The following is a 57671-nucleotide window of genomic DNA, read 5'->3' as shown; positions in this document are numbered from 1 at the left end:
TCGGCGCCGAGCCCGGAGGAGACACCGAAGCCGAGGGCGAGCGGCAGCGCCACGATCGCCACGGTGAGCCCGGCGAGCAGGTCCCGGCGCGGATCACGTCGTATCTGCGCCAGATCCGTGCGGGAGGGCAGCAGCGAGGTCATCCGGTTCCGAAACGCCCGGTCAGCGGTCATGCTCATCGGGCGGTGACCTCGGCGTCCCGTAGCTCGGCCAGCAGCTCGTTCCGCCCGGTCAGCATCTCGGTCAGGATCCGTCGCGCGGCTCTCATCAGGTCGGCGACGTCACCACCGGCCAGTTCATAGACGACGGTCGAGCCCTCACGGGTGGACGTGACGATCCCCGAGCGGCGCAGCACCGCCAGCTGCTGGGACAGGCTGGACGGCTCCACCTCTACGGCGGCCAGCAGATCCCGCACCGGCTTCGGCCCGTCCTGCAACAGCTCCAGCACCCGGATCCGCACCGGGTGCCCCAGCATCCGGAAGAACTCCGCCTTCGCCTGGTACAGCGGAACCGACACGACCCCTCAGCTTCCCTCGCAGAGCCCCCTCGGGGGCGGGACACGTAGAAGCTGTGCGCGCGGCTACCTGCGAGCACAGCGAAGACAGCATCTAACCAATTGCAAAATTTCGCAATTCGCAGAACTGTTTAGTGTTGGTTGCAGCGCCTGCGAACCGAAACGCCGTAGCGTTCGCACGTAGGTGTTACCTTCCCGTGCTTGCCGCCGCCACGGACCCGTCGGATTCTTGATCACCATGCCGTCGGCAACTGGTTCTGCAGGTCACGGGGGGTGCATGAGTCCCCTGCGCTGAGCGGGGAGTGTTCATGCACCTCGAGTTCCGACACCTCCGTATCCTGCTCACCATCGCCGAGGCCGGCAGCATCCGCAGGGCCGCCGCACGGCTGCAACTCTCGCAGCCGGCAACGAGCGCTCAATTGAAGCGAATCGAACACGAGCTGGGCGGCCCGCTCTTCATCCGCAGCGCCGACGGGGTCAAGCCGAACGAGAACGGACAATACGTCCTGCGCTGCGCCCGTGACCTCGTCGTCGGCTTCGACCGGCTGCGCGAGCACGCGCGATCGGCGGCCGAGGCGGACAGACAGGCCGCCGCCCCGCTGCGGGCGGGCGGAACCGCCGGCCCCCTGGTGTCCCTGCTGGTCTCCGCCCTCTTCGAACTCGTCCCGGAACGCCGCCTCTCCATAGATGCCCGCCGCTCCGTGCACACCCTGGTGAAGTCGCTGAGCCAGTCGAAATGCGACATCGCGGTGTTCGGCGAGTTCCCCGGCTTCCCCCTCCCGGTCGGCGAGTCGGTGGCGACGCGCACACTGCTCCGCGAGCCGGTCTTCGTCCTGCTCGCCGAGGACCACCCGCTGGCGCGCCAGGAGATGGTGAGGCTCCATGAGCTGGCGGGGGAGGAGTGGGTCATGCCGGAAGCCGATGAGAGCGGTGTGCACGCGTACCTTCATCTCACCTGTCAGTCAGCGGGATTCACTCCGCGCATCGCCCATGTGACGCCGGACCTGTCCGTGGCGCAGGTCCTGGTCGCCGGCCGGCGCGCCGTCTGCGGCGTATGGCCGACCGCCGAGGTCCCCGCCCAGGGCACCGTGCAACGGCCGCTCGTGGACGTCCCGTTCCACCGACGGCTCGTGCTGGCCTGGAACACGGAATCGGTTACGCCAGAGCTCGCCGATGCGGCGGGTGAGCGTCTGCTGGCCGCTTATCTGTCGCTGGTGCGGCAGCGGCCGCAGTACCTGACCTGGTGGGAGGGCGGGGGCGAGGAGTTCGCCCTCGGCGAGGGCAAGTGACCGGCGGGGCCACGGTTCTGCGTGCCCTATAGCTCCGCAGTTATATCCCAGATGGGATCACGTCAGGAACATGCCACCTGGTGAACACTTCGCGTCAACGTCCAAGGACGTCGTCACCCCACGACGAGCGAAGGATCACCCCGTCATGCCCCGTCCCCTTCTTGCCCTTTCCGCGATGGTCGCAGCCGGAGTCATCACCACGGGTGCGATGGCCATACCTGCGCACTCGCAGACCGCTGCCGTACAGCACGGAACCTCCGTCCGTGACACGGCGATATCCCAGGCCAAGGCGAACGTGACCCGGCACGCCGAAACCTTCGGTTTCGGTGCGGGCCAGGCGCTCCACGTGAAGGACGTCGTGATCGACGCCGACGGCACCCAGCACGTCCGCTTCGAGCGGACCTACCACGGTCTCCCGGTCGTCGGCGGCGACTTCGTCGTCCATCAGAAGGCCGACGGCTCGCTCAAGGGATCCAGCCGTGCCAAGGCCCACAAGGTGGCGCTCAAGTCCGTCACTCCTGCCGTCAACGCCAGAGGCGCCGCGGCCGGCGCTCTGAAGCGCTCGCACGGGTTGGTGCGCAACGCCAAGTCCACTCCCCAGCTGATCGTGTGGGCCGCCGACGGCACCCCCCGCCTGGCCTGGCGCACCACCGTGGAGGGCCTGGGCGACAAGGGCCAGCCGCACGGCGAGGTCTTCGTCACCGACGCCACCACCGGCGCGGCGATCGAGAACTACGACGCCGAGCACGAGGCGACCGGCACCGGCCACTCCGAGTACACCGGTGACGTCAGCATCGACACCACCCAGCAGGCCGACGGCACCTTCGCCCTGATCGACCCGGTGCGCGGCCACATCACCAAGGACGCGCACAACATCTCGTCCTCGTCCCTGAAAAGCACCTCCGGCACCCTGTTCACCGACGCCGACAACATCTGGGGCGACGGCAAGAAGTTCTCCACCGATCGCGCCACCGCCGCCGTCGACGCACACGCCAACACCGCGGAGACGTTCGACTACTACAAGAACACCTTCGGCCGCAACGGCATCAAGAACGACGGCCGCGGCGCCACCGTCTTCGTCCACGTCGGCACCAACTGGGACAACGCCCAGTGGTCGGACGCCTGCTTCTGCATGATGACCGGCGACGGCAACGGCACCACCGACCCCGAGCAGGTCGACCTCGACACCATGGGTCACGAGATGACCCACGGCGTCACCTCGGCCACCGCCAACCTGCGCTACAGCGGTGAGTCCGGCGGCCTGAACGAGGCCACCAGCGACATCCTCGGCACCATGGTCGAGTGGTACGCCAACAACCCGGTCGACACCCCCGACTACCTCTTCAGCGACCAGTCCACCCCGCCGTGGCTGCGCCGCTTCGACAAGCCGTCCCTGGACGGCCGCTCCGCCGACTGCTGGTCGAAGTCGGTCGGCCGCCTCGACGTGCACTACTCCTCGGGTGTCGGTAACCACTGGTTCTACCTCGCGAGCGAGGGCAGCGGCGCCAAGACCATCAACGGCGTCTCCTACAACAGCCCCACCTGCAACGGCTCCACCGTCACCGGCATCGGCAACCAGAAGGCCTCCGCCATCTGGTACCGGGCGCTGACCGTCTACATGACCTCCACCACGGACTACAAGGGCGCCCGCACGGCGACTCTGAACGCGGCGAAGGACCTCTACGGCGCCACCAGCCCCGAGTACGCCACTGTGGCTGCGGCCTGGAGCGCGGTCAGCGTCAGCTGACGCACCGACGCACCGCCTGATCCGCGGAAGCCGGCCCGGACGACGACGAGGATCCCCTCGGCCGTCGCCCGGGCCCTGGCGTTTCCGCGACGCCGTGTCGCTTGGGGCCCTTTGGGGGTTATCCGGGGTACTGCATTGTTCGAAGCGGCGACAAGAGGGTGGGGAGGGCACTCAGCGTCATACCGGCTGCGCCGATCCACAAGGTGCCTGTCGCTCCGAACACTGAGCCCGAGGCTCCACCCAAGAGCCCACCGAGGGGAATGCCGCCCCAGGACACGAATCGAGCCGTTGCGCTCATCCGGCCCAGAAGCCGATCCGGCGTCAGGGCCTGCTGGAAGCTTGATTGAGCGACGACACGGACGACTCCGCCCAGCGAAAGAGCTGCGAGTCCGATCGCAGCCGCATACACGCTCCAACCTGGCCGCGCCAACGGCATGAGGACGGTCAATGGACAGGTCACCACTGACGCGATCCAGATGACCGGACCATGACCGATGCGCTTTGAGATCGTGGTTGCCATCAGTGCCCCGAGCAAGGCGCCGCAACCCATTTCCGACAGAATGAGGCCAACGCCGAAGGGCTGGAGATCTGTCTTCCGCTCCAAAAAGACCAGCAACATGCTTTGATACATGACCAGGAAGAGGTTGAAAACCGCGTCCCCGAACATGATTGCACGCAGGACGGGATGCTTCAGAACGAACTTCAATCCCTCCCTGATCTCGCGACCCAGTTGAGGGTGCTCGCTCGGCTCTGGTCTCTGTTCGCGCTTCCGGATGGTGATCGCGAGCAGCCCCGACATGGCCATCCCGGCCGAACTCGCCAAAAGCGTTGCAGGGGCGCCCACCAGGCCGACCAGCGGCCCTGCCACTGTCGGCCCGCTGATGCTGGTCACCGAGCGTATGGCCGACAGTCTTGAGTTGCCTTCCACGAGATTGCTGCGTCCCACCAAGTGCGGGATATAGCTGACGTACGCGACATCGAAGAAAACGGTCAACACTCCATGAACCAGGGCGACCGCGTAGAGCCACCAGATGGTGAGGAGGCCGGCCCACCATGCCACCGGTATCGTCGAGAGGACCAGCGCGCGGAGGAGATCGGTGCTGATCATCACCGATCGCTTGCCCATGCGGTCCACCCACGCGCCTGCCGGCAGCCCGACCAGGAGCGAGCCTGCCGTAGTCATCGCGGCAAGCAGTCCGACCTGGAACTCATCGGCATTCAACGCTGCGATGGCAACCAAAGGCAACGCCAAAAAGATGATGCGGTCGCCCAGTTGACCCAGTGCGGTGGCGGCAGACAATCGCCCGAAGTCCGGATCGCGTAAGAGGCCGAGCCGGGAGGTTTTTGGCATGCGAATACCCTGCTGTCGATTCTGAGATGTCGCTCTAATGGCTTCAGCGGTTAAGGGCGGTCGACTCCGAACTCGTAGACCACTTCCCGGCGCACATCCGGAATGACCATGTCGGCCGTTTCTACCGGACGTCTGTCCGTGTCGTAGATGGTGCGCTCGATCTGGAGCACGAGGTCCCCCACGCTGATCCCCAGGAGGTTCGCCTGCGCCTGGGTGGCACGAGCCGGACGCGGCACCTCGACCACAGTCGAGACGACCACGCCGATAGAGCGCATGCGCTCGACCACCCCCTTTCCTGCCAGGGGGCCCATCTCGGGCAGCACGATCGGCGTGCCATCCGTGATGGCCATCGGCTCCCAGGATTCGGAAAGCTGAACGGGTTGCCCCTCGGCGAGGAACTCGTAGTGCGTATTGACGCAGAGGTCCCCGGGACTGATGGCGAGCCTCTCGGCGATCGCCTCGGGGGCGGGAACGCGCACCTGGCTGTGTGAGTCCCAGGCGTCGGCCCTGCCCCGCTCCCTCATGCCGGAGCAGGGGGGAGAGCCTATTCCGCGTTCGCGGTGTCGCGAGCGGATCAGCCGCAGGCGTTCGCGCGGGATGCGGACGTACGTGCCCGAGCCGGCGCGTCCTTCGAGGAGACCATCGATGATCAAACGGTCCATGGCCCTCTGCATGACGTTGCGTCCGACCCCGTACTCCACGGCGAGCCGTGCCCGGGACGGCAGGCGCTCCCCGATCTCCCACTCTCCCGCGAGAATCCGTTCACGTAGCACGTCGGCTACTGCGAGGTACGGCGCTTCGCGGGGCATGGGCGATCCTTCGGTTGTTCTGCTCTACGGCAACTGGGCATTCCTTAGGGGGCGTTGGCAAGCTACTGCACCAGGTGAAAGCTGCTGGAGTAGAAACACGCTCTCAAGGACCAGATCGAGGTGGCTGCCGCATACGGCCTGGACGAACTGGCCGACGCCGTCCAACACGCCGTACGGCCCGGCAAGGTCGGCACCGTCCTTGTCCGCCCGTGGTGACTGCGGCGCGCGGACGGTGCGTCACTGGCGTCCGAAGAACTCCACCTCGGCGATGGCCACCCTGCGGTCCGGCCGGGTGCCGTAGGCGGCGGTCACCGTCAGCCGTACCTGCGTCACATCCGATCCCTGCACCTCGAAACTCTGCTGGCCGGGCACCGGTTCGCCAGGACGGGCAGCTCGAAGGGCAGGTCCGTCTGCGCCTCGATGATCAGCTCTTCCAGCAGATATTCATCGACGGCGGTGTCGGGACCGGGCGACGCATGCGGAGGGTCCGACACAGTGATCACCCCTTTCTTGCCCAGTCTCACACCGATCCCGCCTTCCCTCACGTCAGGCACGACCGCGGCGAGGACGAGGGCGCCGGCCAGGACGGCGCTGGGGGCCGAGCAGGACCGGGCTCTTCCCGACCCCGCCCCCTGCTTCCGCGTCTCGGCGCGCTGAGCTGTCACGCCCCGGTCAGCGAGTCGACGAGCGCCAGGGCGTCGTCGACGGAACCCGCCGGGTCGTCGAGCGGGTACAGCACGCCGCGCACCGTGCGGGAGGAGTCGAGGACGAGGGTGAGCCGCTTGAGCCGGTCCACGCCCGCTGCGCGGAAGGTGGGCAGCCGCAGCGCTGCGGCCAGCTGGAGGTCGGCGTCGGACAGGAGCGGGAAGGCGATCCGCTCGTGCTCCGCGAAAGCGGCGAGCTGGTCGGGGCGCTGCGTGCTGACTCCGAGCACCGCCACGTCGCGCTCGGCGAAGGCCGCCATCCGGTCGCGATAGGTGCACGACTCCAGCGTGCAGCCGCGGGCGCCCGGGATCTGGCCCCAGCCGGGCGGGTAGTCGTGCCCGCCGGGTGCGTAGGCACCGGGGAAGCAGTAGAGGACCGTCCAGGCCCGGTCCGTGGAGACCGGGTCGACCGGCACGCCTTCCGGGCCGGCGAGTTCGAGCTCGGGGAGCCGACGCCCCACCAGGGCGTGCACGCGTCGGGTCTCGGCGGAGTCGGTCGCGCTGGTGGCCGAGAGGATGCCGTCGCCCATGACATGGCGGGCGCCCCAGTCCTGGAGGGCGACGAGGACCGGTAGCAGGCCGCGCCCGGCCGGCGTCAGGTGGTACTCGTACCGGGGAGGGCGTGGGCTGTAGAGACGCTTCTCCAGTACCCCGTCCGCGACAAGGGCTTTCAGACGCTCTGTCAGTACCTTGCGACTGATGCCGAGTCCGTCCCGGAGCGCGTCGAACTGGTGCGTGCCGCCCGCGACATCGCGGATGAGCAGCAGCGTCCACGGGTCACCGACCACCGTCAGCGACTGCGCGATCGCGCAGTCCGGGTCGCCGAGCTCTGTGTATCGCATGATCCATGAGTATAGTCAGTTCCCTAAAGAGACTCACTCGACGGTCGCAGGGGGCGGGCATGACGACGGCGGTGCACGGGCGGGGAGAGAAGGAGAAGCAGCCGGACAGCGCGTCGCGCGCGGCGGCGTTCTGGCGGTACTGGGGTGCGTCCACGGTGAGCGGGATCGGCGACGCCGTGACGGGGGTGGCCCTGCCGTTGCTCGCTGTACTGGTGCTGCACGCCTCGGCGTTCGAGGCCAGCCTGATCACGGCCGCCTCCTTCGCTGCCTGGCTCCTGGTCGGCCTCCCGGCCGGAGTCCTCGTGCATCGCCTGCCGTTGCGCGGGACGCAGGTGGCGATGGATCTGGTCCGGGCCGCTGCGGTGGCCTCGGTGCCGGTGGCCGCCGCGCTCGGCGTCCTGGGCCTGGCTCAGCTGATCGTCGTGGCCCTGGTGGTCGGGTTGGCCTCCGTAGTCTTCGACGTCGGCAACTCGACCTTCCTGCCCTCCATCGTCAGCAAGGAGGAGCTCACCGCCCGGAACAGCCTCACCTCGGGGACCAGGGCGGCGACCCAACTCGGTGGCCCGTCCCTCGGCGGCGTGCTGGTCCAACTGCTCGGCGCGGCGACGTCGATCGTGGTCGACGCGGTGAGCTACCTCGTCTCGGCCGCACTCATGGGCAGCCTGCCGCAGGTTGCGCACCCCGCCCAGGAGGGCCCGCGCCGCGGCATGGGCGAGATGATCCGCGAGGGCTGGCGGTACGTCACCCGCCACCCCGTCATCGGCCCCTGTACGGCGGACGCGACCGCCGTCAACTTCGTCATCGGCGGCATGATGGCGCTCACCCCGGTCTTCCTGGTCCGCACCCTCGACGCGCCGCCCGCCCTGGTCGGGATACTCATCGCGGCCGAGGGCGTCGGCACCCTGGTCGGTGCGGCGCTGACGCCCCGGATCGTCGCACGCCTGGGCAGCGGCCGGGCACTGCGCTGGGCCGCGGTGGTCTCCCCGTGCTTCGCGGCCCTGATGCCGCTGGCCGGTCACTCCATGGCACTCGGCCTGTTCGCCCTCGGGTACGCCGGTTTCGCCGCGGCCGTGGTGGTGACGAGCATCGTCACCCGCACCTACCGGCAGACCGCCACACCCCCGGAACTGCTCCCGCGCGTGATGGCGACGGTCCGCTTCATCTCCTGGGGCGCGGTCCCCTTCGGCGCGCTGGCCGCGGGAGGTGTCGCCGCCCTGTGGGGAACCCGCGCCTCCTTCGCACTCATGGCCGTACTCTCCACGGTCAGCCCGGCGATCCTCCTCGCGAGCCCGATCCGCCGGATGCGCGAGCTCGAGTGAACGGGTGCCGCGGGTGCGAGCCGAGGGAGAGCGCTACAGCCTGTATGGCCACCCGTTGCGCTCCGACATTCCCTCACCTTTCCGCAGACCGGCATGCCGTTGGCCGGGTCCCACATGATCTTGCGCAAAGGGCTCATAGTTCGAGGCTTCCCGCGGTTACCGTCCTTACGGCGGTGCCTTTTCGAGGCGGGAGCGGGATGGATCCGATCACCCTGGCAGCAGGAAGCGCCCTTGTGAGCGCGATGGCAACGGACGGCTGACAGCAGGCCCGGGCCGCGGTGGTGGAGTGGTGGCGGAGCCGACGTCCGGACCGGGCCGGCGACGTCGGATCCGACCTGGAGGCACATGGAGGGGAATGCCCACGGCCAGTCCCGCGTGTACATGGCCGGACGGGACCTCCACCAGACCAGAACTTCCTCGCCTGCACCCAGTACGCCACGGCGCACGCACGGCACTCGGACGTCGTCCGCTTCGCCGTCGCCATGAACATCTTCCTTCGCCTGAAAGGCCCTTGGCATCAGGGCATCTCCCTGCTCAGGACCGGCATCGAGGCCGCACGCCTCCTCGGCGACCGTCTGGGAGAGGCCAACGCCCTGCGGGGTCTGGGCTGGATGCGGCGCGTGACGGGGGACTATCCCGCGGCGATCGACCAGGCGGAGCAGTCGCTGGTCCTCTACCGGTCCCTCGGGGAACGCCTCGGCGAAGCCAACACGTTGCGTGATCTGGGCCGGGTCCGGCGCATGACGGGGAACTCTGCGGGACCTGGGACGGGTGCGGCGCCCGACCGGTGACCATCAGGCGGCGGTCGACCTGACCGAGCAGGCGCTGACCCTGTTCCGATCGCTGGGCGACCGCCTCGGTGAAGCCGAGGTCTCCGGGCCGCAGGAGACAAGGCAACTCAGCGTCGACGCCGGCCCGGCGACAGGGCGCTGAGCATTGCGCACACGGTCGCCCCGAGCAGCAACCCGCCCAATGGCATCCCACCAGGACGATGCGTCATCGCCCCGTAGACGAGGGAGCCGAGCGCCCCGGCAACGAAGAAGAGAGCGAAGCCTCGAAGCGCGGACCACCATCTCGGGTGGGCCATGTCTGTAGTCACGGGAGGCATTATCCACACGCGGCAGCAGGCGACCAGGTCTCGCCGGTATCGCTGTGCGGTGGCGTGACGCCGGTACCGCGGCGTAGCGTCGCCCTGAGGAGAGCTCTCCCTATCCCTCTGGGGCTGCATGGCCGAAGGCCCAGGGCGCTGAGGAGTGGATCCTGCATGAACCTCGCATCGCATGTGGTGAACAGCGCCCGGTCTCACCCGGACCGCGCCGCGCTGCGGCTCGGGGACGACTTCGTCACGTACAGGACGCTCGACCAGCGAAGCGCCCGTATGGCCGAACTGCTGCGTGAGCGCGGCGTGAGACCGGGAGACCGAGTCGGGATCATGCTGCCGGACGTCCCGGAGTTCGCGGTCGCCTACTTCGGAGTGCTCCGGGCCGGAGGCATCGTCGTTCCCATGAATCCTCTGCTGAAGTCCCGGGAGGTCGCCTACTACCTCGGCGACTCACAGGCCCGGCTGTTGTTCGCCTGGCACGAATTCGCCGACGAGGCGCGGGCCGGCGCCCAGCAGACCGGTGCCGAGGCGGTCATCGTCGACGCCGGCGGATTCGACGAGCTCCCTGCACCCGGACCGTCCGCCGACGACGTGGCCGACCGGCACGAGGACGACACCGCCGTGGTGCTCTACACCTCGGGAACCACAGGTGAGCCGAAGGGCGCCGAACTGACCCACGCCAACCTCACCCGCAACTGCGACCTCGTGGCCAACGAGCTGCTCCAGCTCACTCCAGACGATGTGATCTTCGGTGGGCTGCCGCTGTTCCACGCCTTCGGACAGACCTGCGCCCTCAACGCCACCATCGCCTCCGGCGCATGCGTCACGTTGCTGCCGCGTTTCGACGCCGAAAAGACACTGGCGATGCTCGCCGGTCACGGCGTGACCGTCTTCGCCGGAGTGCCGACGATCTTCAGCAGGCTGCTGGGGCAGCCCGACCACAACGCCTACGACGTGTCCCGGCTGCGGCTGTCCCTGTCCGGCGGCGCGGCGATGCCGGTCCAGGTGCTGCACGAATTCCAGGACGCGTTCCACTGCGTCGTGCTCGAAGGATACGGACTGTCGGAGACGTCGCCCGTCACCTCGTTCAACACCCTGCAGGCCGGACCACGGCCCGGTTCGGTCGGCACCCCGATCCGGGGCGTCGAGATGCGGGTGGTCGACGACGGGAAGGACGTGCCGCAGGGGGAAGTCGGCGAGATCGCGATCCGCGGGCACAACGTGATGAAGGGGTACTGGCAGCGCCCCGGGGAGACCGCCGCCGCCATCCGGGACGGCTGGTTCCACACGGGGGACCTCGGCCGGGTCGACAAGGACGGATACTTCTGGATCGTCGGACGGTCGAAGGACATGATCATCCGCGGTGGAAACAACGTGTACCCCCGCGAAATCGAAAATGTGCTGTACGAGCATCCGGCGGTCGCCGAGGCCGCGGTCATCGGCCTGCCCGACCCCGACCTCGGTGAGGAGGTCGGGGCGGCGGTCGTTCTCAAGCCGGGCACCCGAACAAGCGCCGAGGAGCTGCGCGAATACGTCAAGAGCCGGGTCGCCGCCTACATGTATCCGCGCAAGGTGTGGATCGCGGACGCGCTGCCCAAGGGACCCACGGGAAAGATCCTCAAGCGGGAGATCGTGCCACCGGCAGAGCCGGGGAGCCAGTGAGGGGGTTCGCAGTTCCGAGCTGCGCTTCCCGATGGCGTGTGGTCCCCTGAAAGAAGCTCATGGCTTGCCCACGCCTTTTCTGCGGAATCCGCCATCGCAGTCGAAGGGAAACCGACATGAGCACGCAGGGTGTAGCGGTCGGGATGCTGCCGCCGACGTTCGAACCGGACTACATCAACAACGCGGTGATGCCCGACGAGACCGGGTGACGCGGTCGGTGAGACGGGCTCACAGACATGGCAGGGGCCATTCCCGAGACCGAGAAGCTGCTGTCCGTGGTCGCGGCGAACATGAGGTCGCGCCTGTCCGACATCGGCTGCGGCATCCGGGAACATCTGATGTCCGAAATCGGGCCGCTCAGGGGCGACGGCAGCGTCGTCGGGCTCCTGCAGGCCAGCATGACAGCGAATGTCGCGACACTGCTGGACGTCTTCGAGTACGACCTGCCGCTGGACACCGTCGAAGCACCTGCGGCGGCCCACGAATACGCCAGGAGACTGGCCCAGCGCGATACTCCCGTCCATGCGCTGATCAGGGCCTACAGAATCGGGCACCGGCTGTTCCTGCAGGCGTGTTTCGAGGAACTTCATCGCCAGTGCGGCGACGAGGAGACCTCCGCCGCGACCACCTCGCGCATGCTGGCGCTGAGCTTCGACTACATCGACCGGATCACCGAGCAGGTCGTCGAGGTCCACCAACGGGAACGGGACCTCTGGCTGCCGTACGAGTGCGCCGGGCGGACGACAGCACGCGTGCGCGACATACTCGCCGAGCGGGAAGTCGACCTCGATCAGGCCGAGTCGGCCCTCGGCTACCGGCTGCGCCAGCACCACCTGGGGCTGGTGGCCTGGCTGCCCGCGTCCGCACACGACAGTGCCGAAGTGGCCCGCCTCGACCGGTTCACCAGCGACCTCGCGCGGAAGCTCCACTGCCCCGCCAGGCCGCTGTTCGTCCCGCAGGGCGGAACTGCGGCCTGGGCCTGGCTGCCGTTGGGCTCACGCGGCTGCGTTTCCTGGACACGGCTGTCGAGTGCGGTCGAGGACGCCGATCCTTCCGTGCGGGTCGGCGCCGGGAGCGTGGAGCCGGGCATCGAGGGATTCCGCCGTACGCACCGTCAGGCCCTGCGCATACAGGAGCTTGCCGCGATGGCCGACTGCCGCTGCACGACCTATGCTCGGGTCGCTCCGATCGCCATGATGAGTGCGGACATCGACGACCTGCGCATGTGGGTGTGGAGCGTACTCGGGCCGTTGGCCGACGACGACGAGCCTTCCGCACGGTTGCGGGAGACGTTGCGGGTCTTCCTCGATACTGGCTGCAGTTACACCGCCGCCGCAAGCAGGCAGATTCTGCACAGGAACACGGTGCAGTACCGCATCCGCAAGGCCGAGGAGACCATGGGACACACGGTCCAGGAACGGCGCACCGATCTGGACGTCGCGTTGCTCGCCGTCGAGCACTTGGGCTCGGTGCTGCTCAGGAAGAACCCCCAGCCCGAATAACTCATTCGTCATGACTGCGCCGCGTCCCGCGCGGTGGCATCGTCGAGTTGGGGTCCGCCGGACATGGGGCATACGTCAGCGGCCCTGCCAGTGGGGTGGGCGTTTCTGCGCGAAGGCGAGGGCGCCTTCCCTCGCGTCCAGGGAGGCGAGCACGGGTTCGACGAACTGGTCCTGCTCGCGCAGGGCGTCCTGGTCGCGGAAGGCTGTCCGCTCGTTGACCACGCGTTTGACGGCGGCGATGGCCAGCGGGGCGTTGTGCGCGACGCGGTTGGCGAGCTCGATGGCCTGGGTGAGTGCCGCGCCCGGCTCGGTGAGGTGGTTGACGAGGCCGAGCTGCTCCGCGCGCGGGGCGGGCAGCGGGTCGCCGGTGAGCAGGAGTTCCAGGGCGATGTTGCGGGGGATGCGCTCGGGCAGGCGCACCATGCCGCCTTCGGGGGGCACGATGCCGTAGTGGACCTCGGTCTGGCCGAAGATGGCGTCCCGGGCGGCGACGATCATGTCGCAGGCGAGGGCCATCTCGGTGCCGCCGCCCAGCGCGTAGCCCTCGACGGCGGCGATGAGCGGGGTCTTGATGTCGATGCGGGTGATGCCCGCGAAGCCCCGTCCTTCTACGACAGGGGTGTCTCCTCGCGCGAAGGCCTTGAGGTCCATGCCGGCGCTGAAGACGCCGCCGGCTCCGGTGAGGATGCCGACCAGAAGTTCGTCGCGTGACTCGAGTTCGTCGATGGCGGCGGCCAGCGCCCGCGCGGTGGCGCCGTCGATGGCGTTGCGGGCCACCGGCCGGTCGATGGTGATCACGAAGACGCCGCCTCGCTGCTCGGTGCGCACCGCGGGGGTGCCCGAAACCTCGGTCATGATGCCGGTTCCCTTCTTCCTTCCCCGTGCCCCCCGTGTCGTTCCCTTCCGACCCGCGCCCTCAGCCGACCACCTCCGAACCACGCAGCTCGGCGACAGCGGCGTCGTCGTAGCCGAGGTCGTGGAGCACCGCGTCGGTGTGTTCGCCCAGGTCGGGGGCGGGGCGCGGCGGGACCTTCCGCTCCTGGTCCAGTCGTACGGGACTGTCGACGGTCAGGCGCGGTTCGGGGCTGCCGTCCTCGATGGGGACGAGGATGCGGTTGGCCGTGAGCTGGGGATCGCGGGCGAACTCCTCGATCGTCTGGGCGACTCCGTAGGTGAGGCCGGCGGCGTCGAGCAGCTCGCGCCATTCGGCGAGGGTCCGGGTCGCGAAGTTCTTGTCGAGCAGGGCGGCGATCTCGGCCGAGTGGGCGCGGCGGCTCGGGGTGTCGGCGTAGTCCGGGTTCTGCGCCGCCTCGGGGTGACCGATGGCCTGGAGGAACAGGGGAACCTGTTTGTCCTCATTGGCGAAGGCCAGCAGCAGCCAGCGGTCGTCCGCCGTGCGGTAGGCGCTGGCGAGCGCGTTCGGCGGGTCGGTCCGGTCGACGGGCCGGGGGGCCTTGCCGCCGACGAGCGCGGCCTGGAGCCACATGCCGGCCGCCCAGGCGCCCTCGGCGATCAGCGACGCCGTGACACGGGCGCCCTCGCCGGTCTTCTCCCGCCGGTACAGCGCGGTCATGATGCCGGCGTACAGGGAGACGGCCGTCGGGTGGTCGCCCGATCCGAACACCGGCATCGCGGGTGCCCCGTCGCGCTGGCGCGTGTAGTCCATCAGGCCGCTGCGCGCCCAGTACGCGGTCACGTCGAAGCCGGGCAGGTGGGCGTCCGGGCCCTCCTCGCCGAAGCCGGTGACGTCGGCGTAGACGAGCCGGGGGTTGAGGGGGGCCAGGTCGTCGTAGTCCAGGCCCAGCTTGGCCCGGGTGCGGGGCGGGAAGTTGGTGACCAGCACGTCGGCCCACTTCACCAACCGCTCCAGTACGGGTCTGGCGCCGGGCGACTTGAGGTTGAGGGCGATGCTGCGCTTGTTGCGGTTGTCCAGCTGCCAGGGGTAGTTGACCCCGTCGACGCGGGGGTTGGGAGGGACGCGGCTGAGCGCGCGATAGGCGTCGCCGGTGTGGGGTGGTTCCACCTTGACGACATCGGCGCCGAAGTCGCCGAGCATCGTGGCCGCGGCGGGACCGGCGATGAAGCTGGCGATATCCACGACGTGGAGTCCCTCCAGCAGAGGTGTGTCCGCCATGACGGATCCTTTCTCGGCACGGCTCGCGCGCGACGCCGCCGGCCACCCCCGGCGGGCCGGAGCGCCGGTGCGACGGCCGGGCGAGTCAGTGGGCCGGCGCCGGCGCCGCGGGTGCGAAGGCGTTGTATCCGGTGATGTCACGGCCGACGATCAGCGCTTGAACCGTGTCGGTGCCCTCGTAGGTGTCGATGGCCTCGATGTCGCACAGGTGCCGGGCCACGTGGTAGTCGAGGATGATCCCGTTGCCGCCGAGCATGTCGCGGGCGTCGGAGAGGATGGCCCGAGCCCGTTCGGTGTAGTGCATCTTGGCCAGGGCCACCCGCGGCATCGAGTACTTGCCCTCGTCCATCAGCTGAGCGAGCCGGAACTGCATGCACACCATGTCGGTGATGTCCGCCAGCATCCGTGCCAGCCGGTACTGGATGAGCTGGAAGGCGGCCAGCGGCATACCGAACTGCTTGCGCTCCTTGGCGTACGCCAGGGCGGTCTCGTAGCCCGCGACGGCCGCGCCGATCGACTCCCAGGCCACGCAGTACCGCGAGGCCAGCAGGACCTCCTCGGTGTCCCGGAAGGTCTTGCCGCCGGCCAGCTTGTTCTCGGCCGGAACCCGGACGTCCTTCATGGAGATCTGGGCGTTCTGCACGCAGCGCAGCGCCGTCTTGCCCCCGATGGCCTGGGCGTCGAACCCGGGCGTGCCCTTCTCGACGATGTAACCGCCCACGTGCCCGTCGTCCCCGCGGGCCCAGATGATGACGTGGTCGGCGAAGGTGGCGTTGCCGATCCACCGCTTGTACCCGTTCAGCACGTAGGAGTCACCGTCCCGGCGGGCTTCCGTCTGGAGCTTGACCACGTCGGTGCCGTGCGCGGGCTCGGTCAGGCCGAAGGCGCCGATCTTCTCCATCCGCGCCATCGGGGGCAGGAGCCGCTGCTTCTGTTCCTCCGAGCCCAGCAGGGCGATGGAGGTCATGGCCAGGGCCGAGTGGACCCCCATGAACGTGGACATGCTCAGGTCGCCGCGGGCCAGCTCCAGGATCACGATCCCGGCCGTCACATTGCTCATCCCCGGGCAGCCGTAGCCCGGAATCTGGAAGCCCGCGATACCCAGCTCCGCCAGCTTGGGCACCAGCTCGTGCGGGAACTCGGCACGCTCCCAGTACGGGTTGATCACCGGAATGACCTCCCGGTCCATGAAGTCCCGCACCTCGTGCCGGAGCCGCTGCTGCTCGTCCGTGAGGAGATCCCCCAGCAGGTAGTAGTCGGAGTGCTCGGGACCGCCCAGCACCGGCGGCTGCACCACCTGCCCGTTCCCGTTCGGGCCCACAGCGCCCAGGACGCCCTCGCCGATGCCTTCCGCCATGCCGTGTGTCGCGTTCATGTGCTGCGTTCCTTCCGGGCTGCGGAGATCGGATCGCGTCTGATCGCGCGTCCCTGAAGACGACGCTAGGAGTCGACCGCACGACGGGCATTAGGCCCAGAGCACCAACTTCGGGTGAAAATTGATACTCATGGCCTGTTTGCCCTGGTATGTGCAGACGCCGAGTCCGGTGGGAACCGCGCGGGTAGAAGCGTGGTCTCATCGTCACTCTGTGAGTGCACTCCAAGGTCATGGCGCATAGCGCTCCTCATGGCCCGGAGCATGTCCCAGATCTCCGCCTGGGCCTGGGCCGCAGTGGTCGGTGTCTCCCCGGGCGCGTGCTCTCCGCGTTCGAGGCGCTTGACCTGGCCGTAGACCTTGTTCAGGGCTTGATTGACCGCACTGGCACGGGCGAGTACCTCGCCGGGGGCGATCATCTGTGCTTCGGAGTACCGATCGCGATGGATCCTCTTTGCTTCATCGAGTGCGCTCTTGTCGGCTTCCTCGATGCTGCGTTCCCTCATGACATGCAGATGGTGGTTGAGCGCTGTGGTGAACTGACGGGCGTCCCGGTTGAGTTCCACGTAGCAGGTGCGTCGGAGGAGCAGGTTCTCGCGAGCCTCGTCGTGGTCGCGGATCAGCTCTATCTCCCGACGTTTTGCCCGTTCGGCGGCTCGTTGGGTGAGAAACGATCCACCCAGCGTGCCGGCCACACCTGCCACAGCGACGATCACTGAGCCGAGATCCACAGACCCCCCTTGAAGCCGTTTGTGATCATCCCACGATCGATGATCCCCGGCCGGATTCAAATGGGTTGGGCCGGCCGGCCTCCGTTGGTACCGTCTGGGCAGCCGTGAGACAACGCGAGGAGGTGAGCCCCATGAAGGCTGTATCCGTGTGGGTGCTCCCCCTTTTCGGCACGGTGGGCGATTGACGCAGGTGTCGCCGGGAGCGCCTCGGACAAGGCACTCCTGAGAGGCAACATCTGTGAACTTTGTGCATTCCCGCAGTGGCACGCCGTGGAGGACGACCGGACGGTCGGCCGCGGCGACGCGTCGCGACGACCCGACGGGCGGCTCTTCATCAGCATCGACGCGTGGCACGGCGCGGCCTTCGACCGCACCGCAGACGCGACGGGCTCGGATCGGTGCGGCCCCGGCAGGCGTGACGATCGTGCCCTTTGGTGAGGCGGAGGAGGGCCCGCTGCGTGCCCTGGACCGCATCATCCGCCCAGCGGGGACCACCGTCCTCGACCCGTCGAAGTACGCGGTGGCGCGGCACTTCGACGAGTACGCGGGACTGGTCCGGGTGTCGCCGCTGACCCGGCAGCCACGGATCGGGCTGATCGCCGTCCGGCCCGAGGTGAACGAGTCCTACCAAATACACCGTCACAGAACGAGAAGTGAGAGAACGTGACAAAAGCAGCAGGGGGCGTAGAAGTCGAAGGCACTGTCATCGAGTGCCTGCGCAATGCCACCTTCAAGGTGGAGCTCCAGAACGGGCACACGGTGCTCGCCCACATCAGCGGGAAGATCCGGAAGAACTACATCAAGATCCTCCCGTACGACCGGGTGCTCGTGGAACTCAGCCCCTACGACCTCACCCGCGGCCGGATCCGCTACCGGTACAGGGCGTAGCGGTAGGAGCCGGCGGCTGGTGGATCTTTAGGCTTGAAAGTCCCTATCTGGATCCGATTGTCAACCCGTAGGAATGCCTTCGAGGCCTAACCGACCGTCCGCGATCAAAAGGAGCCACGACCGATGACTCACCTTCGCACCACTGGTATGGCCCTCGTCGGCGCCGCAGCGATGTTCGCCCTGACCGCCGCGCCCGCCCACGCCGCCCCCGGTGACGTCACCACTTCCTGCGCGAGTGTTCTCACCCCGACTGGCTACGTCGACGTCAGCTGGGGCTACAGCATCAGCTGCGGCACGCAGAGCTTCAGCCCGAACATCAAGCAGATAAAGCAGCTCACCGGACTGCCCGTCGGCACCGTGGTCCAGGCCTGCGCCTCCACTTACCAGCCTGCGGGCTGGGTCCAGACCAACTCGTACTACAGCAGCAGCTGCGTCTACTCGTCGACCCCCAGCTTCAACAACAATGCATGGCAGCTGAAGCGGGTCTCCTGATCCAGGGCCACCATTTCAGCCTGGCACGTGGCCTGCCATGGACTCAGCGGCCGCGGAGCTCGGACGACAGGTGCTTGAGCTGCAGCACGGGCCGTTGAAGTGACGGGTCGACGGAGGAGTAGAGGCTGAGCCGGAAGGCCCAGGCCCCGCCCTCCGTCGCGGGCTGCTCGCGCTCGCTCCACTCGACGAGTGCCTGCGTGAGAGTCGGGACCGTTGCCGAGCCGTACGTTCCCACGGTCGACTGGACGACCGGCAGCAGCGCCGACACCGGCTGGTCGGACGGGACGAGGGTGTACTCGTACCGCGCGCCGATCGCGATCGTCCGGCCGGCCGGGTCGCCGTCGAAGACGGTGTCGAACATCGGCGCGAGCGGATTGTGGTCGGGCGGACCCCAGGGGCCGATGGTGATGGCGCCGGTGAGGTCGATGAACGGTACGACCGGCTCGGAGTAGCCGACCTCCGGCGTCCGGTAGACGAAGGACGGCACGGTGTCCGGCCAGCCCTCGCCGAGCAGTTGCGCGTTGCGGGTGACCTGGGCGCTGGCCGACGCGCTCTGGTAGGCCGCGATGTGGACGCGCGGGAAGGTGAGTTCGAAGGTGAGCAGCGTGAACGCCTCGACCGCCTGGAGGGGGAACGCGTAGCACCGGCAGTGGTCGGCGTCGGCGCACCCGCACACCTCCGGATCGACGGGCGTGAGCTCGTGGCGCTCACCGGCCGCCGTGACGCACACGATTTTCTCCGGCCAGCCCGCCTCGCCTGGGCCGGACTCCACCGTGCGGGTCAGCCGCAGCGTCGCGTACCAGCCGTTCTCGGCGTCGAGACCGAGTGCGTACCGGTTGATGTGCGGGACTGGTCCACCCGCCGTGGCTGAGCTCACCCGCATAGGCGCGGGACCGTCTGTCCAGTGCGCGGTCCAGGCCTGCGCGACGGCGGCGGCGAGCGTCCGGTACGTGCCCAGCGCGTTCGTCATGGCGGTGCGTTTGTCGGGGTCGGCGCCTTCCCAGTCGGTCAGCCCGGCGAGCAGGCCGAGCAGCGGAGCGGAGACCGCGGTGTACTGCGCCAGGGCACCGAACAGGTCGTCGTCCGGTGCGCCGGCGGGCGTGCGGCTCAACTGGTTGTAGATGACCCGGAGTTCGACGGTGTCCTGCTCGGCCGACTGGTGCTGCACCGAGAACCGGTACTGCCAGTACAGTGCGTCGCCGAGCCCGGCGGCGGAGGTGGGGACGTCGGCGTGCTGGTCGAGCAGGATCGGCATCGGCGGGTACGCGCGCAGCGGGATCGGCACCCGCGGCGCGCCGAGGTCGAAGTTCAGGGCGGGCACCGAGCCGGAGGCGAGCGGTGTGACGAAGGTGAGCCAGTCGGACCGGTCGTAGCCTTCGATCTCCCGCTCGATCCCGAACTCCAGCTCGACGCCGGAGAAGTCCAGGGTGAGGTCGAGCGCGGCGTGCGCGGCCACGTCGGGGACGGTGACCAGGAAGCTGATCTGCGAGTCGCCGTCGGCGAGCGGGACCTTGCCGTTCGACACCGTCGCGGTGCGCAGATGGGCCGGGACGTTCTCGTAGCCGACGACCGGGTTGCCGGACAGCCGCGCGTACTGGTCGGCCCACGGGGAGGCCGCGCTGGTGTCGTACTGGATCACAGCCGAGGTCGCGTAGCCGCGGGTCAGCGACACGAGCAGTTCCTGGCGCAGCTGTTCGACAGCCGCCGCGCGCTTGGGATCGGATCCGGCGTCCGGCGCCTCCCCGGCGAGGACGTAGTCCAGGCCCGCCGCGACAGCCCCGGCGAGTGTCTTCTTGATGCCGATGATGTCGTCGAGCACGTTCCGGCCCAGCTCGTACTCACCCTGGACGTACGCGGCCGACAGCAGCAGCTCCACGTCCGCGAGGAACCCCTGCGCCCAGAGCTCGAGGTCGATGCCCTGGTAATCGCGGGTCTGCCCCTCGGTCAGCAGACCTGTCCGGACGTCGAACCCGGGGGTGTACACGTGCTGGCGTGCGATGAGCGTGGTGGTGAGCGGACGGATCGCAAAGGTGCGCGGCTGCAGGGTGCCGGCGACCTCGAGCGGGGGCTGGATGCTGACGCTCTCGATGCCGCCAGTGCCGAAGACGACTGCCCAGACGTCGGTGTCGGACGTCCGGCCCGGCGCCGTCGCCAGCCGCAGGACCGGCACCGCGCGCTGGAGCTGCTCGGCGAACGCCGCCAGGGTGAGCGCATCGTTCTGGGCGGGGTCGGTGCTGCGGCCGGCGGGGACGGCGGTCGCCTCGCGCGTCGCGGTCGCGGCGAGTGCCGGGTCGACCAGCGTGGGCTCGCGGAAGAGGTCCAGCGCCACGGTGACCGGGAAGACGGGCTCGGGGAACGACCACTGGACGCCGTCCGGCGTCGACGTGCCGAGCCGGGCGGTGAGGCGGGCGGTGGCCGGTGGGACGATCACGCGCGTGCCGGGTCGCAGGAATCCGGTGTCGGCGTTCGCCGCGACGATGGCCTCGATGCCGGTCGTCACACCGCGACGACGGAACCTCGCGACCACGGCGGTCAGCGTGTCGCGGGCCGCGGTGGTCTCGGTGGGCGCGCTGCCGTCCGCGCCCTGATGCCCGCGCAGCACCTGCCCCGGCAGCAGCAGGCCCGGTGTTCCGGCGTTCGCGGCGAGCAGCGCGACCGCGGAGACGCCGAACGGCCGGGCGGCCTCCTGTGGTGTCACTCCGACCGCTGCGGACTGCGCGGGGAGCACGCCGGGCGGGCAGACCAGCAGCGCTCCGGTCGCGAGCACGTCGGTCCGCGCACCGATTGCCGCGGCGAGTGCGGCGAGGCCGACCGGCGGGCTGAACAGCGCGCAGACCTCGGCGAACGAGGCGGGCGCCGCCGTCGTCACCGACTCGCTGCCGACCGTGATGGTGACGCCGGACGCGATGGTTCCGGGCATCCCGGCGTTGACCTCGACCAGGCCGGCACCGGGGAAGTGCGCGGCGATGCCGTCGAGCGAGTCGTCCTCGCGCACGGTGTACGGCACCCGCAGAGCGTCGGGGTCCGAAGGCCACGCCCACATTCCGGGCACGACCGGGGGAGAGCCGGCCGAGACGGCGACCGAGCCGTTGTGCCGCAGCAGTTCGCCCGGTGTGGTGGCGTGGACGGCGGCGAAGTGCCCGAGCGTGTCGCCCGCCGGCACGGGCGTCGGCGTCGTGGTGAGGAACACCGAGGTGCCCGGGGTGAAGAGGTCGACCGTCGTGGTGTTCAGCGGCGCGAGCCGGCCGGGTGTGAGGCCTGCCCGGTTGTCGCGCAGGGTGTCGCCGCTCTCGACCAGGTAGCCGGTGACCAAGAGGGACGCGCCCACACGGAACATGCCCGGCTTGTCCGCGTTCAGCGACACCACCTGCGCGGCGTCGAACGGGACACCGAGGTTCCGGAACGCCGACTCGACGCCCGCCAGCGTCGCTTCGCTGGCCGGCCGGTCGAACGAGACCTGGACCTTGACACCGTTGCAGTCGAAGACGAACCCCGGGGTGAGCAGCCCCGGGCGGTCCTGATTGGCCGTCACGAGCGTTCTGAGGGTGCAGCGCAGCGTCGCCGCGAGTTCGTCCGCCGGCGGCGAGTCGGGCGGCACCACCGCCTCGCGCGGCGGGGTGACGAGCTCGGCGGACGGGTTGAGCGGCAGCACGGTGTTGTCCTCGTCGAGCAGCACCTGTGCCGGATCGAGCGAAGGGTCGACCGTGGCGCACAACCCGGCGATCGTGTCCTGGTTGCGGAACGCCGCGCTCACCGGTACCGCGAGTTCATCGGCGTCGAGCACGGCGCCGATGGCCGCGCCCGCGTTCGCCGTGCCCAGCTCGTCGAAGCCGACGCCGTAGGTGGTGCAGAGACCGTCGAGGGTCGCGGCGTCGGCGGCGGGTGCCGAAGCGGTCTTTGCGAGCGAGTCGAGCAGCGCGTGGGCACCGATGACGTACCGGGTCAGCACGGCCACGTCGACGAGGAGCCGGGTGGGCTCCGATCCGGGCTTCTGCTGGAGCGAGGTGAGCAGCGCGGCCCGGACGTCGGGCTGGATGACCTGGTAGTAGACCGGCACCAGGCGGTCCCGGTCGCGCATCGCCGCGTCGGCGGCGGCGCTGCCGGGGTCGGCCGCGCCCGGCTGGTAGGCGACGGCCTGGAGGTCGACGTCGACGGCGAGGTCCGCCAGCACGCCGGACGGCTCGACGGTGTAGCGGAGGGTGGTCGACGGCCACGCGCCGACGCCGATGACCGGGTCGGTGTAGCGGACGGGCACGGGGGTCTGGTCCGGACTGCCCGACCGGTTGCCGAACACGTCCTCGAACCACACCGAGACCTGGCTTTTCGCGCCTGCCGTGATGCCGGCGTACGGGTTGCCCTCGGGGGGCGGTGCCGTGGGCACGGCCGGGCCGTGCTCCACGGCGAACCGGCTGATGTCGACGATCCGGGTCAAGTCCCAGACCTCCTCGGCAGCCTCGCTCGCCACCAGGTACCCGAGTTCGTCGGTGCCGTCCGCCGGCTTCGGTGACACCGCCCGGCCCTCGCCGCTGCCACGGAAGCCCGTTTTCGGGTCCAGTTGGAAACCGAGCAGCCCGTACAGACGGCGCAGTCGGCCCTGCGGGGTGTCGTCGGCCTGCGGGTTGGCGAACCGCGCGGTGAACCCGACCTGCCCGGGGTCGACCGAGGCGGCGGGCCGCAGCTCGGGCGGGTTCACCGCGCGCGCGGCGAGTGCGACCGACGTCGGCTCCACCCCGTCCCCGACCACCGCGACGTTGGTGAATGCGAACAGGTGCCGGTCCGGTTGGGCACCGCACTGCGACGAGAGCTGGACCAGCAGTGACAGCTGGGCAAGCCCGTCCTGGTCGAAGATCGAGTCGGGCACTTCGCCGCGGTACTGCATCCAGTAGCCGCCACCGCCGACGACGCTGCACTCCCACAGCAGTGTCAGGAACCGCTCGCAGTCGGCGAGGGCCGCGAAGTGCTGCCCCGCGGTGGTGCTTTCGGCCGTGGGACCGCTGCGCGTTTCGGTGGACAGGTTCGTCTGGACGATGAAGGTCCGGTCGGCGACGAGTGGTGTCGAGGTCAGACCCGGGCCGAGGCCGGGTGACGGCGGCAGCTGCCAGAGCAGGGTGAGCAGCAGGCGCTCGCCGGGCGGCGCCGGCGGGAAGGCGCCGGTCGCCGGCTTCTCGGGGATGCTCCGCAGGTACTCCAGAAGCTGCGCGATCCGCTGCCGGTCGGCGGTGTCAGCGCCGAGCACCTCGACCGTCCCCGGGAGGCCCGGAACGCGGCGGACGGCGAACGAGACCAGCGTCGCCCACGCGTAGGAGCCGAGCTCCGTGTAGCGGGCGTCCGCGCCGGTCTGCGGTGTCGTCTGCTCCAGAAGGAACTCCGAGGTGCTGCGGTCCGACCCGGCGCGCGCGATCAGGTCGTTCGGCAGCGGCCACAGCGAGGGTGGGCCGGAGGGCTCGGTGGGTAGCTGGACGGCGGTGGTCGTCTGCCACGGGATCACATGCGTGACGGCGTGGCGCGCGCCGATCTCGTGCGAAAGCGGCAGGGCCGCGAGAGGGCTCTCGACGACGGGCACCAGCCCGGTCGCCGGGTACTTTTCCCGCAGGTCGGCGGCGCTGATCGAAATCACCGCCTTGTCGGCCTCGGTGGCGTCGAGCCGGATCACGCCCTCGTGTACGGCCGAGTCGGCGAAGGTCAGCCAGTCGGCGGGCACAGCCTTGTCGACGGTGATGGTCACGACCGGGTCCTTTGACCCTGCCGGGGGCGGCGGGCCGGTGACCTGCTGGCCGATCAGCTCGTAGCCACCGGTCATCGGCCCGACGGCGTGGTACTCGCCGTCGACCCGGACCGGCGCGGGCAGACGCAACCCGCCCAGCGCGAACCGCGCGACCTGGCCGCTCACTGTGGACATGGCCGGGCCGTCGTGCATCGCGGCGATGAGCTCGTCCACGGCCATCACGGGCACGTCGGGCACGGTGAGCCGCTGCTTGGGCTGGGCGGCCAGCACGCCCGTGTCGAAGGCCATCCGCTCGGCGAGGTCCGCGAGGCCGAGCCCGTACCGCTGGGCCAGCGTCAGCAGGGTGAGACCGGCGGTCGTCGTGCCGACCGCGCCCGGCACCTCGACGGTGGCCAGTGGGACGAGCGCGTCCGCGGCGGCGGCGTAGCCGTCGAACCGATCCGTGGGGAGCAGGAGCCGGTCCTGGAGCGAGCGGAGCGTGTCGCCCGGCAGGACCACGGCCGCGGCGTCGGCCGGAAGATGGACGCCCTCCGGGTCCACCGGCTCGTTCGCCGTGCGCACCGCCTCCAGCCAGTCGGCGAACGGCGTGCCGGGCACGACGTTCTGGATCAGCGCGGCGTACGCGGCGACATCGAGGACGGTGTCGCCCGGCAGGGTGGTCCAGGTGATGGTGGTGGTGCTCTGGTAGGCGTCGGGCACCTTGAGGGTCGGGGGCAGCGGCTGCGCCGGGTTGCCGTTGAGCCGGTCGATCGCCTGCTGGTACCAGTCGGCGAGCGGCACCTCGCCCGGCTGCGTCAGCCCCAGCCGGACGTAGAAGACCGCCGCGGTGTCGTCGACGGACAGCCCGGCGTGCACGAACCCGGTCAGCGGCACGGTCGCGCCGGCGCGCAGAAGCGGGGTGGCGTCGCGCAGGTGGTCGAGCAGCGCGGCCGGGTCGGCCTGGTAGGCGTGGGCCAGTTGACCGAGTGACTGGCCCGCACCGAGCTGCACCGGCAGCGTGCCCAGGGTGACCGAGGTGTCCGCGACGACGGGCCAGTTGGGGTTCGCGACGGCGATCGACTGCGCCGTGACGCCCAGCGTGACCGTGAGCGTGTCGCCGGCCTGCGCGGCGGTCAGCCGGTCCGGCAGGCCGGGGTTCAGCGCCAGCAGCTCGGCCGCCGAGACGCCGAGGGACGAGGCGAGCTGGTCCGCGGTGTCCCGGGCGGCGACCTCGTACCGCGTGGTGACCGCCCCGAAGTTCGCCGCGATGGAGTGGAGCGAGTCCTTCTCCGTCACCTCGTGAGGGAACGCGGTCAGCAGGTTCACGGCGGCCTGCGCGGTGGCGCGGGCGACCATGCGCAGGTAGTCGCGCAGCACGAAGGTCGCCATCGATGCGCTGGGCTCGTCCGCCACGGCGAGGGAGGAGGCGCGGTCGCCCGGCGGGACCGGGTCGAGCTCGGCGAAGTACGCGACCGCCTCGGCCTCGTACGTCGCGTCGATCTGCTGGTAGGTCGCGAAGTCGCGGTCCCGGTCGGCCGGGTCGGGCAGGCCGGTCGAGGTCCACTTCAGTACCGGGACCATCGGGAACGGCGTCCCGGAGACGTCGTCGGCCGTGTCACCCGTCGGCGTGCCGCTGATCCGGAGGTGGATGTTGTTGGTGAGGAAGCCCTGGATGTTGGTCCAGGTGAAGCCGTCGTTCTCGGCCTCGACCAGGGCCAACTGCTCGACCAGCTCCATCAGTTCGTCGAGCGTGACCGTCGGCGAGGATACGCCGAGCGCGTCGAGGGACCAGCGCAGCAGGCCGTCGGCGAGCCGGTTGAACGACGTGTCGGCGGCTGTGTCCGCGCGCGGGTTGCGCGACACGTCGGGCCGCTCGGTGTGGGCGATGGTGACCGCGTCGACCGGGACGGCGTTGTCGGCGAGCAGCATGACGACGAGGCGGTAGTCGGGCTCGTCGTTCGACGGCGGCGTCCGGCCGTCCCAGTCGACCGGGACGTTCGCGATGGTGTAGGCGGGGACGAGCGTGAGGTCCGCGGTCCGCGGCCGGCCGTCGGGGAAGACGTGCGCGTCCGGGTCGAAGTGCAGCCGGTACGGCGGCTGTTCCGCTGTAGCGAACGAGGCGCGTGCTCTGCGGGCCGTGAGGCTGCGGTGCGCGGCGCCAGGGGCGAGCCGCCACGGCGGCGTGCTGTCGGAGCCGATCGTGAACGAGGTCTCCAGCGTCAGAGAGAACGAGAACGAGACGGTGACGAAAAGGATCTTCACGCTGGCGCTGGCCCGCACCGAGAGCTTCAGCGCCACGACGGTCGCCCGGTACGCGGCCAGCTCGACGGTCGCCATCGCGGAGATCTGCAGGTTGAGGTCGAGCCGGACGACCTTGAAGTCGACCGTCGCGTACAGCTGGCCGACGATGCCGACCGTGCCCCGGCACGCGTAGTAGAGCTCGGTGCTCCTGCCGTCCTCTTCGGGGTGGAACCACGCCAGCACGCCCTCGAAGATCACCACGAGGTTGACGTACATGCTGGCCTGGAGCGGGCCGCGCTGGAAGGTGCGTCCGACGCCGATGGACAGGCCGACACCGAGTTCGAGGACCGGGCTGAACGTCCCGTTGGTGATGCGCGGAACCCGGCTGGAGGTGGCGCCGTTCAGCACGCCGAAGTAGATGCCGCCCCGGCCGTTGAAGACGCCGGCCTCGATCGCGAACGAGTTGGTGAAGTCGCGACCCGTCGGGAATCCGAGGTCGATCCGGAAGTTGCCGTTGGTGAAGATGTCCACGGTGATCACGCCGAGCGTCACGGACACCGCGCCGAACTGCAACTGCCGGTAGGCGTCGGGGATCTGCAGCCGGGCGTGGAAGACTCCGATGTCGTCGGTGACCTTCTTGTACAGCAGCTCGAAGCTCAGCCCGGCGAGCGAGCCCGCCCGCGGACCGCTCAGCGCCAGCAGGATGCCGTACAGGTCCGGGTCGTGCATCACCAGCTTGACCGCGACCGTGTCCATCAACGTCGCGTCGATGCCGAACAGCCACTGGCTGGACGCGTCGAACACCATCGTCGCCGGGTTGATCGGCGGCTTGCCGGCTGCGGGATTGACCGGTCGCATCGCCGCGACCATCGCGTCGACCACGGCGGAGATACTGGTGTACTGGGTGAGGTTCTTCGGCGAGACGTGCTGGCCCAGGCCCAGGTAGCGCAGCGAGAACAACTTCTGCCCCAGGCCAGCAGGTTGGGGCGGTGCCTGGGTGACCGGATCCCATGTCAGCGGCTTGGCGGCGCTGTCCCCGAGCAGTTGGGCGTCGAGCGCGATGTTCACCGCAGGGGTGCCGGTCGAGCGGTCGTAACTCAGGCCGACGGACTGGATCTTGACGAATCCCAGGTCCAGCTTCAGGTCGTGCTTGACGGCGACCCTCTGCTTGGTCGGGTCGATGGTCAGCTCCAGACCGGTGAGGTTGATGCTGTTGAGGAAGTCCCAGGGCGGGTCGAGCCGGAACGTCGCGTTCGGGTTGGCCAGCGACACGAGGGAGGTGACCAGCTCGCCGAGTGTGCCGGTGAGGCGGAGGGTGAGGATCCGGTGTCGGTCGGTCCCCTCGCCGATCCAGGATGTCGCCGCGCTCAAGGAGAGTTCACCGTAGGCGACTTGGAAGGTGTAGTCCTTGCCCGCGTCGGTGATGGACACCGAGGCGGTGATCTCCAGCTTGTTGAGCGTGAAGGATCCGGACAGGCTTCCGGTCAGCACCGTCAGCGGGTCCACCAGCGGGGTGCCGCGAAGGGCGATCGCCAGGCGCTCGTCAGCGGGCGTGGTGCGCAGGCTGCGCTCGATGTCGGCAGTCAGCAGCAGCCGCAAGGTCATGCCGAGCAGCGTCTCGCCGACCGTCACCCGAAGGGTGCCGGAGGCGGTGTACGGGTTACCGGGTGCGGTGCTGAACCGGACGCCGAGGTCGGCGAGTTCGATCGCCATCTCGTTCACCCACGGGGCCGGCTTCTGGCCCAGCAGGCCGTAGACCAGACGCGGGAGATCGACGGCGCCGGCCATCATCGCGCTGAAGATCCAGGCGCCGTCGCCCGGGTACTCCGCCTGGGCCAGCAGTTGGATCGGCGCAGCGTCCGGAACCGCGATCTCGCCCTTGCCGACCATCAGACCGGAGACGCTGTTCTGCGACACCTGGACCTGCATCTGCAAGCCGATCAGGGCGAGGGTGACGTTGCCGGCCTCGATGGACCAGTTGCCGCTGACGGCCAGCGCGGCCGAGTACTCCTTGCGCAGCAGCGAGGCGTAGACGTTCAGTGAATCGCAGGTCAGACCGGCGCCCACGGGCGGTCCGTCACCGCCGAAGAAGGCGCGGAACACCTGAGAGATCGGGATGTCGAACGGCTCCTTGGTGGTGGCCGTGAACGCCAGCTCGGGCAGCGTCAGTTGGACGGCCACAACGATGTCGTCCAGGTCGGATCGCGTCAGGCCGCCACGTTCCGCCGCTACAAGGTACGGCCCCGCTGCGCCCAGCGAGGAGCGGTTCTTCTCGCCGAACCGCATCGTTCCGAAGACCGCGCCGGTGACCAGCGTCCGGCCGGACGGATCGAAGCTGAACACCCAGCTGGTGCCCACCTGATCGATGGTCAGGAAGGGCACCGGCGGGTCCCAGGGCTCCTTCGACTCGATGCGGACCGTGGTGTACGACAGGCCGGGTCCGGGGTTGCCGGAAGACGGCACGAGGCCGAAGCCGAGTCCCTTCAGGCCGAACACGTCGATCGGCGCGATGCCACTGGGCAGCGTGAAGTCCGTGCTCTCTGCGCCGGTCATCGCGATCAGCGCCTGGATTCCCTGTTCCAGCCCGAGCGGGGTGGCGAAATCGATGGACAGCGGCCAGACGTAGTCTCCGAAGACCAGCGGGCCGCTGATGGTGACGATCTCTTCCGGCTTGGTCGGCAAGGTGACGTCGGCGAACATCAGGACTGCCGAGCGGCGCGCCCCCGCGGCGGGCAGTGGGCAGGGGTCCGGGTAGTCCGTGGTCAGCAGCAGACCGACCGCGGAGACCTCCAACTGGGCGAGTTTGAGGCGCACGCCCGGTGCGACGGCACGCAGTTCGAGGACCGGTGGCGCGTCGGCCAGGAACGTCACGGAACCGTCGACGTAGAGCCGGTCGCCCAGGAGGTCGACGTACCCGGCGAGGATGTCGCTGCCGGGCACCGAGACACTGCCGCGCATCAGCAGGGTGCCGGACAGCTGCGGTCGCGTGCCGGTCGGTACGTTCGTGGCTGTGACTGCGGGCTGCTCCAGGACGAGCGGGTCGAGCACGCCGGCCCCGAGGGTGAGTCCGCCGGTGGTGCCCTTGGCGGGGCGGCGGCTGCCCGGCAGTTCGCCGAACGCACCCTCGAACGTCCACGTCGTGGTCGCCGTCGTGCTGCCGAGCTCGAGCCTCAGGGCCGCCACGTCGGTCCCGGACTGCGGAGTCCCGGTGAGCCGCATGGTCCACGGAGTGTTGAGATACTCCGTGGTGGCCGTCAGCCAGACACTGTCGGGCCCCATGGACACCTGGCCGTCACGGACCTCGAGCTGGTCGATGCCGAGTGAACTCAGCAGATCGGCGAGCCCGGCGGGTGCGTCGCCGCGGAGCCGGCCGGACGATGCAGCGTTTCGAAACGCCTCGTAGATGCCGTCGAGTGACATGTGGCCTGCCTAGGGTTCCGGAGCCTGGACGACGTCCTCATCCGGCGCGTGCGTCCTCAACGTCCCGCACGGGCGGAATTCCACCATCTCCTCCGGCCGCAGGCCCGGAGCACCCGAGAGCCGGTACACGATATGGCCGACAAGGAAATCGGTGCCCACCGCCGGGGCCGCCGCACCGCGCTTTCTCTTCTTCTGTTTCACATTCAGCTTCTGGATGGTGGTATTCACCGCTCGACTGATGTCCAAGGTGTCCCACTGGACCATGGTCTTTTTCTGGAAGAAGACGAAGGCCACGTAGGTGTGCAGCGTGGCAGGGTCAGTCGTCCCGACGAACACATCGATCACCTCCTTCACGGGGTGATTGTCGGTGTTCCATGGGCCGGCGCTCGCCCCCACGTTCTTCGGCTTCATCACCTTGGTGGCGAAGTCCTCGACGATCGTCCAGGTGAAGTCTGCCCTCTGCTTACCCTGGGCGAAATAGTTCTCGACCGCCGTGCGCAGCGCGCCGTGGTGCGGGATCTCGAGCGCCAGGACCTGGGGCGTCAACTGTTTCCCGACCAGTTTCGTGTTGATCGCGTGCATCGTCTGGAATGTTGCGTCGCCAGGAAGTACGACTGTGTTGACCCCGTTGTCCACGACCACTACTGCGGACGACCCGTTCTTCACGATGTCGTCTGTCACGTCGGGGACGTTCAGGTTCGAGATTAGGAGGCGAAATTCTACGTCACCGTGCACGGCGAAATGTGTGGGCGCGGTGCTCCCGCCAGGATAGTTGCTCTGTTCCGGCGCATCGAATTTGACTCCAGACACAGGGTAATCGACGGCTGTGAGAAATTCGGTCACCGTATCCTGGTTGCCTTGGATCCAAGAGAGTCCACCGATATGCACGCTATCCACTTTGGCGTTGATTGTCTTCAGTTCTTTGCCCAATGCGCCGAGCAGGCCGTTGTGGTCGTCGTCCTGGTGCGAGATGACGACCAGATCAAGCTTCTTGGGTGTTGTCGTCCTCTTCGCGACCTTGTCCTTGATGAGGTTGATGGCATCCTTCCCGTAGGTGGGGCTGCCGCCACAGTCGATCAGCGCGAGGTAGTCGGCCGCATGCTTCTCGACACCGTCGTCGTAGATCTCGACGAGGGTGGTCATGCCCTGACCGCACCACAGCAGTTTCACCAGTGTCAGACTCGGCACGGTCAGTCTCCTCTGCCGGAACGCAGCACCGCCCGGACCGGCGGTGGCGGCAGGCGCTTGGGGTCGGCGGCCGACGCGTACGCGAGGTACCAGCCCACCTTCGAGGCGCCGCCCTGATCCGGATTGCCGAACAGGATCACGTCGTTGTGCCCGGGCGGGAACGCCAGGCCCAGCAGCCGCAGCGCGAAGTCCCGCAGCCGCAGCGTGTACGTCCGCGGCAGCTCCGGCTCCTCGGCGACCAGAAATTCAACCGACTTGAAGCCCATGGTCACCACGCCCTGCAGCGGCAGGTTGACCCCGAGCAGCCCCTCGGCACCCGGCAGTCGCACACCCAGGTAGATCCCCGGATCGGTGTCGGCCGTGCCCGGGCTCCATGCGACGAGCACCTGGATGGCGAGCGCCTTGCTCCCGGCGAGCGCCCCGAGCGAGCCCAGGTCCACGGTGTAGTCCAGCCCGTACCATGGCTGGGTGAGCGTCGACTGGTCGAGCGGCGCGGTGACCGAGACGTATCCCATATCGGCGGGTGTCTGCGGCGGTGGTGGCGCGCCCGTCGCGAGCTGCGGATCGGGCGTGGCGATGAGTCCGTTCAGCCGGATCGGGAAGCGGGCGACCAGCGACTGCGCGCGCGCTCTGCTGTTCGCCTGGTCGAACGAGAGGTTGCCGTCCTTCAGGGTGAACCTGGTGGTTCCGGCCGGATCGCCGAGGTCGAACGACATGGCGATCGCCAGGCCGCCGAACCGCAGGTAGCCGTCCTTCCCGGCCGCGTCCGCGCCCCAGCAGAACGGGTCGAACTTCTGCGGCTCCTGGAACCGCAGGTTGCCCGCCAGCTGGAAGACGGCGTCGACGGTCGCCTTGCCCGACCCGGGGTCGGAGGCCTTCGCGGTGACCAGCTGCGTCGACAGCAACTCCGCACTCTGCAGTACGAGTCCGTCGAGCTGGAAGGTGTTCTGCTCGGCCATCGAGAACACGTACGTGTCGTGCGTCGTGCCGTCGGGCAGCTGCTGTCGCTGGAGTGCGCCGTCGAGGATGATGTTGTTTCCGTGCGTGGTCGGCAGCAGCCGGGCGGGCGCGCCGAACAGGCGGTTGACGAGCAGTTCGGCCCTGGTGGTGAACGTCGTGACGACGGAGTTGCGCACGCCGACCGTCAACTGCAGGACACGGAAGGCATAGTGGATGTTCTCGCTGAAGTACTGGTCCTCGGGGTTCTGGTAGTCGATCAGCCCGAACATCGCCGAGCGTTCGAAGACCAACTGCCCGTCCGCGCGCCGGTACGGGGTGAGCGACAGTCCGAAGTGGTGCGCGGCGAACTGCCCCGGGTCGATCCCGGCCGCGAGCACCTGGAGCTCGTCCGGGAGCTCGTCCAGCGGGACCTCCGCCGAAAGGGCCAGCACACCGGTCCAGTTCGGGTCCTGGACGACCTGCAGGAACGACGCGTAGGGCGACCCGGAGGGCGCGTTGCGCGCCGCCTTGATGACACCGCGGATCGCTTCCTGGGCGTCCGCCGGCCGGCCGGTACGGGAGGCGGCCTCGGGCCAGGCCCAGGTCGACACGTCCTCCACCAGGTCGGCGATGCAGCGGCCCAGAACGAACTTGACGATGAGGTACGTCGACTCCCGCCAGCTCTCCGGGGAGAGCCGGAACGGCCAGCCCCCGGCGACCGGCGTCAGCCGGCCGCCGTAGCGCAGGAAGACGAGCTGCTCCGCCTCGGTGATCTCGGGACACGCATCGACCAGTGCGGCGACGAATGCGGTTCGGGTGTCGTACTCGGTGTCGTGCATGGCGTTGCGTACCGCGTTGAGGACATTGGCCGGCACGCCGCCGTGGTCCACGGGGATGGTGGCGATGACGTTGAGCGTCGCCGTGGTGAGCTGATACGCGACCGAGCCGAACTGGTTGAACTCCGCCGGGTTGCCGAGGACCAGGAAGAGGTTGTTGGTCTGCATCGCCTTCCGGAACCGGCCGGTGACCGTGGTGAAGCGCAGGTCCGGCTTCGCCGCCGCGCCGCCGTCGTGGCCGATGCCGAGCCAGCTCCAGCTGAAGTCGGATGCCAGCCCCACGGCCAGCCCCTGCGGCGTCACGGCCACAATCGGTTCGGCGTCCGGCGCCGGTTCGCCGCCCCCGCCGGGCAGCATCACCGCGCGGCGGGTCGGTGCGATCGCCAGCTGCTCGACGGCGACCGCGTCGGGGACCGCGTCGTCGGCGAGCCCGTGGAACGGCGCCATCGGGAAGGCAGCCCGGGCCGCGGTCGAGGCCGGCACCTCGCAGAAGTCCAGCAGGTCGACCCCGCCTGCCGCAGCCGCCTCGCCGGCCGTGTACAGCGGTGCGTCCTCCGGCTGGCTGTAGTACGTGACGACGCCGGCGTCCGCGGCCGACTCGACCGACACCCATGACGTCGTCCCGTGCGACGTGAGCGAGTCGGCGCCGGTCCTGTCCGGGCCGAGTGGCGCGTAGGCCGGCTGGCCGGGCAGGAACGCCAGCGTGCAGCCCTCGGCGGGCAGACCGAGGTATTCCAGACCGGACATGCCGCAGATGACGCGGGAGCCCGCGGTCGCGGCCTCGACGGCGAACGGCCCGTCCGGGACGAGGTAGTAGCCGGCGTTCGCCTTCTCGTCGGAGAGGTACGGTGCGAGGCCGAACACCAGCCGGGCCGGGCGCGCCGTACTCGTTCCGGCGGCGAGCGGGCGCAGGTCCACGCCGTGGCCGAGCACCGTGGCGTACCCGGACGGCAGCGCCGGCGGATCGCCCTCGCCCGTCGTGCGTGCGAAGAAGCCCAGCGAGGTGCGCTCGCCGTCCAGTGGCCGCAGCGGATCGATCTGCGTGTGGAACTCCAGGCCGACGCCCTCCGGCTGGCGGACGACGCCGAACCGGATGGTCTTGACGAGGCCCTCGTCCCCGGGTGTGAAGAAGCGCAGCCCGGCCCCGAGCCCGGCGAACGTGTCCCCGCTGCCCGCGGGTGCGTCGATGACGAACCGCCATGCACCGGTGTGCCCGGCCGCCATGCACAGCAGCGTGGTCGTGCGCCGCGCGGGGAACCGGGCCGTCGGCGAGTACAGCGTGACGGCGGACCAGTCGGCCCCGTCGGCGACGGCGAAGCCCCAGCCCGCCGCCGTGTCCGAGGGGGCGACCACCCCGCCCTCGGCCAACGCGAGCCGGTAGTCCGCAAGTTGGAAGGTTGCCCCGTTCACCACCCAGGTCCCGTCCCGGTCCGCCCGGACGGTCAGCACGGTCGTCACCCACGCGGTCGGCGGTGCCGTCGGGTCGGCGACCCACAGGAAGCGCGGTGGCCCTTGGGGCGCGTAGTAGTCGAGCCAGGTCCGCAGCGCCGCCAGGAATCCCGCCGAGTCCGTGGCCGGCCTGCCGAGGAAGACGTACGCACCACGGCTGTCCACCCACGTCCGGGTCAGCGTCGGCCGGTCGCCGAGCGCTCCCGGGTCGGAGGCCAGGAAGGCCGCGACGCGGTCCGTCGGATCCGCCCAGTAGAGCGGTGTGTCTCCGGCACGGGTGAACGTGGGCTCGGTCATCAGCCGAGGCCCGTGGCGAGATCGAGACGATCGCCGTGCAGCAGCGGCAACTTGAGCACGGCCGGGTCGCGCGGCTGCCAGCCAGGGACGATCAGCCAGTCGTCGGCCTTCCCGTCAGCCGGCACCGCCGCCGTACGCGGCCGGTGCATCGTCACACCGCTCAGCGGCACGGGGACGGCGGACGGCCTTCGGCCCTCGCTCGCGAGCACGTTGCCGAGCGTCGTTCCCACCGGCACCAGCCGGGGTGCGCCGTTCACGGTGATCCGCACCATCGCCCGGACCACCGCGCGACCGCGCAGGTAGGCCGCGGCGACGCCACCGCCGGGCGGGTCCTGCCGGCGGACGTTCTCGGTGGCCGCGTCCAGCGCACCGAGCGTGGTGGCCGCCAGCAGGACGGCGTTCTGCTGGGGCCACAACGAACCCGGCGTGGTCGTCGGCAGCAGGGCTTTCGGGAAGACCAGGCGCGCGTACGGCAGCCGTAGTGCCTTCGCGAACAGGTCGAACGCGCCCGCGCTGCCGTACAGCTGTCCTTGCCCCGTGGGCGGCCCCGACGGATTGGGCACGTCGACGCCGTTCTGCCGTGTGAGCTCGGCGAGGAAGGCGTCCAGGCCGTTGGTCCAGGTGCCCGAGTTGTCGTAGGACGCCACCTCGTAGTCGGCGACGCCGGCCGTGACGAACCCGGACAACGGGTTGCCCTGGGCGCCCGGCGCGATCTGGTAGCCCTCGTACTCGACGCGCATCACGATGCCGGGGCGCAGGTCGAAGTAGCCGCGGTCGAAGCGCAGTCCGTAGGCGAAGTACAGCGTTTCGTCGAACGTCTGTGGCATCGACCGCGACACCGCCTCGGTGAGCGCCGCGACCCCGTACGGAGTGATGCCGACCGGCTGGAGCCGGGCGAGCAGCGCGGCCCACTGCGCGATCACGTCGGGGCGGTCGGTGAACTTCCACACCGGGCTGGTCGCCGGGATCAGCAACGTGTACACGTACGGCCCGGAGCCGGCCGGCGCCAGGGTGAAGCCGAGCGGCAGCTCGATGGTGTCGGTCTGCCGGGTCAGGAACAGCTCCGGCAGCCCGAGCGTGATGTCGGTCGCCGTCAGCGCCGGACCGAGCTGCGGCGCGACGTACGAAGGGCCGACGAACAGTGCCTCGGTGAACACCGGGACGGGCTCTGACGGTGCCCCGGCCGCCAGACCGGCGAGCGCCCGTACGACGACCGTGGTGGAAGTGTCCTCGATCTCCACCGGCCAGCTGCCGCAGGTCGCCGTCGTGTCGCCGAGCGTGGTCACGGTCTTGTCGACGATCGTGCTGACCCGGTACCCGTCCACGAGCGCCGAGGGCAGCGCGTCCCAGGACACGCGCAGGTGGGCGCCGTCGTACGCCACCCTGAGGCCGGTCGGTGCGACGGTGAGCAGTGCGGCGGCGTCACCGGGTGGGCCGACGGCGACGCCGGCCAGTCCCCGCAGCGCGATCGTTGCGGTGTTGGGGATGCCGTCCGGCAGCGTCAGGACGATCGGATCGCCGGTGCCCGGTTGGACCGCCAGCTCGACCTCGGCGCCGTCCCAGCGCACCACGGGCTGCACGCCGGTCAGCGCCGGCGACTGCGGTGGCGACTGCGGTTGGGTCCACGCCAGCGTCACGCTCCGGCCGGCGCCGACGGCCACGCCGGTGAGCCGGGGACCAGCCGTGACCAGGTCGAGGGACGTCACCGGTCCCCTCGCCACGCCGGCGACCTGGGTGACGGTGGCCCGGCCGGAGGTGAGCGGCAGATCGGCGGTCTGGCCTTGCGTCAGCAGAGCGGTGTCGCCGACGACGGCGCGGAAGGTCCCGTCCGGCGGCCCGCTCCAGGCGAGGGCGACCCGGCCGCCGTCGGCGCGGGCGAGGGTGAAGCCGGCCGGTTCGGTGAGTGCCGGGAGCGGCACGGACCACGGCCCGGTCGCCACGCCGTCGACGCCACGGACGGCGACGGCGACGTCGCCGACCGGCACGGTGAACACGGCGGTGCCGTCCGGGCCCACCCGCTGAGGCGTGCCCGGAACCCCGTCGACGTACAGCACCGCCTCGATCGGCACCCCTTCGGACAGCTCGCCGGCTGTCGCGGCCACGACGAGGTCCGTGTCGCAGACCACCGACGCGACGCTCGGCGTGGCCGGCACGACCGGGGCCCTCACCGTCGGGCCGGCCGAGCGCCCGGCCCGCCCGCGGACCGACACCGCGTACGCCGCGCCGCGCGGCAGCGGCTCGGGAACGGTGAGCGACAGCGTCGGCGCGGGGCTTAGGGTCTCCCGGCGGACCGGCACGCCGTCGCGGAACAGCACGGCGTCGTACGCGGTGGGTGCGAAGTCCGGCGGCACCACGTCGATCGAGACCGTCGCGGCGTCCGACGTCACCCGCGTGAGGGCCGGCGCTGTGAGCCGGATCTGGAGCGGTGCCGACGGCGGCCCGGAGCCCGCGCTGTTGACGGCCTGGACGACGACGCGGTAAGTGCCGTGGTCGACGATGCCGGGCTCCACCTCGACCGTGGTCGCGGGTGCGTGAACCTCGGTGGCCGGGAAGAACACCCCGCGGTCGTTCAGCACGCTGATCCAGTAGGCGTCCGCGGTGGGGACGCCGGTCCAGGCCACCGAGAGCAGGCCGCCGTCGAACTCGGCTTCGAGCAGTTCGGGCCGCTCCGTCGGCGCCGCGAACCCGGGGCCGTGCGGGCCGATGGACACCAGGTCCTCGCCGGTCCGGATCCGGGCGAGAGTGGCCGCTACCGTCGAGCCCGGCGGGGGTGGCTGCTTGACGACGAAGGATCCGCCGGCGACTGGGACTTCCGGATCCGGCGCGGTGCCGTTGACCACGAGCCGGACCAGGAAGTCGTCGGTGTCCGCGGCCTTCCAGGACAGCGTCAGGGCGCCGGTCACCGGGTCCGTCTCGGCCCGCTCGACCGCGAAGGTGTCGGTGACGATCGCGACCTCCGGAGAGAGCTCAGGCCCGGAATTGCCGATGTACATCCCGATGCGGGCCTGGTAGGTCTGACCAGGCGTCACGTCGAGCGGCAGTGCGGCATCGGTCGCCGACCCGGCCCAGGCCTCTGCGACCGTGCTCTCGCCGTTCAATACCTGCACCACATACGCCGGCACGGGGCTCGGCTTTGCGGGCCCGCTCCAGGAGACAGCCAGCACGCCGCTGTCGTACCGCACCCGCCTGATCACCGGGGGCGGCTGTGGCTCTGTGCCGCCTGGTCCACCCATGAACCCGCCTCCATGTGCCGACTAGTGTGCCAACGCCGGTAACACGTACTCGCCGGCTGTGTATCGCGGGCAGGAGTCCCGGCCGCAAAGCACCCTTGTCGGCATCACCCGAAATCCGGTGCAAGGCTCTTGTTACCCGACAGACGTGTCCAAACTGCCGCGGGGCCTGCTGTGTCCCACGAGTGGCGATGCGTTCCGCCCGGCTGGAGCAGTGGCGAGAGCAAAGGGCGGAATCGGACAGCTCGCCTCGGCTTCGACGGCCGACTGACGCTCGGAGCGGCGCGCACCGGCCGACGCGGGAGCCGGCCACGGTGTCGCCGAGAGCGGGCAGCCGGAGCAGTGGACGCTCGTGTTCCGCGTGGATGCCGAACCATCACGAACGGGCTGCGTCCGCCACTGGCCGCCAGGTACGCCCCGTCGAGCCGGACGACCGCGTCGCTTCCGATCTTGGCGATGGCGTCCGGAGCGGCGTCGTCCTCGTGGCCTTCACCAGATGTCGTCGAGGCTCTGCACCAGCTCACAGGCCAGGATCATCGAACTGGTCGAGAAGCAAGTCGACCGGTGCCGGGCCCGAGGCGGCGGATGCGTCGTGAAGAAGCTGCTCCGCCCAGATGACCTTGCCGCGGGTGGTGTACCGCGTCCCCCACCGCTGGGCGAACTGCGCCACCAGGAACAGCCCCCGCCCGCCTTCGTCGGTGGTCGCCGCGCGCCGCATACGCGGCGAGGTGCTGCTTCCGTCCGACACCTCGCAGATCAGAGAGCGTCCGTGCAGCAGCCGTACGCCGACCGGCGGCGAGCCGTACCGGATCGCGTTCGTGGCCAACTCGCTGACGATCAGCTCCGTGGCGAATGCGATCTCCTCCAGCCCCCACTCCAGCAACGTCTCCCGGCAGCGCGCCCGCACCGAGGGAACCAGCGCCGGGTCCGGCGGCACGTCCCACATGGCCACGCACGAGGGCGGGAACTGCCGGGTACGTGCCGTCAACAGCGCGATGTCGTCGGAGGAATGCGACGGCTTCAGCGCGTCGATCACCGCCTGGCACGTCTTCTCCGGCGTGCGGCCCTCGGACCCGTCCAACGCCCGGCGCAGCCTTTCCAGGCCGACCTCGATGTCATGGGTGTCGTCCGTCACGAGGCCGTCGGTGTACAGCACCAGTTGTGAACCCTCCGGCAGGGCCAGCTCCACGGTTTCGAAGGGGTAGCCGCCCAGGCCGAGCGGCGCCGAGGCCGGTACGCCAGGACAGGTGACCGTCCCGTCCGGGCGCACCACCACCGGCTCCGGGTGCCCCGCACGGGCCATCGTGCAGGTCTGCGTCACCGGGTCGTAGACCGCGTAGAGACAGGTCGCCCCCGTCACGCCTTCCCCCTCGTGGCCTTCCGTGGCGTCGCCCGTGTTCTCCTCGTTCTCCTCGTTGTCCATGCGGACGACCAGGTCGTCCAGGTTCCCGAGCACCTCGTCCACGGGCAGGTCCAGGGTGGCGAAGTTGTGCACCGCGGTGCGCAGCCGGCCCATCGTCGCCGTCGCGTGCAGCCCGTGACCGACGACGTCACCCATCACCAGAGCCACTCGAGCGCCCGGAAGCGGGATCACGTCGAACCAGTCCCCGCCCACCCCCGCCTCCGCGGGCAGATACCGCCAGGCCACCTCCAGTGCGTCCTGCTCCGGCTGCCCCCGCGGCAGCAGGCTGCGCTGCAGCGTCACCGCCATCGCGTGCTCCCGGGTGAACCTCCGGGCGTTGTCGATGGCCACCGCCGCCCGCGCGGCCAGTTCCTCCGCGAAGGTGAGATCCTCCGGCTCGAACGCCGGGGAATCCACCGTCCGGTAGAAGTTCGCCACACCCAGCGGTACGTTCCGCGCCTGCAGTGGCACGGCCACCAGCGAACGCAACCCGCACTCCAGGGCCTTTCTGGCGCGCTCCGGATCCTGTTCCCGCCAGCCATGTGCCTGCCGCAGGTCCGCCTCGAGCATGACCCGTCGCTCCTGCAGCGTCCGCATCTGCGGCGTTCCGCGCGAGAACGTGATCACTTCGCCCATCGGATACACCGGCATCGTCTGCTGTTCGCCGCCGATCGCCGTCCGGCGCAGATGCCGCCAGCCCTCCGCCGTGGGCTCCCACCCTCGCAGCACCGCTTCGAGCAGATCCACCGTCACGAGGTCGGCGAACTGCGGCACCGCCACGTCGGCGAGCTCCTGGGCCGTACGCTCCACATCCAGCGTGGTCCCGATCTCCACCCCGGCCTCGTACAGCAGCTTCAGCCGCTCCCGCGCGACCTCGGCCCGCCCCGAGACCGCCGCCAGCTCCGTGGTGTCGCGGAGGGTCACCACGCTGCCTCCCCCGTCGGCCTGCGGGTGCGTCGGCCGCTTGTTCACCGCCAGCAGCCGGTCTCCTGCGAGATACACCTCATCGGTGATCGCCTCCGGCGACGACAGCAGACGCATGACCGGCTCCGGCAGTTCCAGCTCCCGCACCGGGCGCCCTCGCACGTCCGCCGGCAGTTCGAGCAGCCGTAGCGCCTCGTCGTTGGCCAGCAGCAGTCGTCCGTCGGCGCTGGTGATCAGCACTCCTTCTCGCACCGCGTGCAGGACCGCGTCGTGGTGCGCGTACTGCTGCGCCAGGTCCTCCGGTGCCAGGCCGTGCGTGTGCCGCCGTAGCCGCCGGGACACCAGCGTCGTGCCCGTCACGGCCAGCGCCAGCGCGGCGGCGCCGCTGGCCAGGATGATCGGTAGCTGTGGCATCCACAGTCCCGCCACGTTCTTGACCGTGATTCCGGCGGAGACCAGGCCGACCACCTTGCCGTGCGAGTCGGTCACCGGGACCACCGCCTGCACATCCGTCCCCTTGCCCGCGGGCAGCGGCGGCCCACCGGCCTGCTCGACGACGGTATGCCCCTTCAGCGCCGGTGCGATGGCGCCGACGAACTTCTTCCCGATCTCCTGCGGGTAGGGATACGTATAACGAATCCCCTTCGTGTTCATGGCGACGACAAAATCCACGCCCGCGCGCTTGCGCGCCGCCTCGGCCCGGGGCTGGAGCACCGCCGTCGGATCCCGGCTCTGCAGCGCCTCGGCCACGCCAGGCGCACTCGCGAACGAATGCGCCGCGACGACCGACTCCCTGCGTCCCTGTTGCAGCGCGTCATTCGCCGCCTGGAGCACCGTGGTCCCCACCGCAGCCACGACCAGCAGGACCACGATCACGACCTGGAGAAGGAACACCTGACCGGCCGCACTGCGTGGGTCCAGCAGGGAAGCGCGACGTTCGCGCCAGCCTCCGACGGGCGGATGACGTTCCGGGCCCCGCGGGCGCCCGGAAAATACTTCCATACACCCTTGATATCACCGGATCGGGCCCTTGAACGCGAGCCGGGTGAGCACACTCCGTTCATCAGCGGTCCTCGCACTGTGCCTGGCCACCTGTCGCTGGAGGTCACAGCCGTCCCTGTTCGTCAGGTGTCCCCGACGGTGGCAATGTGGAAGCTGTGAACGCCGGGCACGGCTTGGCTGATGTACGGCAGCTACGGCAGTCGAGCCACGCGCTGTTGGTGGTCCCGATCGTACTCATCGTGTTGATCACGGTAGTGGACCAATTGGTTCCGGAGGACGTCCACCTGGGCCCGCTCCTGGTCATCGCCCCTGCGATCACCGCCTCGTTCGCCGGTCCCAGGCTGACTGGGCTCATCGGGTTCCTGGCTGTGGCGGCGCAGGCATACATCGGCTGGCACTTCGGCGTGCTGTTCTCGCGTAACGTGCTGGTCCAGATCCTCGCCCTGGCGGTGCTGTCAGCCCTGACCGTGTTCTTCTGCATGGTGCGCGAGCGACACCAGCGCCAGTTGGCGCAGGTGCGGTCGGTCGCGGAGGCCGCGCAGCACGGCCTGCTGTGGCCACTGCCGGAGCGGATGGGCTCACTGCGGATCGCCTGCCTCTACATGGCCGCCGAGGACGAGGCACAGATCGGCGGTGACCTGTACGCGGCCACACGCATCACCGGCGGCGTACGCATCATGATCGGAGATGTGCGCGGCAAGGGCCTGTCCGCCATCGGCGAGTCCGCCCTCCTGCTGGGAGCATTCCGTGAGGCCGCCCACCGGCACGCCACTCTCCCCGATCTGGCGGCCACTCTGGAGCAGAGCGTGACCCGCTACCTGGCCGACTTCGAGCCGCCCACAGAGGCCGGCGAACGCTTTGCCACCACCTTGCTCCTGGAACTCCCCGACGACGACCCCATCATCCGGATGATCAGCTGCGGACACCCCCCTCCCTTGTTGCTCAGCCCGGGTAGCGCCCTGACCGTCCCCAGCCTGCACCCCGCGCCGCCACTGGGGATCACAGAGACAGGACCGGATGGATACACCATCGACATGGCTCCCTTCGAGCCCGGCGACACCCTCCTGCTCTACACAGACGGCGTCATCGAAGCGCGCGACGGCGCCGGCCGCTTCTACCCCTTCGAGGCCCGGGCCGCCCAGTGGAACAAGAGCAGTCCCGAATCACTGCTCCACCACATCCAACGCGATCTGCTCGCGCACGTCCGCGGACGCCTCGACGACGACGCCGCGCTCGTCGCGCTCTACCGCGAGCCCGACAGCCACCGACGCCACCGCCACGGGCGCGTCGTCCACTCAAGCGGATTCGGCCACGGCTCCTGACCGGCAAGCCGGGCGCCCACGTGGAGACCGCCGGGAAAGTGACAGGATCGGCTCCATGAGCACCGCGACGGACTGGGTGTACCGGGTGGACGAGCCGCACGGCTCAGAGGGCTGGCGCCCCTACGGCGACCATCCCGGGCGTTGGCGGGGGACCGTCACCACCGAAGATCCGAAGGAGGACGCCCAGTACGTCGCAGCCCTCGTCGTCACCGACCTGGTGTCGGAGTGGGACCGCCGGGGTGCCGTCCAGAAGCACGTACGCGTGATCATCTGGGCGGACGAGGAAGGCGCCGGCCCCGAGGACGCGGCCTTCACGGTCGAGATCCGCCCGGACATCGACGGAGAGTGACGCCTGGCGGCCGGATCCGTGGCGAACACCGGGAGGGCCGAGGCCGAACCGGCGGGGGAAGGCCCAGGCCGGTCAGCGGCCGGGGCACCAGGCGGGCCCGGTGGACGGTCCAGGCCAGGACGAGGGTGCCCCGACGACCCTCGCCGCTCTTCCCGTCTGTTCCACCGCTCGTTCCCAGCCATCGCGCTCGCCGACCACAGTGGGCCCGAGGCGGTCAGCATGCGCAAGGTCGCCCAGGAACTCGGCGTCGTCCCGATAGCTCTCTACAACGCAGGTCGCCGCCGAGGCCGTGACCCGTCCGGGGAGTTGCCGCGCACGAGGACCACAGGAGTGCCGACTGCTGCGTAGGGCGTAGGCGTCCCGGTACGGTAGCGGCCGCTGGCTAGGGATGCGTAGAGCATCCAATCGGGCCTACCGCGTTGTGTGAACGCCATCGAGTGGACCACCGAGGTCAGAGCTCAGCGAGGAGAACTGAGGGCACGTCAGGCCACGGAGCCGGTGCCTCGGGCCGTGTACGGACCGCGGCGGAGGCAGCTTGTGCGGGCGGCCCGGGCAGCCGTACTGTCCGATTCGGGGTGCTGTGCCAGGCCGCAGACGCATCGTGTCCGTGCCCGGCCTGTACGGCTCGAACTGTTCTCGTGGGGGGATCAGCCGTGAGTGGTGCACGTCGTCCGTGGGGAAGATCCCTACCGCCGCGCCGGGGGCAGGCCCGGCCGATTGCCAAGGCGGCGGCGGTCGCCGCCGCCGTGCTGGCGGTCCTGCTCGCGCTGTGCGGACCGGCCGCAGCCGGCCCGATCCGGCCCGGCGCAGCGGCGGCGGGAGCCGGGGACAGCATCGGCAGCGCCGGGGTGCTGACGGGCACTGTCACCGGCGCCCTGGTGAGCGGCTCGAACGACTGGTGGGTGGTCTACGCCGCCTCGCCGGGTGCCGCGGTGACCGTCACGGTGCGCAGCACCGCCGCCGCGAACGCCCCCTGCGCGGGCATCCAGGCCGTGCTCTACGACGCGGACGGCACCCGAGGCCAGCTCAACTCCACGGGCGGGATCAGTGCCGGCTCCGCCGCCCAGCTCGCCGGACGGCAACTCGGCGCGGACCGCTACTACGTGGCGGTGAACACGTGGGGCTGCACCTCGGTCGCCCCCTACAGCCTGGAGCTCACCGGTGGGGGAGGCCCCGCGCTCGCCCCGCCTTCCCTGCACATCCAGGCCGGCAGCTCGATCGGCTCCGCCTGGCCCCCGCTGCTGGGCGGCAACTCCTACCGCGGCACCCTGAGCGGCAACGGCAGTGAGGACTGGTACGTCCTCTACAAGAAGGCCGACACCAACCTGGCCACGCTGCGGGTGCAGAACACCACCGCCGACGCCACCATCGCCTGCGGCGGCATCACCGCCACCGTCTGGGGATCGACCGGCACCGGCAACCAGGTGCAGTCGGTGTCGCTGCCCGTCAACGGCGCGATCACCTTCACCCTGCCCGCGACCGAGGGCGGCGACGCGCAGGGGCGGTACTTCGTGGAGCTGATCCCCTGGGGCTGCAACACCGGTGGCCAGACCTACACGGTGGAGCCGGAAGCTGGGGCGGAGTGGACCGCCCCGGCCGCGGTGCCGGGCGGCACGCCGGTGGCAGGGACCTCGATCGGCTACGCCTGGCCCCCGCTGCACGGCGGCACGCTCTACGGCGGCACGGTCGACGGGGCCGGCTCCGAGGACTGGCTGGTGCTCTACAAGAAGCAGGACTCCGCCACCGCGACGGTGCGGGTGCAGAACACCACGGTGGACGGCTCCGCCGCCTGCGGCGGCATCACCGCCACGCTGTGGGGGTCCGCGGGCACCAGGGACCAGATCCGGTCGGTATCGCTGCCCGCCAACGCCACGACCACGTTCACCGTGCCCGGCAAGGAGGCCGGTGACGCGCAGGGGCGGTACTTCGTGGAGCTGATCCCCTGGGGCTGCAACACCGGCGGCCAGACCTACACGGTGGAGGCCGAGTCCGCCGCCGAATGGGTGGTCCCGGCGCGGACACCCGCCGCCGTGCCCCGTGCCGCCGGCAGCGCCGCCGCAGCCTGGCCGCCGCTGCCGGGCGGTGTCGCCTCGGCGCAGCAACTGGCCTCCGGCAGCGGACAGGACTGGTACGTCCTCTACAAGAAGGCCGACGCCGTCACCGCGACGGTCCGGGTGCAGAACACCACCGTGAACGGCTCGCTGCCCTGCGGCGGCATCACCGCCACGCTGTGGGGGGCGACCGGTACCCAGCAGCTCGACTCGGTCTCGCTGCCCGCCAACAGCACCTACACCTTCGTCCTGCCCGGGCAGGAGGTCGGCAGCAGCGTCGGCCGCTACTACGTGGAGATCATCCCGTGGGGCTGCAACAGCCTCGGCCAGGGCTACACCATCGAGCCGGAGACAGCGGGCGAATTCAACGCGGCCTCCCGGGCCCTGCCCGTCGGCCCGAGCCGTGCCGCGGCGGCGGGCCCGCTGGCGGGCGGCACCAACTACACCACCACGCTGAGTTCGGCGACGGCCCAGCAGTGGGCCTACTTCCACGCCAACGGCGCGGGTTCGCTCCTGGTCCAGAACACCACCACCGGCACCGGCAGCTGCCGGACTGTGCATGTGGCGCTGGCCCAGACCGGCCACGCCACACTGACCGCCGCCCCGGCGCCCGGCACCGTGGCCGCGCTGTCCGTCCACGCCGCGGGCGACTACGCCGTGGAGCTGACCACCGGCGGCTGCACGGCCTCGCCCGCCATCGGGGCGCTGCTGGAGCTGTCCGGCAGCATCCGCGGCCCGGTGCTGACCCTTTCCCCGACCACGCTCAAGACGGCGGCGCTGAACGAGAGTTACAGCACCGCGGTCAAGGCGTCGGGCGGCAAGGCCCCGTACACGTACACCGCCGCCACCGCCCTGCCGCCCGGCCTCACCCTGAACCGCACGACCGGCGCGATCACCGGCAAGCCGACCAAGGCCGGCAGCTACACCTTCATGCTCGCCGTGGCCGACTCCACCAGCCCCACCCATGCCACGCTCACGGTCAAGATCTCCCTCAAGGTGGCCTGACCATGGTGCACTGGGCGCTCGAACCCGCACCCGGTCCGCGCGTGCTCGACCTCGGCGCCGGAACCGGCAAGCTGACCGCCACGCTGGTCGCGCTGGGTGCCGAAGTCATTGCGGTCGAGCCCGACCCGGGGGCATCCTGGCCGGCCTGTGGAACGTCATGGACGACAAGGTTTCTCTCCATGCTGACCGGCGTGCTGCGCGTCCGGCGGCTGTGAAGCATCACGTCCACACCGGCCAGGACACCGGTTTGGTCACTGAGGGCGCGAACGACCCTTTGGATACGTACAGTTGACATATCGTCACTGACCGAGGGGGAGTCGTGAGTTCTTCAGCCGCAGGACCGCCCGACGTACCGGCGCTGCCGTTCTGGGTGTCGCGCGACGATCAGGACGGTGAGCTCGAGGACGAGGGCGACTCCATGGGCCTGTTCGGCGGCGGGGATGCCGAGGTGCGGCTGAGGAACGTACCTCTGGGGCCCCTGCGCAAGAATCTTGCCGACGCTGTGGACGCGTTGCAGCAGGTGTTCACCGAAGCTGCCGCGCGGGGTGGGCCACTGCCGTTGCGGGAGGCACACCTGTCCTTCCAGGTGACCGCGAGCGGCGGTGTGCAGTTCATCGGCAGCGCGCAGATCCAGCGCGGCCATGGAATCACGCTGGTCTTCAAGCAGTGACCGGTGTGTGATGGCACGCCACAGAGCTCTGCTCATCGGGGCGAGCGATTATGAGATGCGCGGTGTCCCGCGGCTTCCCTTCGTCCCCGGTGACCTCGCCCGCCTCGGATCGGTGCTCGAGGACCGTGGCTTCGACGTTCTGGTCGTGGCCGGGCGCGAGGACGGCAAGCAGGTGTCGCGGAACTTCGTGGACGGCCAGGTAGCCGGCTTCCTCAGACGTGCCGGCAGGGACGACACGCTCCTCATCCTGCTGAGCGGGCACGGCGTGCACGCCGCGGGACGCGACTTCCTCGTCCCGGAGGACATCCAGGAGGACACGCACCCCTTCGAATCCGGGTGTGTGGCGATCGACTGGCGCGCACACCTCGACGAGACTCCCGCGGGTCGCGTCGTCTTCCTGATCGACGCCTGCCGGGAGGGGATCGAGCAGGAGTCGATGGGCCTCGCGAGTGTCTCGCAGTGGGGCTGGCAGAAGGTCAGCGCCGCGCTGCGCCGCAAGGTGGCTTACGTGTACGCCTGCTCGGCGGGGCAGTTCGCACTGTTCGTGCGCTCGCGGGACAAGGCCGTCGACCCTGTGGCCGGTGTGCGCCCCGGCGAATCGTTCAGCATCTTCTCGCGGTCGGTGTCGGACATCATTGCTGCCCATCCCGGTGCGGCAGCACTCGGCCTACAGGAGTTCCAGCGGTCCGTCCAGGACCGGATCACGGAACTGCACCGGGCATACCGGAAGGCCGGGCAGCCCCAGACGCTGCGGATCGTCACCGACATCCCGGCCGACGACTTCTCCTTCCTGCCGCCGCCGAGGACGCCGAACACGAGGTCGGGCCGTTCCCCGGAACCGTCCGTCGGTCGTTCGGACGCCGATACGACGGCATACATGAGCACCGCGATGGCCGCCCTGGCAGGCACGCCCCGATCGGCGCGCGTGGGGCGCGGCTTCCGGCAGGCAGGGCGGGCGCTCTCCGCACTGGTCCTCCTCGGCGTACTCGGCGTCACGGTCTGGGCCATCGTCACCAACAACAACGGCAACACCGATGACCGTGGCAAGGCATCGGACAGCGCCGCTCTCCCCGCCTGCACCCCGAGTGCCGTGGAGCTGACCGTACGCAGCCTCCACAACACCTACGCACACGCCGAGGCCCCCACCGTGCTGGTGACGGCGAAGAACTCCTCCGACAGCGACTGCAAGGTCGACCTCGGGCCGCGGAAGGCAAGGTTGACCGTCACGAAGGCCGATGGCACGGACCCCTACTGGTCCTCGGCCGACTGTCCAAGGACCGCCGACAGCCAGTTGTTCCAGGTGCCTGCCCACGGCACCGTCACGAACACCGTGCGGTGGGACCGGAAACCGAGCGCCCCCCAGTGCGCGACGCCTGCCGCGGGTACGGCGGAGGCGGGAACGTATCTGGTGGAGCTGACGGCATCGGCATCGGGATACGGGCAGGCAGAGACGTCATTCGTCCTGAATTCGGACTGAACCGGACGCGGGACCCGCCAAGTGGTGGGGCGTCGGATCCCTTACGGGTGAGGGTCTGGGGCGCGTCACGGCGGCGCGTGGCCGGGGTGTTCGACGATCGCTGGCGGCCGGAGGACACCGACCCGTGAGGGCGCAGGCGTCCCTGGCATCCCTGAAAGGGGCGTCATGCGCATTCTGCTTATCGCCGGCAGCGACAACAGCCTGACCCAGCGCGTCCGAGCCGAGCTGCGGGACCGCGGCCACACCGTCCAGGTGGAGGTCACGCCCGACAGCGCCGTCGTGCGCGACGCCGTCGAGCGCCACCGCCCCGAGCTCGTCATCGCCCCCATGCTCAAGGCGCTCGTACCCAAGGATGTGTGGAGCCGGTACCGCTGCCTGATCGTGCACCCGGGCCCCGTGGGCGACCGCGGCCCCTCGTCCCTGGACCGGGCGATCCTCGACGGCGTCGGGGAATGGGGCGTCACCGTCCTCCAGGCAGTGGAGGAACTGGACGCCGGGGACGTCTGGGCGACGGCCTCCTTCCGCGTCCCGCCGGTAGGCAAGAGCGACCTGTACCGCAACGAGATGGCCGACGCCGCGGTGGCCGCGGTCCACGAAGCCGTCCGGCGCGTCGCCGACGGGTTCGTACCGCGCCCGCAGACCGGTACGGTCCGCGCCCGTCCCGCCCTTCGTCAGCAGGAGCGGCGGATCTCCTGGCCCGAGGACGACACCGAATCGGTCCTGCGTACCCTGCGGGCCGCCGACTCGCAGCCCGGCGTCCGGGACGAGCTGCTCGGCGCCGAGTGGTACCTGCACGGCGGCCACGCGGAGGACGGCCTGCGAGGCCGTCCCGGAGAACTGCTGGCAACCCGGGCCGGTGCGGTGTGCCGGGCCACGACGGACGGCGCGGTGTGGATTCCGGAACTCCGCGCCCGTACCGCCGTCGGACAGGAGCGTGCCTGCAAGCTCCCCGCCACCCTCGCCCTGGCGGACCGGCTGCCGCCGCTCCCCGAAGTACCCGCACCCGCCTGGGCATCCGGCGGACGGCGGACCTGGTCCGACATCCGGTACCGGGAACAGGGGCCCGTGGGAGTGCTGTCCTTCTCGTTCCCCGGCGGGGCGATGAGCACCGGCCAGTGCGTTCGCCTGCTGGACGCCTACCGCGCGGCTTGCACCCGCCCCACCACCGTGCTCGTGCTCGGCGGACAACGGGACTTCTTCTCGAACGGCATCCATCTGAACGTCATCGAGGCCGCCAGTGATCCGGCCGCCGAGTCCTGGGCCAACATCAACGCCATGAACGACCTGGTCGAGGCGGTGCTCACGACCACCGACCGGCTCGTCGTCAGCGCGATCGGCGGCAATGCCGCCGCCGGCGGGGTGATGCTGGCCCTCGCCGCCGACGAGGTCTGGTGCCGCTCGGGCGCCGTCCTCAACCCCCACTACCGGCGCATGGGCCTGTACGGGTCGGAGTACTGGACCCGCACCCTGCCCCACCGGGTGGGGGAGGCCACGGCCGCGCGGCTCGCCGAGGAGGCCCGGCCCGTGTCGGCGGCCGGCGCGCTGGACATGGGCCTGGCCGACCGGATCGTCGACTGCGCTCCCGGGGACTTCACGGAAGAAATCACCCGACTGGCCGCCCGCGCGGCATCGGGCCCCAACATGGCCGTGCGGATCGCGGCGAAGAAGGCCGAGCACGAAAGACGCGAGGCCGAAATGCCGCTCGCTGCCCACCGCGAGCAGGAGCTCTCGCGCATGCGAGGGATCTTCGACGACCCCTCGGCGCCGTACCACGCGCTGCGCCGGGCGTTCGTCCGCAAGCAGCCTCCGCCCGTCCCGTTGCCGGACGGTCCGGGTGCGGGAGTGACGGATCGGACGGACTGTTGGTCATGAACAAGGGCCCGGAAGACGGGCCTCGCCCCACCCCCTCCCCAGGAGGCGACCCATGAGCGCTGCATCGCCGGCACCGGTCGAGGACCAGGGTGCTGCCCCCGGCAGCGAGGAAAAGCCGATCCACATCCTCTGGATCAACGCCGGACTGAGCTGCGACGGCGACTCCGTGGCGCTGACCGCGGCCATGCAGCCCAGCATCGAGGAGATCGCCCTGGCCGGGCTGCCTGGACTGCCCAGGATCGCCGTGCACTGGCCACTGATCGACTTCGAGTGCGGTCCGGTGGGCGGCGCAGACACGTTCATCGACTGGTTCTTCAAGGGGGAGCGGGGCGAGATCGACCCGTTCGTGCTGGTGATCGAGGGATCGATCCCGAACGAGGCCATCAAGCGGGAGGGCTACTGGTGCGGCTTCGGCGACAACCCGGAGACCGGCCAGCCCATCACCACCAGCGAGTGGATCGATCGCCTGGCCCCCAAGGCGCTCGCGGTGGTCGCGATCGGCACCTGCGCCACGTACGGCGGCATCCACGCGATGGCGGGCAACCCCACCGGCGCAATGGGCGTGCCCGACTACCTCGGCTGGGACTGGAAGTCCCACGCGGGCATCCCGATCGTGTGCGTCCCCGGCTGCCCGATCCAGCCCGACAACTTCGCGGAGACCTTGACGTACCTGCTCTACCAGGCCGTCGGGTCCGCGCCGATGATCCCGCTGGACGACAAGCTGCGCCCGACGTGGCTGTTCGGCGCGACCGTGCACGAAGGCTGTGACCGGGCCGGCTACTACGAGCAGGGCCAGTTCGCCGACACGTACGACTCGCCGAAGTGTCTGGTGAAACTGGGCTGCTGGGGACCGGTCGTCAAGTGCAACGTCCCCAAGCGCGGCTGGATGAACGGCCTCGGCGGCTGCCCGAACGTCGGCGGCATCTGCATCGCGTGCACCATGCCCGGATTCCCGGACAAGTTCATGCCGTTCATGGACGAGCCGCCCGGCAGCAGGGTGTCCAGCACCACGAGCGGCGTGTACGGCTCCGTCATCCGCCGCCTCCGGTCCATCACCGCCCGGACCGTGGACAAGGAGCCGAAGTGGCGGCATACCGGCGACCGGGTCACCACCGGTTACCGGCCGCCCTGGTGACGGCCTCACCACTGCCTCGTACGACCCCCCGAACTCCCCCTGTCTATCGGCCGAAGAGCTGCCGAAGAGCTGACGAAGGGCACCGCAACGATCATGGCACCTCCGACGAAGACGAAGGCTGACGGCTCCGGCCTGGTGGAGATGGCGTGGGATCCCATCACACGCATCGTGGGCAGCCTCGGGATCCACACCAAGATCGATTTCAAGCAGAAGCGCGTCGCGGAGTGCTACAGCACGTCCTCCGTGTTCCGCGGCTACAGCGTCTTCATGCGCGGCAAGGACCCCCGCGACGCCCACTTCATCACCAGCCGCATCTGCGGCATCTGCGGCGACAACCACGCCACGTGCTCCGTGTACACGCAGAACATGGCGTACGGAGTGAAGCCGCCGCACCTGGGCGAGTGGATCATCAACCTCGGCGAGTCCGCCGAGTACATGTTCGACCACAACATCTTCCAGGAGAACCTGGTCGGGGTCGACTACTGCGAGAAGATGGTCCGCGAGACCAACCCCGGGGTCCTCGAACTCGCCGAACGCACCGAAGCCCCGCACGCCGCCGAGCACGGCTACCGCACGATCGCCGACATCATGCGGTCCCTCAACCCCCTCGAGGGCGAGTTCTACCGCGAGGCGCTCCAGGTCAGCCGCTACACCCGGGAGATGTTCTGCCTGATGGAGGGACGGCACGTCCACCCCTCCACGCTCTACCCCGGAGGCGTCGGCACCGTCGCGTCGGTGCAACTGTTCACCGACTACCTCACTCGGCTCATGCGCTACGTCGAGTTCATGAAGCGCGTCGTCCCGCTCCACGACGACCTCTTCGACTTCTTCTACGAGGCGCTGCCGGGCTACGAGGAGGTCGGACGCCGCCGCGTCATGCTCGGTTGCTGGGGCGCGCTCAACGACCCCGAGTACTGCGACTTCACCTACGCCAACATGACCAACTGGGGCCGGCGGATGTTCGTCACCCCCGGCATCATCGTCGACGGCAAGCTCGTCACCAACGACCTCACCGAGATCAACCTCGGCATCCGCATCCTGCTCGGCAGCTCCTACTACGAGGACTGGGAGGGCCAGCAGCAGTTCGTCACCCACGACCCGCTGGGCAACCCGATCGACCCGCGCCACCCCTGGAACCAGCACACCATCCCGGCCCCGCAGAAGCGGGACTTCGACGACAAGTACAGCTGGGTCATGTCCCCGCGCTGGTTCGACGGCAAGGACCACCTGGCGCTGGACACCGGCGGCGGCCCCCTCGCCCGCCTGTGGTCCACCGCCCTGTCCGGGCTCGTCGACATCGGCTACGTCAAGGCCACCGGGCAGAGCGTCGTCATCAACCTGCCGCGCACGCTCACCAAGCCGGAGACCACCTTCGAGTGGAAGATCCCGCGGTGGAGCAACGCACTGGAGCGCAACCGCGCCCGTACCTACTTCCAGGCGTACGCGGCGGCCGTCGCCCTGCACTGCGCCGAGAAGGGACTGGAGGAGGTCCGCGCCGGACGCACCCAGACCTGGGAGAAGTTCGAGGTCCCCGACGAGTCCATCGGCGTCGGCTTCACCGAGGCGGTCCGCGGCGTGCTGTCCCACCACATGGTGATCCGGGACGGCAAGATCGCCAACTACCACCCGTACCCGCCCACCCCCTGGAACGCCTCCGTCCGGGACAGCTTCGGCACCCCCGGCCCCTACGAGGACGCCGTGCAGAACACGCCGATCTTCGAGGAGAACACGCCGGAGAACTTCAAGGGCATCGACATCATGCGAACCGTCCGCAGCTTCGACCCCTGCCTGCCCTGCGGCGTGCACATGTACACCGGCAACGGCCGGACCGTGAAGTCGATGCACGTGCCCACCGGCCTGAGCGGACTGGCTGGATGAGCGCCACCCCTGCCGAACAGGCCGGCCGACGCGTCGAGGAGGTCCTCGACCGGCTCGCCCGGCACGCCGATCCCGACGCCGGCGCGGCGGCCGAGGAACTCGTACGCGTCCTGATGGAGTTCTACGGCGCCGGGCTGGCCCGCATCGTGGACCTCCTCGGCCGTCCGGCCGCCCGGCCGCCCGCCGAACCGCTCGGCGCCCTGTTCGCGGACGAGTTCGTCGCGAGCCTGCTGACGCTCCACGGACTGCACCCCGAGAACACCGAGGCACGCATCGACCGGGCCCTGTCCGGCCTGCCGCAGCACGTGGAGAACGCCGGGTTGGACCCGGCCACCGGAATCCTGCGTCTCCGGGTTGCCGCCTCCGCCGGCTGCGGCTGCCCCAGCACACGGGACGCCATCCGCCAAGCGGCCGCAGACGCCCTGGCCTGCTTCGCCCCCGAGGTCACCGACGTCGAACTCGAGGCCGCCCCGCGCGAGCCGGCCCTCCTCCAGATCGGAGCCCGCCCGTCCACCCGGGACGGCCGGACGACGGGCGGCGCACCGTGACCGCCCTTCCGAGCGACACGGGGCCGCTCCCGTACGCCCCGAAGGCGCTGCGCCGCACGGGCCTGCACCGGTTCACCGCGCCCCGACCGCCCGAGGGCGAACGCTGCGGACTGTGCGGCGCACAGCTGCCCGAGGAGGTCCACCATCGTCACCTCGTCGACAGCGACAACAGGGCCCTGGTGTGCGCCTGCGGACCGTGCCACCAGCTCATGGCGGGCCCCACGACATCCCACGGCCGCTTCCACGCGGTGCCCGACCGCTTCCTGAGCGATCCGGAACACCGCATCGACGACCGGACGTGGGACACCCTGCGGATCCCGGTCTCCGTCGCTTTCCTCTTCCACAACTCCGCCCTCGACCGGCCGGTGCTGCTCTACCCGAGCCCCGCGGGCGCCACCGAGAGCGAACTCGACCAGGCCGCCTGGCAGTCGCTCCTCGCCGCGGCCCCCCTCGCCGGCCGCCTCGAACCCGACGTCGAAGCCCTGCTGCTGCGCCGCCACGAGGGCCGCACCGAGTGCCACCTCGTACCGGTCGACGTCTGCTACGAACTGGTCGGCCGCATGCGGCTGCTGTGGCAGGGCTTCGACGGGGGTGCCGAGGCGCGCGCCGACCTCGACGCCCTCTTCGACCGCGTCCGCCACCAGGCCCGCGCACCGCACGGGAGCCGGTCGTGACCGAGTTCTCCTTCCACTGCACGGGCGTCCGCGCCGACGCCTACGCGGCCGGCCCCACCCTCGTGTTCCGGCTGCGCATCGGTGCGTCGGGCGGCACCCGCGTGCACGCCCTCGCCCTGCGCTGCCAGATCCGCATCGAACCCGCCCGACGCGGCTACGACGACACCGAGGCCGAGGCACTGGGCGACCTCTTCGGCGAGCGCTCCCGCTGGGCCAGTAGCCTCCAGCCGTTGCAGTTCGCCCAGGTCTCCACCGTCGTCCCCGGCTTCACCGGCGAGACCGAGACCGACCTCGTCGTGCCGTGCACGTACGACACCGACATCGCCGCCTCGCGGTACTTCCGCGCGCTCGCCGGCGGCGACGCACCCCTGCTCCTGCTGTTCTCCGGCACCGCGTTCACCGGACCCGGAGGCTTCCACGTCGAGCCCATCCCCTGGGACAAGGAGATCGCCCACCCGATGCCCGTGAAGGTCTGGCACGAGATGATCGACCAGCACTTTCCCGGCTGCGGATGGATCCGGCTGCCGGGCGACGCCATGGACGCCCTGCTCGCCTATCGGTCCCGCCATGCGCTGCCGTCCTGGCAGGCCACCGTCGACGCCCTCCTCGAAGCTGCGGGGGAGAGACCCCGATGACCACCGTCGCCTTCACACCCGACACCGAGGAACGGCTGGAGGTCGCCCGGCACGTCGCCGACGCCGTCCTCTTCGAAGGGTATGTGCTCTACCCGTACCGGGCCTCGGCCGCGAAGAACCGGCTCCGCTGGCAGTTCGGGGTGCTCGTGCCGCCGTCCTGGAGCGCCGGCACCGAGGAGCACGCCGCCCAGCGCACCGAATGCCTGATGGAGCCGAAGGCGGGTGCCGAACTCGCCGTGGAGGTCCGCTTCCTGCGCGCCCAGCGCCGGACCGTCGAGGAACTCCGCGAGGACGGCCGCTACGCTCCGACGGACGAATTGCACCTGCCCGACCGGGTCCTGGTCGCCTGGGACGAAGGCGCCGAGGAACGTGTCACCCTCGTCGTCCCCGTCGACGCCCTGGACGGCGACGGCACCACCGTGCCCTTCACCCGCCCCGCCGCCGAGGAGACCGAACAGGTCGCCGACAGCCAGGGACGGGTGCTCGGCAGGCTCGTGCGCCGCCGCGCGGAGATCACCGGGACCCTGCACGTCACGGCGACCGAACTCGACGGCCCCTACCGCGTCCGGCGCCTGTCGGTCACCGTGGCCAACACCGGGACCTGGACCGCCGAGCCCGGCACGGACCGCCACGCGGCCCTGCCGTACTCCCTGGTCGCCACCCATGTACTGCTGCGCCTCGACGCCGGGTCGTTCCTGTCGATGACCGACCCGCCCGAATGGGCCAGGGGAGCCGTCGCCATGTGCCGCAACGAGCACACCTGGCCCGTGCTCGCCGGCGAACCCGGCCGCGCCGACCTCATGCTCTCCTCGCCCATCATCCTCGAGGACCACCCGGCCATCGCCCCCGAGAGCCCCGGCGCCCTCTACGACGCCACCGAGATCGACGAGATCCTCGCCCTGCGCACCGCGGCCCTCACCGACGAGGAGAAACGCGAGGCCCGCGGAACCGATGCCCGCTCCGCGGCCGTCATCGACCTCGCGGACACCATGCCCCCCGAGGTGCTGGAGCGTCTCCACGGAGCCGTACGCAGCCTCCGGGAGGTCACCGGCCCCAAGGAACCCGACGCCGACGGCGGTCACCTGCGGCCGGACACCCCCTGGTGGGACCCGGGAGGCGACACCGGGGTCGACCCGGCCCGGGACCAAGTCCTCGTCGACGGACGCCCGGTCCGCGCCGGCAGCCGTGTCCGGCTGCGCCCCCGCCTGCGCCGCACCGACGCACAGGACCTCTTCGTCGACGGCCGCAGCGCTGTCGTCGAGGCGGTCCTGCACGACGTCGACGGCGGCGTGCACATCGCCGTCACGATCGAGGACGACCCGGGTGCCGACATCCGCCGCGAACAGGGCCGCTTCCTCTACTTCCAGCCCGACGAGGTGGAAGCCCTGGAGGACCGGTGAACGACCCCGCGCCCGGCACGGCCCGCACCCTTGTGGCCGGAGTCGGCAACGTCTTCCTCGGCGACGACGGATTCGGCGTCGAGACCGTCCGGCGCCTCGCCCAGGAGACCCTGCCGCCCTACGTGGAAGTCGCCGACATCGGAGTCCGCGGCGTCCATCTCGCCTACCAGCTCCTCGACGGCTGGGACACCCTCGTCCTCGTCGACGTCACCGTCCGCGGCGGCCCACCCGGCACGCTCTACGTGATCGACGCCACGGTGCCCGGCGAGCGGGACCCCGGCGCCACGGCCGCGCCCCTCGACGGCCACCGGATGACGCCCGACACGGTCCTCGCGCTGCTGGACACCCTCTGCGCCGGCACGGGCGCCGCACCGCCGCGCCGGATCCTCGTCGTCGGCTGCGAACCGGCCGACCTCGACGAAGGCATGGGACTCAGCCCGAAGGTCGCCGCCGCGGTGCCCGAGGCGGTCCGCACGGTGACCGAACTCGTCCGCCAGGAAGCCGTCGTATGAAGCCCGAGACGGAGACATCATGAAAAAGAGCGCCTTCGGCATCACCGCCGCCCTCGCCACCGCCCTTGCCGCCGTGGCCGTCCTCGCGGGGGTCTTGCCCGACCTCCGCCGCTACCTGCGCATCAGCCGGATGTGAGCCCCCTGAGGCGCGGCTGTACGTAGGGTCTGCCCTACCTCGTGCCCGGGGGCTTGTCGGAGTGTCCGAGGCCGGCCGTGCGTGATCCGCTGTTCGCACGTGAAATCTGCGAGAGAGGGCGGAAAGTTGAAGGCTCGGATCGGCTACGTCGCGTGGGTCGCGGGTGTATCGCAGTTCTTTGTGGCCCACGGGATCGTCGAGTCGGCCTGGAGCAGGCCATACAGTTGGGCGCGGAACAACATCAGCGACTTGGGTAACGCTCACTGCGCCATGCAGTCGGAACCCGAACCACGCTATGTCTGCTCGCCCGAACACGGCCTGATGAACGCCTCGTTCGTCGCTTTGGGAACGCTCCTCGTGGTCGGTGTCGTCTTCGCCGGGGCTCTGTGGCGCAGAGGCGCGACCGCGATCGTGGCCCGGTGCCTGTTGGCCTGCGCCGGAGTGGGATTCGTGTTGGCCGGGCTGGCACCCGCGGACGTCCACGAGAACCAGCATGTCCTGGGTGCGCTGCTCATCATGGCCATGGGCAACATCGGCCTTGTGCTGACGGGAGTTGGTCTGGCGGACGATGTGCCGAGTCCGCTGCGCTCGGCGACCAGCCTGCTGGGAGCAATCGCGATCACGTCCTTCGGGCTCTTTCTCTCCCACCGCTATCTCGGACTCGGTATGGGAGGCATGGAGCGGGTAGCGGCGTTTCCCCTCTTGGTGTGGGCGCTGTCCATCGGCGTCCGTGGCCTGTTCCGCCAGGAAACTCGCATGCAAGATGCGCCGGCGAGAAGGGAGAACCTGGCCGCGAATCCATGAACGCGACACGGCCGGTGCGCCCCGGGAAGCGGGGTCGCACCGGCCGTCGTCGTATGACGGGCCTACGAGTGCTGATCAGTCCTTACGGCCCTTGAGGCGCCGTACGTCGAAGG

The 57671-nt window shown here is 70.0% G+C and carries 39 protein-coding genes and 1 pseudogene (2 of these 40 only partly in view); 25 read left to right on the top strand and 15 right to left on the bottom strand.

What is annotated here, in order from left to right; all coding sequences use genetic code 11:
- Together ACWD3E_RS08320 and ACWD3E_RS08315 are read right to left on the bottom strand one after the other, a co-directional pair.
- Positions 1 to 179: the start of a SulP family inorganic anion transporter gene (locus ACWD3E_RS08320; protein ID WP_451386743.1), read on the bottom strand. It extends 1558 nt beyond the left edge of the window; the window shows 179 of its 1737 coding nt (coding positions 1-179); its start codon is at positions 177 to 179; the stop codon falls past the left edge of the window.
- Positions 176 to 517 carry an ArsR/SmtB family transcription factor gene (locus tag ACWD3E_RS08315; protein WP_451386742.1) on the bottom strand — a complete coding sequence of 114 codons (342 nt, stop codon included), beginning with the start codon at positions 515 to 517 and terminating at the stop codon, positions 176 to 178. The genes ACWD3E_RS08320 and ACWD3E_RS08315 overlap by 4 nt, the downstream gene beginning before the upstream one ends.
- Positions 518 to 822: 305 nt before the next feature.
- On the opposite strand from ACWD3E_RS08315, the gene ACWD3E_RS08310 reads away from it, so the two are divergent.
- Together ACWD3E_RS08310 and ACWD3E_RS08305 are read left to right on the top strand one after the other, a co-directional pair.
- Entirely contained in the window at positions 823 to 1803 is a 981-nt protein-coding gene (locus tag ACWD3E_RS08310) for a LysR family transcriptional regulator (RefSeq protein WP_451386741.1), read from the top strand.
- A gap of 145 nt (positions 1804 to 1948) precedes the next feature.
- On the top strand, positions 1949 to 3550 hold the full coding sequence (locus tag ACWD3E_RS08305) for a M4 family metallopeptidase (protein WP_451386740.1): 1602 nt from the start codon (positions 1949 to 1951) through the stop codon (positions 3548 to 3550).
- A gap of 118 nt (positions 3551 to 3668) precedes the next feature.
- Here ACWD3E_RS08305 and ACWD3E_RS08300 read toward each other — a convergent pair whose 3' ends face one another.
- The 3 genes from ACWD3E_RS08300 to ACWD3E_RS08290 form a co-directional block, all read right to left on the bottom strand.
- Positions 3669 to 4901 carry an MFS transporter gene (locus tag ACWD3E_RS08300; RefSeq protein WP_451386739.1) on the bottom strand — a complete coding sequence of 411 codons (1233 nt, stop codon included), beginning with the start codon at positions 4899 to 4901 and terminating at the stop codon, positions 3669 to 3671.
- Between the two features lie 50 nt (positions 4902 to 4951).
- Positions 4952 to 5710, bottom strand: a complete 759-nt coding sequence (locus ACWD3E_RS08295; protein WP_451386738.1) for a GntR family transcriptional regulator — start codon at positions 5708 to 5710, stop codon at positions 4952 to 4954.
- 661 nt (positions 5711 to 6371) lie between these two features.
- Complete coding sequence (locus tag ACWD3E_RS08290) at positions 6372 to 7256, bottom strand: winged helix-turn-helix transcriptional regulator (protein ID WP_451386737.1); 885 nt, start codon at positions 7254 to 7256, stop codon at positions 6372 to 6374.
- 59 nt (positions 7257 to 7315) lie between these two features.
- Here ACWD3E_RS08290 and ACWD3E_RS08285 point away from each other — a divergent pair, with 59 nt between their 5' ends.
- From ACWD3E_RS08285 to ACWD3E_RS08270, 4 genes are all read left to right on the top strand, one after another.
- Positions 7316 to 8575 (top strand): MFS transporter, encoded by a 1260-nt coding sequence (locus tag ACWD3E_RS08285; protein WP_451386736.1) that lies wholly within the window; start codon positions 7316 to 7318, stop codon positions 8573 to 8575.
- A gap of 482 nt (positions 8576 to 9057) precedes the next feature.
- Positions 9058 to 9366, top strand: a complete 309-nt coding sequence (locus tag ACWD3E_RS08280; protein ID WP_451386735.1) for a tetratricopeptide repeat protein — start codon at positions 9058 to 9060, stop codon at positions 9364 to 9366.
- 473 nt (positions 9367 to 9839) lie between these two features.
- Positions 9840 to 11339: a long-chain-fatty-acid--CoA ligase gene (locus ACWD3E_RS08275; protein WP_451386734.1), complete on the top strand. Its 1500-nt coding sequence runs from the start codon at positions 9840 to 9842 to the stop codon at positions 11337 to 11339.
- Between the two features lie 236 nt (positions 11340 to 11575).
- Positions 11576 to 12841, top strand: coding sequence for a PucR family transcriptional regulator (locus ACWD3E_RS08270; protein ID WP_451386733.1), 1266 nt, complete (start codon positions 11576 to 11578; stop codon positions 12839 to 12841).
- A 75-nt stretch (positions 12842 to 12916) separates the two neighbouring features.
- Here ACWD3E_RS08270 and ACWD3E_RS08265 read toward each other — a convergent pair whose 3' ends face one another.
- The 4 genes from ACWD3E_RS08265 to ACWD3E_RS08250 all read right to left on the bottom strand — a co-directional run bounded on the left by ACWD3E_RS08265 (position 12917) and on the right by ACWD3E_RS08250 (position 17078).
- Positions 12917 to 13696 carry a crotonase/enoyl-CoA hydratase family protein gene (locus ACWD3E_RS08265; protein ID WP_451386732.1) on the bottom strand — a complete coding sequence of 260 codons (780 nt, stop codon included), beginning with the start codon at positions 13694 to 13696 and terminating at the stop codon, positions 12917 to 12919.
- Between the two features lie 61 nt (positions 13697 to 13757).
- On the bottom strand, positions 13758 to 14975 hold the full coding sequence (locus ACWD3E_RS08260) for a CaiB/BaiF CoA transferase family protein (protein WP_451386731.1): 1218 nt from the start codon (positions 14973 to 14975) through the stop codon (positions 13758 to 13760).
- Positions 14976 to 15060: 85 nt separating this feature from the next.
- On the bottom strand, positions 15061 to 16350 hold the full coding sequence (locus ACWD3E_RS08255; protein ID WP_451386730.1) for an acyl-CoA dehydrogenase family protein: 1290 nt from the start codon (positions 16348 to 16350) through the stop codon (positions 15061 to 15063).
- Between the two features lie 128 nt (positions 16351 to 16478).
- Positions 16479 to 17078, bottom strand: coding sequence for a hypothetical protein (locus tag ACWD3E_RS08250; protein ID WP_451386729.1), 600 nt, complete (start codon positions 17076 to 17078; stop codon positions 16479 to 16481).
- 222 nt (positions 17079 to 17300) lie between these two features.
- Here ACWD3E_RS08250 and ACWD3E_RS08245 point away from each other — a divergent pair.
- From ACWD3E_RS08245 to ACWD3E_RS08235, 3 genes and pseudogenes are all read left to right on the top strand, one after another.
- A pseudogene (locus ACWD3E_RS08245) lies at positions 17301 to 17685 on the top strand (GNAT family N-acetyltransferase); the annotation flags it as partial.
- Positions 17686 to 17741: 56 nt separating this feature from the next.
- A complete protein-coding gene (gene infA / locus ACWD3E_RS08240) occupies positions 17742 to 17966 on the top strand; it encodes a translation initiation factor IF-1 (RefSeq protein ID WP_362922832.1) in 225 nt (74 codons plus the stop codon).
- 123 nt (positions 17967 to 18089) lie between these two features.
- The gene (locus ACWD3E_RS08235) at positions 18090 to 18458 is read left to right on the top strand and encodes a hypothetical protein (RefSeq protein ID WP_451386728.1); all 369 of its coding nucleotides are present in this window, start codon (positions 18090 to 18092) and stop codon (positions 18456 to 18458) included.
- A 43-nt stretch (positions 18459 to 18501) separates the two neighbouring features.
- Here the strand turns inward: ACWD3E_RS08235 and ACWD3E_RS08230 are convergent, their stop codons facing one another.
- The 5 genes from ACWD3E_RS08230 to ACWD3E_RS08210 form a co-directional block, all read right to left on the bottom strand.
- The gene (locus ACWD3E_RS08230; protein ID WP_451386727.1) at positions 18502 to 29823 is read right to left on the bottom strand and encodes a LysM peptidoglycan-binding domain-containing protein; all 11322 of its coding nucleotides are present in this window, start codon (positions 29821 to 29823) and stop codon (positions 18502 to 18504) included.
- A gap of 9 nt (positions 29824 to 29832) precedes the next feature.
- Positions 29833 to 31011 carry an MBL fold metallo-hydrolase gene (locus tag ACWD3E_RS08225; RefSeq protein ID WP_451386726.1) on the bottom strand — a complete coding sequence of 393 codons (1179 nt, stop codon included), beginning with the start codon at positions 31009 to 31011 and terminating at the stop codon, positions 29833 to 29835.
- A gap of 2 nt (positions 31012 to 31013) precedes the next feature.
- Positions 31014 to 34532, bottom strand: coding sequence for a hypothetical protein (locus ACWD3E_RS08220; protein ID WP_451386725.1), 3519 nt, complete (start codon positions 34530 to 34532; stop codon positions 31014 to 31016).
- Positions 34532 to 37765: a hypothetical protein gene (locus ACWD3E_RS08215; protein WP_451386724.1), complete on the bottom strand. Its 3234-nt coding sequence runs from the start codon at positions 37763 to 37765 to the stop codon at positions 34532 to 34534. Before ACWD3E_RS08215 ends, ACWD3E_RS08220 begins: the two co-directional genes overlap by 1 nt.
- A gap of 517 nt (positions 37766 to 38282) precedes the next feature.
- A complete protein-coding gene (locus ACWD3E_RS08210) occupies positions 38283 to 41090 on the bottom strand; it encodes a SpoIIE family protein phosphatase (protein WP_451386723.1) in 2808 nt (935 codons plus the stop codon).
- Between the two features lie 239 nt (positions 41091 to 41329).
- On the opposite strand from ACWD3E_RS08210, the gene ACWD3E_RS08205 reads away from it, so the two are divergent.
- The 16 genes from ACWD3E_RS08205 (at position 41330) to ACWD3E_RS08130 (ending at position 57558) form a co-directional block, all read left to right on the top strand.
- The gene (locus tag ACWD3E_RS08205) at positions 41330 to 42412 is read left to right on the top strand and encodes a PP2C family protein-serine/threonine phosphatase (protein ID WP_451386722.1); all 1083 of its coding nucleotides are present in this window, start codon (positions 41330 to 41332) and stop codon (positions 42410 to 42412) included.
- Positions 42413 to 42467: 55 nt separating this feature from the next.
- Complete coding sequence (locus ACWD3E_RS08200) at positions 42468 to 42761, top strand: hypothetical protein (RefSeq protein WP_451386721.1); 294 nt, start codon at positions 42468 to 42470, stop codon at positions 42759 to 42761.
- Between the two features lie 653 nt (positions 42762 to 43414).
- Positions 43415 to 45817, top strand: coding sequence for an Ig domain-containing protein (locus ACWD3E_RS08195; protein WP_451386720.1), 2403 nt, complete (start codon positions 43415 to 43417; stop codon positions 45815 to 45817).
- 2 nt (positions 45818 to 45819) lie between these two features.
- Positions 45820 to 46032, top strand: a complete 213-nt coding sequence (locus ACWD3E_RS08190) for a class I SAM-dependent methyltransferase (RefSeq protein WP_451386719.1) — start codon at positions 45820 to 45822, stop codon at positions 46030 to 46032.
- A 104-nt stretch (positions 46033 to 46136) separates the two neighbouring features.
- Positions 46137 to 46487: a Pepco domain-containing protein gene (locus ACWD3E_RS08185; protein ID WP_451386718.1), complete on the top strand. Its 351-nt coding sequence runs from the start codon at positions 46137 to 46139 to the stop codon at positions 46485 to 46487.
- A gap of 10 nt (positions 46488 to 46497) precedes the next feature.
- The gene (locus tag ACWD3E_RS08180) at positions 46498 to 47964 is read left to right on the top strand and encodes a caspase family protein (RefSeq protein WP_451386717.1); all 1467 of its coding nucleotides are present in this window, start codon (positions 46498 to 46500) and stop codon (positions 47962 to 47964) included.
- Positions 47965 to 48129: 165 nt separating this feature from the next.
- Complete coding sequence (locus ACWD3E_RS08175) at positions 48130 to 49836, top strand: enoyl-CoA hydratase-related protein (protein WP_451386716.1); 1707 nt, start codon at positions 48130 to 48132, stop codon at positions 49834 to 49836.
- A gap of 52 nt (positions 49837 to 49888) precedes the next feature.
- Positions 49889 to 50971, top strand: coding sequence for an NADH-quinone oxidoreductase subunit B family protein (locus ACWD3E_RS08170; protein WP_451386715.1), 1083 nt, complete (start codon positions 49889 to 49891; stop codon positions 50969 to 50971).
- Positions 50972 to 51064: 93 nt separating this feature from the next.
- A complete protein-coding gene (locus tag ACWD3E_RS08165) occupies positions 51065 to 52849 on the top strand; it encodes a nickel-dependent hydrogenase large subunit (RefSeq protein ID WP_451386714.1) in 1785 nt (594 codons plus the stop codon).
- Positions 52846 to 53397 carry a hypothetical protein gene (locus tag ACWD3E_RS08160; protein WP_451386713.1) on the top strand — a complete coding sequence of 184 codons (552 nt, stop codon included), beginning with the start codon at positions 52846 to 52848 and terminating at the stop codon, positions 53395 to 53397. The genes ACWD3E_RS08165 and ACWD3E_RS08160 overlap by 4 nt, the downstream gene beginning before the upstream one ends.
- Positions 53394 to 54071: a DUF5947 family protein gene (locus tag ACWD3E_RS08155; RefSeq protein WP_451386712.1), complete on the top strand. Its 678-nt coding sequence runs from the start codon at positions 53394 to 53396 to the stop codon at positions 54069 to 54071. Before ACWD3E_RS08160 ends, ACWD3E_RS08155 begins: the two co-directional genes overlap by 4 nt.
- Positions 54068 to 54706: a DUF6084 family protein gene (locus tag ACWD3E_RS08150; RefSeq protein ID WP_451386711.1), complete on the top strand. Its 639-nt coding sequence runs from the start codon at positions 54068 to 54070 to the stop codon at positions 54704 to 54706. The genes ACWD3E_RS08155 and ACWD3E_RS08150 overlap by 4 nt, the downstream gene beginning before the upstream one ends.
- Positions 54703 to 56106, top strand: a complete 1404-nt coding sequence (locus ACWD3E_RS08145; RefSeq protein WP_451386710.1) for a hypothetical protein — start codon at positions 54703 to 54705, stop codon at positions 56104 to 56106. The genes ACWD3E_RS08150 and ACWD3E_RS08145 overlap by 4 nt, the downstream gene beginning before the upstream one ends.
- On the top strand, positions 56103 to 56618 hold the full coding sequence (locus ACWD3E_RS08140) for a hydrogenase maturation protease (protein WP_451386709.1): 516 nt from the start codon (positions 56103 to 56105) through the stop codon (positions 56616 to 56618). The genes ACWD3E_RS08145 and ACWD3E_RS08140 overlap by 4 nt, the downstream gene beginning before the upstream one ends.
- 19 nt (positions 56619 to 56637) lie before the next feature.
- Positions 56638 to 56754, top strand: coding sequence for a DUF6893 family small protein (locus tag ACWD3E_RS08135; protein WP_451386708.1), 117 nt, complete (start codon positions 56638 to 56640; stop codon positions 56752 to 56754).
- Between the two features lie 126 nt (positions 56755 to 56880).
- Positions 56881 to 57558 (top strand): DUF998 domain-containing protein, encoded by a 678-nt coding sequence (locus ACWD3E_RS08130; protein ID WP_451386707.1) that lies wholly within the window; start codon positions 56881 to 56883, stop codon positions 57556 to 57558.
- 75 nt (positions 57559 to 57633) lie between these two features.
- On the opposite strand, the gene ACWD3E_RS08125 is transcribed toward ACWD3E_RS08130, so the two are convergent.
- Positions 57634 to 57671 carry the 3' portion of a glycosyl hydrolase gene (locus ACWD3E_RS08125; RefSeq protein ID WP_451386706.1) on the bottom strand. It continues 2635 nt past the right edge of the window, so the window shows 38 of its 2673 coding nt (coding positions 2636-2673); its start codon lies beyond the right edge, outside the window; the stop codon is at positions 57634 to 57636.

Source organism: Streptomyces sp. NPDC002676, from assembly GCF_053592455.1.
Note: the sequence above shows the minus strand (reverse complement) of the source record. Positions and strands in the feature narration are given on the sequence as shown.

Bases quoted from the DNA above. Each gene is read 5' to 3' on its own strand.
- ACWD3E_RS08310 (WP_451386741.1), top strand. From the start codon at position 823: ATGCACCTCGAGTTCCGACACCTCCGTATCCTGCTCACCATCGCCGAG.
- ACWD3E_RS08305 (WP_451386740.1), top strand. From the start codon at position 1,949: ATGCCCCGTCCCCTTCTTGCCCTTTCCGCGATGGTCGCAGCCGGAGTC.
- ACWD3E_RS08300 (WP_451386739.1), bottom strand. From the start codon at position 4,901: ATGCCAAAAACCTCCCGGCTCGGCCTCTTACGCGATCCGGACTTCGGG.
- ACWD3E_RS08295 (WP_451386738.1), bottom strand. From the start codon at position 5,710: ATGCCCCGCGAAGCGCCGTACCTCGCAGTAGCCGACGTGCTACGTGAA.
- ACWD3E_RS08290 (WP_451386737.1), bottom strand. From the start codon at position 7,256: ATGCGATACACAGAGCTCGGCGACCCGGACTGCGCGATCGCGCAGTCG.
- ACWD3E_RS08285 (WP_451386736.1), top strand. From the start codon at position 7,316: ATGACGACGGCGGTGCACGGGCGGGGAGAGAAGGAGAAGCAGCCGGAC.
- ACWD3E_RS08280 (WP_451386735.1), top strand. From the start codon at position 9,058: ATGAACATCTTCCTTCGCCTGAAAGGCCCTTGGCATCAGGGCATCTCC.
- ACWD3E_RS08275 (WP_451386734.1), top strand. From the start codon at position 9,840: ATGAACCTCGCATCGCATGTGGTGAACAGCGCCCGGTCTCACCCGGAC.
- ACWD3E_RS08270 (WP_451386733.1), top strand. From the start codon at position 11,576: ATGGCAGGGGCCATTCCCGAGACCGAGAAGCTGCTGTCCGTGGTCGCG.
- ACWD3E_RS08265 (WP_451386732.1), bottom strand. From the start codon at position 13,696: ATGACCGAGGTTTCGGGCACCCCCGCGGTGCGCACCGAGCAGCGAGGC.
- ACWD3E_RS08260 (WP_451386731.1), bottom strand. From the start codon at position 14,975: ATGGCGGACACACCTCTGCTGGAGGGACTCCACGTCGTGGATATCGCC.
- ACWD3E_RS08255 (WP_451386730.1), bottom strand. From the start codon at position 16,350: ATGAACGCGACACACGGCATGGCGGAAGGCATCGGCGAGGGCGTCCTG.
- ACWD3E_RS08235 (WP_451386728.1), top strand. From the start codon at position 18,090: ATGACTCACCTTCGCACCACTGGTATGGCCCTCGTCGGCGCCGCAGCG.
- ACWD3E_RS08230 (WP_451386727.1), bottom strand. From the start codon at position 29,823: ATGTCACTCGACGGCATCTACGAGGCGTTTCGAAACGCTGCATCGTCC.
- ACWD3E_RS08220 (WP_451386725.1), bottom strand. From the start codon at position 34,532: ATGACCGAGCCCACGTTCACCCGTGCCGGAGACACACCGCTCTACTGG.
- ACWD3E_RS08215 (WP_451386724.1), bottom strand. From the start codon at position 37,765: ATGGGTGGACCAGGCGGCACAGAGCCACAGCCGCCCCCGGTGATCAGG.
- ACWD3E_RS08210 (WP_451386723.1), bottom strand. From the start codon at position 41,090: ATGGAAGTATTTTCCGGGCGCCCGCGGGGCCCGGAACGTCATCCGCCC.
- ACWD3E_RS08200 (WP_451386721.1), top strand. From the start codon at position 42,468: ATGAGCACCGCGACGGACTGGGTGTACCGGGTGGACGAGCCGCACGGC.
- ACWD3E_RS08190 (WP_451386719.1), top strand. From the start codon at position 45,820: ATGGTGCACTGGGCGCTCGAACCCGCACCCGGTCCGCGCGTGCTCGAC.
- ACWD3E_RS08180 (WP_451386717.1), top strand. From the start codon at position 46,498: ATGGCACGCCACAGAGCTCTGCTCATCGGGGCGAGCGATTATGAGATG.
- ACWD3E_RS08175 (WP_451386716.1), top strand. From the start codon at position 48,130: ATGCGCATTCTGCTTATCGCCGGCAGCGACAACAGCCTGACCCAGCGC.
- ACWD3E_RS08170 (WP_451386715.1), top strand. From the start codon at position 49,889: ATGAGCGCTGCATCGCCGGCACCGGTCGAGGACCAGGGTGCTGCCCCC.
- ACWD3E_RS08165 (WP_451386714.1), top strand. From the start codon at position 51,065: ATGGCACCTCCGACGAAGACGAAGGCTGACGGCTCCGGCCTGGTGGAG.
- ACWD3E_RS08160 (WP_451386713.1), top strand. From the start codon at position 52,846: ATGAGCGCCACCCCTGCCGAACAGGCCGGCCGACGCGTCGAGGAGGTC.
- ACWD3E_RS08145 (WP_451386710.1), top strand. From the start codon at position 54,703: ATGACCACCGTCGCCTTCACACCCGACACCGAGGAACGGCTGGAGGTC.
- ACWD3E_RS08135 (WP_451386708.1), top strand. From the start codon at position 56,638: ATGAAAAAGAGCGCCTTCGGCATCACCGCCGCCCTCGCCACCGCCCTT.